Annotated in this window: 45 protein-coding genes and 2 pseudogenes; 19 read left to right on the top strand and 28 right to left on the bottom strand. The window is 63.3% G+C overall.

Annotated elements, in window-relative coordinates:
* The 4 genes and pseudogenes from AB4Z43_RS32725 to AB4Z43_RS32710 all read left to right on the top strand — a co-directional run.
* Window positions 1-139: pseudogene (locus AB4Z43_RS32725) on the top strand (IS630 family transposase); the annotation flags it as partial.
* A gap of 173 nt (window positions 140-312) precedes the next feature.
* Window positions 313-1,788 (top strand): YcjX family protein, encoded by a 1,476-nt coding sequence (locus AB4Z43_RS32720; RefSeq protein WP_069092232.1) that lies wholly within the window; start codon window positions 313-315, stop codon window positions 1,786-1,788.
* Entirely contained in the window at window positions 1,785-2,870 is a 1,086-nt protein-coding gene (locus AB4Z43_RS32715) for a YcjF family protein (RefSeq protein ID WP_441940837.1), read from the top strand. Before AB4Z43_RS32720 ends, AB4Z43_RS32715 begins: the two co-directional genes overlap by 4 nt.
* Window positions 2,871-2,993: 123 nt before the next feature.
* A complete protein-coding gene (locus AB4Z43_RS32710) occupies window positions 2,994-3,545 on the top strand; it encodes a hypothetical protein (RefSeq protein WP_038646972.1) in 552 nt (183 codons plus the stop codon).
* 90 nt (window positions 3,546-3,635) lie between these two features.
* Here AB4Z43_RS32710 and AB4Z43_RS32705 read toward each other — a convergent pair whose 3' ends face one another.
* The 3 genes from AB4Z43_RS32705 to AB4Z43_RS32695 form a co-directional block, all read right to left on the bottom strand.
* Complete coding sequence (locus AB4Z43_RS32705; protein WP_019858327.1) at window positions 3,636-3,902, bottom strand: hypothetical protein; 267 nt, start codon at window positions 3,900-3,902, stop codon at window positions 3,636-3,638.
* A gap of 179 nt (window positions 3,903-4,081) precedes the next feature.
* A complete protein-coding gene (locus AB4Z43_RS32700) occupies window positions 4,082-5,290 on the bottom strand; it encodes an MFS transporter (RefSeq protein ID WP_441940834.1) in 1,209 nt (402 codons plus the stop codon).
* 59 nt (window positions 5,291-5,349) lie between these two features.
* Window positions 5,350-6,336: an AraC family transcriptional regulator gene (locus AB4Z43_RS32695; RefSeq protein WP_441940832.1), complete on the bottom strand. Its 987-nt coding sequence runs from the start codon at window positions 6,334-6,336 to the stop codon at window positions 5,350-5,352.
* Window positions 6,337-6,497: 161 nt separating this feature from the next.
* Here AB4Z43_RS32695 and AB4Z43_RS32690 point away from each other — a divergent pair, with 161 nt between their 5' ends.
* Window positions 6,498-8,333 (top strand): monovalent cation:proton antiporter-2 (CPA2) family protein, encoded by a 1,836-nt coding sequence (locus AB4Z43_RS32690; protein ID WP_069092235.1) that lies wholly within the window; start codon window positions 6,498-6,500, stop codon window positions 8,331-8,333.
* A 15-nt stretch (window positions 8,334-8,348) separates the two neighbouring features.
* The gene (locus AB4Z43_RS32685) at window positions 8,349-8,894 is read left to right on the top strand and encodes a DUF924 family protein (RefSeq protein WP_441940831.1); all 546 of its coding nucleotides are present in this window, start codon (window positions 8,349-8,351) and stop codon (window positions 8,892-8,894) included.
* 3 nt (window positions 8,895-8,897) lie between these two features.
* Here AB4Z43_RS32685 and folK read toward each other — a convergent pair whose 3' ends face one another.
* From folK to folP, 3 genes are read right to left on the bottom strand one after another with little or no spacing between them, the layout of a single operon-like run.
* Window positions 8,898-9,410 carry a 2-amino-4-hydroxy-6-hydroxymethyldihydropteridine diphosphokinase gene (gene folK / locus AB4Z43_RS32680; protein WP_019858334.1) on the bottom strand — a complete coding sequence of 171 codons (513 nt, stop codon included), beginning with the start codon at window positions 9,408-9,410 and terminating at the stop codon, window positions 8,898-8,900.
* Window positions 9,394-9,753, bottom strand: coding sequence for a dihydroneopterin aldolase (folB, locus tag AB4Z43_RS32675; RefSeq protein WP_019858335.1), 360 nt, complete (start codon window positions 9,751-9,753; stop codon window positions 9,394-9,396). Before folB ends, folK begins: the two co-directional genes overlap by 17 nt.
* Window positions 9,754-9,756: 3 nt before the next feature.
* The gene (gene folP / locus AB4Z43_RS32670; protein WP_019858336.1) at window positions 9,757-10,608 is read right to left on the bottom strand and encodes a dihydropteroate synthase; all 852 of its coding nucleotides are present in this window, start codon (window positions 10,606-10,608) and stop codon (window positions 9,757-9,759) included.
* Between the two features lie 99 nt (window positions 10,609-10,707).
* Here folP and AB4Z43_RS32665 point away from each other — a divergent pair, with 99 nt between their 5' ends.
* Window positions 10,708-11,331, top strand: coding sequence for a DUF922 domain-containing Zn-dependent protease (locus AB4Z43_RS32665; protein WP_019858337.1), 624 nt, complete (start codon window positions 10,708-10,710; stop codon window positions 11,329-11,331).
* A 230-nt stretch (window positions 11,332-11,561) separates the two neighbouring features.
* A complete protein-coding gene (locus AB4Z43_RS32660; protein WP_027046872.1) occupies window positions 11,562-13,043 on the top strand; it encodes an MDR family MFS transporter in 1,482 nt (493 codons plus the stop codon).
* A 9-nt stretch (window positions 13,044-13,052) separates the two neighbouring features.
* On the opposite strand, the gene AB4Z43_RS32655 is transcribed toward AB4Z43_RS32660, so the two are convergent.
* The 3 genes from AB4Z43_RS32655 to AB4Z43_RS32645 all read right to left on the bottom strand — a co-directional run bounded on the left by AB4Z43_RS32655 (window position 13,053) and on the right by AB4Z43_RS32645 (window position 14,954).
* Complete coding sequence (locus AB4Z43_RS32655) at window positions 13,053-14,084, bottom strand: NAD(P)/FAD-dependent oxidoreductase (protein WP_019858339.1); 1,032 nt, start codon at window positions 14,082-14,084, stop codon at window positions 13,053-13,055.
* 81 nt (window positions 14,085-14,165) lie between these two features.
* Window positions 14,166-14,486, bottom strand: a complete 321-nt coding sequence (locus AB4Z43_RS32650; protein WP_441940828.1) for a 2Fe-2S iron-sulfur cluster-binding protein — start codon at window positions 14,484-14,486, stop codon at window positions 14,166-14,168.
* Between the two features lie 99 nt (window positions 14,487-14,585).
* The gene (locus AB4Z43_RS32645; RefSeq protein WP_027046873.1) at window positions 14,586-14,954 is read right to left on the bottom strand and encodes an Hpt domain-containing protein; all 369 of its coding nucleotides are present in this window, start codon (window positions 14,952-14,954) and stop codon (window positions 14,586-14,588) included.
* Window positions 14,955-15,228: 274 nt separating this feature from the next.
* On the opposite strand from AB4Z43_RS32645, the gene AB4Z43_RS32640 reads away from it, so the two are divergent.
* Both AB4Z43_RS32640 and AB4Z43_RS32635 read left to right on the top strand, forming a co-directional pair.
* Entirely contained in the window at window positions 15,229-21,642 is a 6,414-nt protein-coding gene (locus AB4Z43_RS32640; RefSeq protein WP_441940826.1) for a kinesin, read from the top strand.
* A gap of 101 nt (window positions 21,643-21,743) precedes the next feature.
* Window positions 21,744-22,359 (top strand): annotated as a pseudogene (locus AB4Z43_RS32635) (exonuclease).
* 25 nt (window positions 22,360-22,384) lie between these two features.
* Here AB4Z43_RS32635 and AB4Z43_RS32630 read toward each other — a convergent pair.
* Genes AB4Z43_RS32630 through AB4Z43_RS32615 form a run of 4 tightly spaced genes read right to left on the bottom strand, consistent with a single transcriptional unit; the run spans window position 22,385 to window position 26,462 of the window.
* Window positions 22,385-23,035 (bottom strand): ABC-type transport auxiliary lipoprotein family protein, encoded by a 651-nt coding sequence (locus AB4Z43_RS32630; RefSeq protein WP_051112898.1) that lies wholly within the window; start codon window positions 23,033-23,035, stop codon window positions 22,385-22,387.
* Window positions 23,036-23,072: 37 nt separating this feature from the next.
* Window positions 23,073-24,446: an MlaD family protein gene (locus AB4Z43_RS32625; RefSeq protein WP_064985683.1), complete on the bottom strand. Its 1,374-nt coding sequence runs from the start codon at window positions 24,444-24,446 to the stop codon at window positions 23,073-23,075.
* Between the two features lie 14 nt (window positions 24,447-24,460).
* Complete coding sequence (locus tag AB4Z43_RS32620; RefSeq protein WP_019858346.1) at window positions 24,461-25,270, bottom strand: ABC transporter ATP-binding protein; 810 nt, start codon at window positions 25,268-25,270, stop codon at window positions 24,461-24,463.
* Between the two features lie 4 nt (window positions 25,271-25,274).
* Window positions 25,275-26,462, bottom strand: coding sequence for an ABC transporter permease (locus AB4Z43_RS32615; RefSeq protein ID WP_064985684.1), 1,188 nt, complete (start codon window positions 26,460-26,462; stop codon window positions 25,275-25,277).
* A 77-nt stretch (window positions 26,463-26,539) separates the two neighbouring features.
* Between AB4Z43_RS32615 and dgcA the strand changes: the two genes are divergently transcribed.
* Window positions 26,540-27,523: an N-acetyl-D-Glu racemase DgcA gene (gene dgcA, locus AB4Z43_RS32610; RefSeq protein WP_064985686.1), complete on the top strand. Its 984-nt coding sequence runs from the start codon at window positions 26,540-26,542 to the stop codon at window positions 27,521-27,523.
* Here dgcA and AB4Z43_RS32605 read toward each other — a convergent pair.
* Both AB4Z43_RS32605 and AB4Z43_RS32600 read right to left on the bottom strand, forming a co-directional pair.
* Window positions 27,443-28,708, bottom strand: a complete 1,266-nt coding sequence (locus AB4Z43_RS32605) for an MFS transporter (protein ID WP_064985688.1) — start codon at window positions 28,706-28,708, stop codon at window positions 27,443-27,445. The genes dgcA and AB4Z43_RS32605 overlap by 81 nt on opposite strands.
* Before the next feature lie 125 nt (window positions 28,709-28,833).
* Entirely contained in the window at window positions 28,834-29,616 is a 783-nt protein-coding gene (locus tag AB4Z43_RS32600) for a UDP-2,3-diacylglucosamine diphosphatase (protein WP_064985689.1), read from the bottom strand.
* A gap of 152 nt (window positions 29,617-29,768) precedes the next feature.
* Here AB4Z43_RS32600 and AB4Z43_RS32595 point away from each other — a divergent pair, with 152 nt between their 5' ends.
* From AB4Z43_RS32595 to AB4Z43_RS32580, 4 genes are all read left to right on the top strand, one after another.
* Window positions 29,769-30,548 (top strand): SDR family oxidoreductase, encoded by a 780-nt coding sequence (locus AB4Z43_RS32595; RefSeq protein ID WP_064985692.1) that lies wholly within the window; start codon window positions 29,769-29,771, stop codon window positions 30,546-30,548.
* Window positions 30,549-30,724: 176 nt separating this feature from the next.
* Window positions 30,725-33,049 carry an NADP-dependent malic enzyme gene (locus AB4Z43_RS32590; RefSeq protein ID WP_038646993.1) on the top strand — a complete coding sequence of 775 codons (2,325 nt, stop codon included), beginning with the start codon at window positions 30,725-30,727 and terminating at the stop codon, window positions 33,047-33,049.
* A gap of 194 nt (window positions 33,050-33,243) precedes the next feature.
* Window positions 33,244-33,924, top strand: a complete 681-nt coding sequence (locus AB4Z43_RS32585) for an outer membrane protein (protein ID WP_019858353.1) — start codon at window positions 33,244-33,246, stop codon at window positions 33,922-33,924.
* A gap of 72 nt (window positions 33,925-33,996) precedes the next feature.
* Entirely contained in the window at window positions 33,997-35,199 is a 1,203-nt protein-coding gene (locus tag AB4Z43_RS32580; protein ID WP_441940821.1) for a DUF2865 domain-containing protein, read from the top strand.
* Here the strand turns inward: AB4Z43_RS32580 and AB4Z43_RS32575 are convergent.
* The 6 genes from AB4Z43_RS32575 to AB4Z43_RS32550 all read right to left on the bottom strand — a co-directional run bounded on the left by AB4Z43_RS32575 (window position 35,117) and on the right by AB4Z43_RS32550 (window position 43,225).
* On the bottom strand, window positions 35,117-36,490 hold the full coding sequence (locus AB4Z43_RS32575) for a glutamate--tRNA ligase (RefSeq protein WP_019858355.1): 1,374 nt from the start codon (window positions 36,488-36,490) through the stop codon (window positions 35,117-35,119). The two genes, AB4Z43_RS32580 and AB4Z43_RS32575, sit on opposite strands and share 83 nt — an antisense overlap.
* Window positions 36,491-36,636: 146 nt before the next feature.
* Window positions 36,637-37,818 (bottom strand): hypothetical protein, encoded by a 1,182-nt coding sequence (locus AB4Z43_RS32570; RefSeq protein WP_441940818.1) that lies wholly within the window; start codon window positions 37,816-37,818, stop codon window positions 36,637-36,639.
* A 234-nt stretch (window positions 37,819-38,052) separates the two neighbouring features.
* Window positions 38,053-39,858, bottom strand: a complete 1,806-nt coding sequence (locus tag AB4Z43_RS32565) for an ABC transporter ATP-binding protein (protein ID WP_064985751.1) — start codon at window positions 39,856-39,858, stop codon at window positions 38,053-38,055.
* Between the two features lie 393 nt (window positions 39,859-40,251).
* Window positions 40,252-40,662: a GNAT family N-acetyltransferase gene (locus AB4Z43_RS32560; RefSeq protein ID WP_441940815.1), complete on the bottom strand. Its 411-nt coding sequence runs from the start codon at window positions 40,660-40,662 to the stop codon at window positions 40,252-40,254.
* A 45-nt stretch (window positions 40,663-40,707) separates the two neighbouring features.
* Window positions 40,708-42,384, bottom strand: coding sequence for an NAD+ synthase (locus tag AB4Z43_RS32555; protein ID WP_069092247.1), 1,677 nt, complete (start codon window positions 42,382-42,384; stop codon window positions 40,708-40,710).
* Between the two features lie 124 nt (window positions 42,385-42,508).
* The gene (locus AB4Z43_RS32550) at window positions 42,509-43,225 is read right to left on the bottom strand and encodes a DNA-3-methyladenine glycosylase I (RefSeq protein WP_019858364.1); all 717 of its coding nucleotides are present in this window, start codon (window positions 43,223-43,225) and stop codon (window positions 42,509-42,511) included.
* A gap of 86 nt (window positions 43,226-43,311) precedes the next feature.
* On the opposite strand from AB4Z43_RS32550, the gene AB4Z43_RS32545 reads away from it, so the two are divergent.
* A complete protein-coding gene (locus AB4Z43_RS32545; RefSeq protein ID WP_064985701.1) occupies window positions 43,312-43,875 on the top strand; it encodes a DUF1003 domain-containing protein in 564 nt (187 codons plus the stop codon).
* Entirely contained in the window at window positions 43,872-44,459 is a 588-nt protein-coding gene (locus AB4Z43_RS32540) for a DedA family protein (protein ID WP_038647009.1), read from the top strand. The genes AB4Z43_RS32545 and AB4Z43_RS32540 overlap by 4 nt, the downstream gene beginning before the upstream one ends.
* A gap of 23 nt (window positions 44,460-44,482) precedes the next feature.
* On the opposite strand, the gene AB4Z43_RS32535 is transcribed toward AB4Z43_RS32540, so the two are convergent.
* Both AB4Z43_RS32535 and AB4Z43_RS32530 read right to left on the bottom strand, forming a co-directional pair.
* Window positions 44,483-44,842, bottom strand: coding sequence for a diacylglycerol kinase (locus AB4Z43_RS32535; protein ID WP_441940813.1), 360 nt, complete (start codon window positions 44,840-44,842; stop codon window positions 44,483-44,485).
* Between the two features lie 78 nt (window positions 44,843-44,920).
* Window positions 44,921-45,337: a GFA family protein gene (locus AB4Z43_RS32530; RefSeq protein ID WP_064985753.1), complete on the bottom strand. Its 417-nt coding sequence runs from the start codon at window positions 45,335-45,337 to the stop codon at window positions 44,921-44,923.
* Window positions 45,338-45,752: 415 nt separating this feature from the next.
* On the opposite strand from AB4Z43_RS32530, the gene AB4Z43_RS32525 reads away from it, so the two are divergent.
* On the top strand, window positions 45,753-46,823 hold the full coding sequence (locus AB4Z43_RS32525; protein WP_038647013.1) for a diguanylate cyclase: 1,071 nt from the start codon (window positions 45,753-45,755) through the stop codon (window positions 46,821-46,823).
* An 83-nt stretch (window positions 46,824-46,906) separates the two neighbouring features.
* Here the strand turns inward: AB4Z43_RS32525 and AB4Z43_RS32520 are convergent, their stop codons facing one another.
* From AB4Z43_RS32520 to AB4Z43_RS32505, 4 genes are all read right to left on the bottom strand, one after another.
* Window positions 46,907-47,476 (bottom strand): DUF4337 domain-containing protein, encoded by a 570-nt coding sequence (locus tag AB4Z43_RS32520; protein WP_441940811.1) that lies wholly within the window; start codon window positions 47,474-47,476, stop codon window positions 46,907-46,909.
* Window positions 47,477-47,669: 193 nt separating this feature from the next.
* Window positions 47,670-49,043, bottom strand: a complete 1,374-nt coding sequence (locus tag AB4Z43_RS32515; protein WP_019858372.1) for a class II 3-deoxy-7-phosphoheptulonate synthase — start codon at window positions 49,041-49,043, stop codon at window positions 47,670-47,672.
* A 135-nt stretch (window positions 49,044-49,178) separates the two neighbouring features.
* Window positions 49,179-52,676 carry a transcription-repair coupling factor gene (mfd, locus tag AB4Z43_RS32510; RefSeq protein WP_441940808.1) on the bottom strand — a complete coding sequence of 1,166 codons (3,498 nt, stop codon included), beginning with the start codon at window positions 52,674-52,676 and terminating at the stop codon, window positions 49,179-49,181.
* 73 nt (window positions 52,677-52,749) lie between these two features.
* Window positions 52,750-53,037, bottom strand: coding sequence for a succinate dehydrogenase assembly factor 2 (locus AB4Z43_RS32505; protein WP_019858376.1), 288 nt, complete (start codon window positions 53,035-53,037; stop codon window positions 52,750-52,752).
* Window positions 53,038-53,129: 92 nt separating this feature from the next.
* Here AB4Z43_RS32505 and recG point away from each other — a divergent pair, with 92 nt between their 5' ends.
* On the top strand, window positions 53,130-55,238 hold the full coding sequence (recG, locus tag AB4Z43_RS32500; protein ID WP_441940806.1) for an ATP-dependent DNA helicase RecG: 2,109 nt from the start codon (window positions 53,130-53,132) through the stop codon (window positions 55,236-55,238).
* Here recG and AB4Z43_RS32495 read toward each other — a convergent pair.
* The gene (locus AB4Z43_RS32495) at window positions 55,190-55,942 is read right to left on the bottom strand and encodes a DUF502 domain-containing protein (protein ID WP_038647021.1); all 753 of its coding nucleotides are present in this window, start codon (window positions 55,940-55,942) and stop codon (window positions 55,190-55,192) included. The two genes, recG and AB4Z43_RS32495, sit on opposite strands and share 49 nt — an antisense overlap.
* Window positions 55,943-56,183: the final 241 nt, after the last annotated feature.

Here is a 56,183-nt window from a genome sequence, read left to right as displayed (position 1 = left end):
CAAACACTGGATGCGCCAGGCTCAGAAACGCACCGTCGAGGACACGTGGCGCTACATCGGCCACCTCGTCGAAACCATCGAGGCAGCCGAATGCAAGAACTACTTCGAAAACGCAGGCTACGCTTCCGTCAAAACGTGAAAGGCTCTAACTCCCTGTTTTGGCGCAATTTCCAAGGGAAAGCGCTATGCGCTCTTCCCGGGAAAACCGCTCCACACTTTTCCTGGAATTGCTTCGGCATCGATTTCCGGCGCCATTTCAAAGCCGGGTTCCAGCGCCTATATCGGACGGACCCAAGCCTGAGAGATCACATTTTGGCATCATCGCTGACCACCTTCACCGACGAGGCAAAAATTGCCCTCGATACGCTGTCGGGACGCGCCACCGGGCTTTTTTCTCCGTCGCTGCGGCTGGGTGTTACCGGCCTTTCACGCGCCGGCAAGACGGTGTTCATTTCCGCGCTGGTGCACAATCTGATCCACGGCGGACGCCTGCCGCTGTTCGAGGCACAGAAATCCGGGCGTATCGCCCGCGCCTTCCTCGAAGAGCAGCCTGACGACGCCGTGCCGCGCTTCCAGTACGAGGATCATATCGCCGCATTGGTCAACGACCGCGCCTGGCCCGATTCCACGCGCGCCATTTCGGAACTGCGGCTGACCATCGAATATGAATCGGCCTCCGGCTGGAGCCGCATGTTCTCTTCAGGCAAACTGTCGGTCGACATCGTCGATTATCCCGGCGAATGGCTGCTCGACCTGCCGCTGCTCGGCAAATCCTTCGCCGATTTTTCACACGAGGCCATGGAGATGGCCACTTTGCCGGTGCGCGAGGATCTTTCGCGGGCCTGGCGGGCGATCTCGGCGGAAATCGACCCGAATGGCGACGCCGATGAGATGACGGCACGCCGCCTCGCCGAAAGCTTCGCGGCCTATCTCAAGGCCTGCAAGCTCGACGAGCGCGCGCTTTCGACCTTGCCGCCCGGCCGTTTCCTGATGCCTGGCGACCTCGAAGGCTCGCCCGCACTGACCTTCGCGCCGCTGGCTGGCCTCGACAGGCGTCCGCGCCCGGGATCGCTGCACGCCATGATGGAAAGGCGCTACGAGGCCTACAAGACGCATGTCGTCAAACCGTTCTTCCGCGAACACATCACCCGCCTCGATCGCCAGATCGTCCTGATCGACGCCATGCAGGCGCTGAACGCCGGCCCCGGCGCCATGGCCGACCTCGAGCGTGCGGTGACCGAGATCCTCAGCTGTTTTCGCCCCGGCCGGGGTAGCTTCCTCACCGACCTGTTTTCGCGGCGCATCGATCGCATCCTGGTCGCCGCGACCAAGGCCGATCACCTGCACCATGAAAGCCATGACCGGTTGCAGGCGATCGTGCGGCGGCTGGCGGACCGTGCCGTGGCACGAGCGAACTTCACCGGCGCCGACGTCGACGTCGTCGCCATGGCGGCGGTGCGCGCGACCCGCGAAGGCACGGTCAAGCAAGGCCGTGAGACGTTGCCTGTCATCATCGGCACGCCGATCGCCGGCGAGAAGATCAACGGTGAAACGTTCGACGGAAAGACCGAAACTGCCATATTTCCCGGTGACTTACCGGAGAAGATTGATGCGGTATTCGACGTCTCCGGACCCGATCACAGGCAGGATTCCACGGACCCGGCAATCCGCTTTGTCCGGTTCCGCCCACCAAAACTCGAACGCACGGCCGAAGGCGTCACGCTGTCTCTGCCGCATATCAGGCTCGACCGTGCCTTGCAGTTCCTGATCGGAGACCATCTGGCATGACCGCGCCCCGCAAACCGGCGGCCTTCCGCATCGAGCCGGAAGCCGCGCCAACACAAGAGGCGTCAAAGACGCGGCAGGCCGAGCCCCCGCGCAAACCCCGCGGGCTGAAGACCGATGTCGCGCTGGTCATACCGGCGGAAATCGACGTCTTCGACGAACCGGACATCGTCGCCGCGGAACCGCCGCCGGCGGTCGCCCCCAGGAAACGCTCGTTGTTCGGCAGCATCTTCTTCGGCGCCATCGGCGTACTGGTTTCGCTGGCTGTCGGCCTGTGGACCGACCAGCTGGTTCGCGATCTCTTCGCCCGCGCCGAATGGCTGGGTTGGCTGGCCGCCGGCATGGCGGCGATCGCCGTATTGGCACTCGTGGTGATCCTGATTCGGGAATTCCTGGCGATCGCCCGCCTTGCCGAAGTCGAAAAACTGCAAAAACGCGCGCTCGACGCCATCGCGCGCGACGACCCCAAGGCGGCACGGTCGGTGGTCGACGAGCTTTCGGCTTTCGTAGCGGCCAAGCCCGAGACCGCGGCCGGACGGCGTGCGCTCGCCGAACTGCGCGGCGAAATCATCGACGGCGGCAATCTGGTGCGCCTGGCCGAAGCGGAAATCCTCGGCCCCCTCGACGCCAGGGCAAAGGTGATGATTCTCGAAGCGGCCAAACGCGTCTCGCTGGTGACGGCGGTCAGCCCGCGCGCGCTCGTCGATGTCGCCTATGTCGTGTTCGAGGCCGGACGCCTCATTCGCCGTCTGTCCGAACTCTATGGCGGACGCCCGGGAACGCTGGGGTTCTTCCGCCTGGCGCGCAGCGTGCTGGCGCATCTGGCGGTCACCGGCTCGATCGCCGTCGGCGACAGTTTCGTCCAGCAGATCGTCGGCCACGGCCTGGCGGCACGGCTTTCGGCCAAGCTTGGCGAGGGCGTCGTCAACGGCATGATGACGGCGCGCATCGGCATCGCGGCGATGGAAACCGCGCGTCCCCTGCCCTTCAGCGCCGCGAAGCGTCCGGGACTGGGCGATTTCCTCTCGGCATTGACATCGTTTGCAGCGAAGAAAGACACCGAAACCACACGCTCCGGCAAATAGCGTCCTCTTCTTCCTGACGATGAGCGGATTGCCGTTTCGAAGGCCCGCAGTGACGAAGCATTAACCAATGTTCTTCATGGTCGAACCGGTTCCAAACAGCCTCTTTGTTGCCAGGTGTCGTCGATGAAAAGCGTAATTCTGTCCAGCGTCCTGCCCCTGGCCGTTGCGATCACAGCAGTCGTCGGTCTCGCCTCGGAGGCTTCCGCCGCAGAGCCGGACAAGCAGTTCTTCCAGTCGGCCGAAGGCAAATGGGTCGGCCCGGGCGAAATCGTCGCCGGCAAGTACAAGGGCACGAAATTCAACTGCAGCTTCACCGGCTCCACGCCGGACGGCAAGATGGGCATGACTCTGGACGGCGGCTGCCGCGTCGGCATGTTCACCCAGCCGATGTCGGCCAAGATCGAGCGCAAGGGCCGCGATTACAAGGGCTCCTTCATGGGGGGCGCTGACGGTGCGGGCCTGGACATCATCGGCGGCAACGTTGTCGATGCCCGCAAGGTGGTCTTCACCATCAACCGCAATCAGCTCCGCGGCGTCATGCAAGCCCGCATTCCCGACGACAATTCGATGACGGTGACGGTTGCCGTGCGTGTCCAGGACCAACTGGTGCCGGTCATCGGCATGAGCCTGAAGCGCGTCGATGCCGTCGAAGTCGGCTCCATCGCGCCGAATTGAGCGCATTGTCGCGCCTGCCCCTAGCACATCCCCAAAAGCAAAGAGGCGGCAGCCCATCGCCACCGCCCCCTCGAACCAGCAAAAAGGCGCTTAGCCCTTGATGGCGGCCGTCACCTCGTCATACGCCTTGCAGGCGTCGGCGAGTGTCGTGGTGCCCTGGTACTTGGTTGTTACTGCCTGGACCTTGGCGGTCAGGTCAGCCGCCTTGGACGGATCCTTGGTGATCGCCTCCTGCAGTGCGGCGGCCATGTCCTGCGCCTTCTTGGTCGCGATCTCGGCCGTGCATTCCGGCGCCTTCGAGCAGGCCGAACCGGCAAGCACCGCCAGGCCGACGGCAACAAGCAAAAACTTCTTCATGTCAGTCATCTCCTCAAAAGGGCGCGACTTGATCGTCGCTCACCCTCCAATGGCCGAAGCCGAGCGTCCTTAGCCTTCGATTGTGGCAACAAGCAACGCGCGCATTGCGTAAACTTGTGTAACGCGTCTGCAATATTGTCCGGGTCGGATTCGGGCTGCTGTGTCAGCGGCGGCAAAGTTCAGTTACGCGGCTGTCGCAGCGCCAAGACGGCTGTCGATGCAGCAAGGATAGCAGTCACAGTCAAAGGCGCCGTAGGGCCGTAGGTGTCCACAACATAGCCGCCGACAACCGCGCCGACGGTGATGGCGACCTGAAAAGAGGCGACCATCAGGCTGCCCGCTGCTTCCAGCGCGTCCGGCGCGGCGCGAGACAAATTTGTCGGCAACACCACCGGCGCCATGCCGAAGGCGAAGCCCCACAGTGTTACGAAGCCAAAGGCAACGCCAATGTGCACGCCCCAAAGCACTAATGACAGCGCCGCAAACGCCATCAATGCGGCGGTAACCACGAGAGCCACGTGGATATTGGCGTCGGCCATGCGGCCACCGGCAATATTGCCGATCACTGCGGCGATGCCAAATCCGAGCAACGCCAGGGCAATTGGCCCAGTGGCAAGGAGCGTCACATGTTCGAGAAAGGGACGCACATAGACCGAGCCGGCAAAATGCCCCGTCATCAGCAAAAGGATGGCAAGCATACCAAGTTGAATGCCACGCCGCCGTGTCAGCCGAAGGACGTCCGCAAGACTATTGCTTGCCGTTGCAGGCAAAGACGGCAGGCTAAGCAACTGCAGTAGCATGGCCAGCAAGGCCAACCCTGCCGTCATGGCCATGGCGGTGCGCCAACCCAGCCAGTCGCTGATCAACGCGCCCATCGACGGTGCGGCAATGGTGGCGAGCGAGACGCCGAGGGTAACGATAGCCATGCCCCGACCTGTCGCACTGGCGCCAACCAGCCTGGCCACGACGGCGACCGAAAGCGCCCAGAAAGCGCTGAGAGCGATCCCCAGTCCGGCCCGACCCAGCAACAGCAGCCAGAAATTGGGCGCCAGCGCCGCAAGAATATTGGAAGCAACCGCTAGGGCCATAAGGCCGACCAGCACCGTCTTGCGGTTCAACCGACCGATGAGGACATTGCTCAACATGGCCGTCACGGCGCCGACTGAAGCGGTGGCGGTGACGACCTGTCCGGCCGTTCCCTCGCTGATGCCGAGATCGCGCGCCATTGGCGTCAACAAACCTGCCGGCAGGAATTCGGCTGAGACCAGGGCAAAGCTGGTGGCGGCCAATGAAATGACTGCGAACCAGGTGGTTGCGCTCCACGCGGCCGGCGCATCGGCATCAACGCCTATCGCCGCGTCTTCAAGTTGTAATGTTGTGTCAGTCACGGAAAGATCTCCAAGGTTTGGAGATCTTCATAAACGAGTCTTTTCGGATGATATGTACCTCAAAATCCGAAATCCATGCCTATTCGTCCGGCAATTGTGCGACGCACAACGCCTGGCGAGACGTTGGTGATGCGCTTGAAGGCGCGAGCGAAGGATGCCTCGGAATCATAGCCCAAGCGAGTAGCAACCTCGGCCACCGACAAACCGTTTTGCCCCAACAACTCGCGGGCAAGCTGCATGCGCAAACGGGCGAGATAGCGTGCAGCACCCTCTCCCAATACAGCGCTGAAGCGCTCGGCGAAAATCGAGCGCGATTGGCCTGCCAGGCTGGCGAGGCTTTCGAGCGTCCAGTTATGGCCGGGGTCTCTGTGCATGGCTGCCAGAGCGCGGCCAATATGGGGGTCGCGGATGGCAGCGAGCCAACCGGTGGTCGAAGCTCCCGTGCAATTGACCCAGCAGCGAATGAGCCGGGCTGTCAGCAAGTCCGCCATGCGCGACAAGATGGTGGCGCTGCCCATCTGCGGTTGCGCGGCCTCCACGGTCATGGCCGCCAGCAGAGGGCCAACGACCGGGTCATTGCCGGCCACGTCGCAACCCTTGATGATGGGCGGCATCAGCGTGATCAATGGATTTAACGCACAGGCGCCCAAGGCCATTGAGCCGCAGAAAAGGGTGCTTGTCGCGCCCGTGCCTTCCCGTACGACTTCGCAGACGTTGCTCCCCAACTTGGTCACCCGGCAATCATCGAGCGAGCCGCCTGCAACGTCCGGCGCGCTGGCCAGCCGATGGGGGATGCCTTGCGGCAGCAGCACCAGATCGCCATCGCGCAACTCCTGCCATCCATGCGCTTCGGTGTGGATCCAGCATGGACCCTGACCGACAAAGTGAAAACGAAGCAGCGATTGTTGCGGGAATTCTATGCTCCAGGGATGTTGGAGCTCGCAGCGGCCATAATTGACGCCACTCAAGCGAAAGTCTTGTAGGATTTCGCTGAGCGCATCCATCGGGATATCTGGCGGAGACGGCCGGGACGAATGGTCAATCATCCTACCGATATATATACCATTCGTCCGACAGGCAAGCGGAGACCGTTGTTCCACCAGGGGAAACGCTTCGACGGCACCCGTTAGGCTCCCCGCCCTTGCCTCCCGCTCCAACTGCATGCAAGGAGTGCTGTCGGACATAGGGAGACTTAGGGACAAGAGGCATGGCAGCGGAAACATCAGGCAGCGATCTCATTCAGGTGGTGGCGCTGCTTGCCGCTGGGGTTGTCGCCGTCCCCATCTTCAAGCGCATGGGCCTCGGCTCCATCCTAGGCTATCTGGCCGCCGGCGTGGTGATCGGCCCGTTTGGTCTTCGCATCTTTTCCGAATCGGGCGCCATCCTCCACGTCGCCGAACTCGGCGTCGTCATGTTCCTGTTCATCATCGGGCTGGAAATGCAGCCGTCGCGGCTTTGGGGCCTGCGGCGCGAAATCTTCGGGCTCGGTGCGCTCCAGGTCGGGGTCTGCGCGGTCCTGTTGACCGGCGTGGGAATGGCCGGCGGTTTTCCGGTCTCGCAATCCTTCGTCGCCGGGGCTGGTTTCGTGCTGACCTCGACGGCGATCGTCATGCAACTTCTTGAGGAACGCGGCGAAATCGCCTCGCCGAAAGGCCAGCGCATCGTCTCCATCCTGTTGCTGGAAGATCTGGCCATCGTGCCGCTGCTGGCCCTGATCGCGTTCCTGGCGCCGGGCGGCGCCGACACCAGCCTGTCGGAAAGGCTGACCGAGGTCGGCATCGGCCTTGCCGCGATCCTCGGACTGGTGCTGGCGGGGCGCTATCTGCTCAACCCGTTCTTCCGCATCCTGGCGGATGCCCGTGCCCGTGAGGTGATGACGGCCGCGGCACTGCTGGTGGTGCTTGGATCGGCGCTCGCCATGCAGCTCAGCGGCCTGTCGATGGCGATGGGGGCCTTCCTGGCCGGCGTGCTTCTGTCCGAATCGACCTTCCGCCATCAGCTGGAAGCAGACATCGAGCCGTTCCGCGGCATCCTGCTCGGCCTGTTCTTCCTTGCGGTCGGCATGTCGCTCGACCTGCATGTGGTCGCCGCGAACTGGAAGCTGATCGCCATCTATGTCGTCGCCTACATGGTCATGAAGGCGCTTGGCATCTACATCGTCGCCCGCATCCTCAAGACCGGCCATCGTGAAGCGTTGGAACGCGCGGTCTTCATGGCGCAAGGCGGCGAATTCGCCTTCGTCCTCTACTCCGCCGCCGCTGCCGTCGGCATCATCGACAACCAGGCCAACGCGACGCTGACGGCGATCGTCATCATCTCCATGGTGCTGACACCGCTGGCGATCATCGCCTTGCGCTATGTCACCCCGCGCGACGAGCAGTCGCTCGACGGCGTCGATGTCGCCGACGGACTGACCGGCAGCGTGCTGATCATCGGTTTCGGCCGCTTCGGCCAGATCGCCAGCCAGCCGCTGCTGCTGCGCGGCATCGATGTGTCGATCATCGACAACGATGTCGAGATGATCCAGGCGGCGGCGGATTTCGGCTTCAAGGTCTATTATGGCGACGGCACCCGGCTGGATATCCTGCACGCGGCCGGCGCCGGCCGGGCGCGCGCCGTGCTGATCTGCGTCGACAAGGCCGATGCGGCCGTTCGCATCGCCCAGTTGATCAAGGCCGAATTTCCGCTGCTCACCGTGCTTGCCCGGGCTTTCGACCGCGGCACCGCGCTGCAGCTCATTCGCGCCGGCGTCGACTATCAGCTGCGCGAGACCTTCGAATCGGCACTGGTTTTCGGCGGCTCGGCCTTGGAATCGCTTGGCGTTGATCCCGAAGACGTGGCGGAAACGATCGAGGACGTCAGGCGTCGTGACACCGACCGTTTCGAAACCCAGCTCGCCGAAGGCATTCGCGCCGGCCAGCGCTTCCTGCGGGGCAATATCGGCACGCCGATTCCGACACCGCTCTCCACGCCGCGCCGCCCCGGTCAGGCCCTCAACGAGGAGACGGCCGGCGTTCTGCACAAATCCGAAACAGCCGATTGAACCAAGGAATCATGCATGGAATTGGACAGCAGAGCCCTGTCGGTCACCAAATTCTGGCGCGACGCCGGCGAGGATGCATGGTTTGAGAAGAGCGACGCTTTCGATGCCGATTTCCGCGATCGGTTTCTTGACCTGCACTACGCCGCCGCGCGGCGTGAATGCGACGCCTGGTCGAACCATGCCGAAGGTTCGCTGGCGCTGATGATCCTGCTCGACCAGTTTCCGCGCAATTGCTTCCGTGGCACCGGCCATATGTACGCCACCGATCCGCTGGCGAAGCATTTCGCTGAAAAAGCGGTCGCTGCCGGGCATGACCTGGCGCTGGAACCGGAAGTCCGCGTGTTCCTGTATTTGCCGTTCGAACATGCGGAAAACCTTGCCGACCAGGACATTTCGGTCGAGCTGCACACCGCCAGGGCCGAGTTCAACCTGAAATACGCGCTGGAGCATCGCGACATCATCAAGCGCTTCGGGCGGTTTCCGCATCGCAACAGGATGCTTGGCCGCGAGACGACACCACAGGAGCAGGCCTTTCTCGACGAAGGCGGATTTTCCGGCTGATCGTTACGTCAGCCACCAATCCCGGCCGGACGGCAATCGCTCGATTCCGGCGGCGTCGACGGCGCCGAGCCGTTCCGATACGCTTCGCCCGCCGACGGCAAGATCCGGCGCGATCTCGGCCAGCGGCGCCAGCACGAAAGCGCGCTCCAGCATGCGCGGATGCGGCACTTCCAGCCCGGTCTCATGGATGACGCGGTTACCGAACACCAGAATGTCGATGTCGATCAGGCGCGGCCCCCAGCGCTCCTCGCGCACCCGCTTCAGCTTGCGCTCCGCGTCGAGGCAGAGGTCAAGCAGTGCCCGCGGTGCGAGCCGGGTCGACAGTTCGGCGGCGGCGTTGAGGAAATCCGGCTGGTCGAGCTTGCCCCAGGGCGGCGTGCGGTAGAGCGACGAGACGGCGGTAACGCGCGTATCCGCATCGGCGTCGAGAATGCGCAGCGCCGCCGCCATCGAGGCCGCCGGATCGCCCAGATTGCCGCCGAGGCTGAGGTAGACGGTGTTACTCGGGCCAGACAACGGTCACCTCGACATAATCGAGCACGCCAGGCACCGGCGCGTTCGGCTTGCGCACGGTGATTTCGGCCCTTTTGATCTGCGGAAACCGCTCCGTCAGCGCCTTTGCCACTTCCATGGCCAGGGCCTCGATCAGGAAACGCCGTTCGCCGGTGATGATCTTCTCGATCACCGTGAAGGCAATGCCGTAGTTGACGGTTTCCTCGATGGCGTCGTCGACAAGCGCGCGCCCGGGTTCGACCGACAGCATCGCGTCGACATAGAAACGCTGGCCGAGCGCCTCCTCCTCGTCGAGCACGCCATGCCGGGCAAAGAAGGCGCAGTTCTTCAGGCGGATGACATACATGGCTCAGCGTTCCGATACGGCGGTTTCAAGCGCCAGCATAGCATCCGCCACGGCCAGCGCGTCCACGTTGATTGCGACATCATGGACGCGAAACAGATGCGCGCCCTTGAGCCTGAGAATGACGCTGGTCGCCGCCGTTCCGGCAGCCCGGTCTGCCGCATCGCGGCCGGTAACGGTGCCGATGAAGCGTTTTCGCGAGGTGCCTGCCATCAGCGGAAAGCCTAGCGCATGGAGCTCGGAAAACCGCGCCATCAGCTCGAGATTTTCCTGCGCCGTCTCCTTGGCGAAGCCGAAACCGGGATCGAGCACGATGCGATCATCGGCAATGCCGTTGCGGCGGGCGACCTCCAGCGATCTCTCCAGGAACGCAAACTGGTCCGCGATCACGTCGGGCAGCTTCTCGCGATCCCGCCCGGTATGCATGATGATGAGCCCGGCTCCGGTTTCGGCGGCGACCCGCGCGATGTCGGGCTCGCGCTGGAGGCCCCAGACATCGTTGACGATATGCGCGCCGGCAGCCACGGCCAGCCGCGCGGTTTCGGCGCGATAGGTGTCGACCGAAATCAGCACGTCACCGGAGCGCGCCAACGCCTCGATCACCGGCAGGATACGTGCCTGTTCCTCGCTGGCCGAGATCGCGGCGGCGCCCGGCCGGGTCGATTCTCCACCGACATCGATGATCCGTGCCCCTTCCCCGATCATGCGGCGCGCCTGGGCCAGCGCCGCTTCGGGCGCATCGAACAGTCCGCCGTCGGAAAAGCTGTCGGGGGTGACGTTGAGGACGCCGACGACCACGGCCTTGCCGCCAAGGTCGAGATGACGTCCATGCGCCAGCTGCCATCGCCTCGCCGTCATTGCTCATCAACCATGGGCTCATCAACGATGTGTGATCCGCAAAGGATCAATTCCGTTGCGCCGGCAACGGCCGTAAAGCAAGGTGGGTAAAGAGGCAATATGATGAAACGATCCCTACTTTGCGCGCTGCTGCTTGCCATGACCGCTGTTCCGGCGGGCGCGGCCAATCTCGTCAAGACATACAGCTACTTTTCCATTGGCGGCAGCACGCTCGAAGACATCGAGAAGCAGCTCTCCAAACACGGGCCGCAGGTCAAAAGCACGGGCTCGCGCCACCCCGGCGCCACCCAGATGGCCTTCACCACCCGTATCAGCTACGCCACGCAGGCTGGCTCCTGCCGGATCGCCGACGCCGCCGTGACGGTCAAGGTCAAGGTGATCCTTCCGGAATGGCGCCGCCCGCGCAAGGCGGATCCCGACGTGAAGCTGTTCTGGGACACGCTGTCGGCCGACATCAAGCGCCATGAAGAACGCCATGTCGAGATCGCCAAGAACTATGGCCGCGAGCTGGAAAACGCGCTGAAGGCGACCTACCCGCGGACGGATTGCGCTACGGCCAAGGCCAAGGCGGCCGAGATCACCGCCGCCATTCTCGCCAGGCACGACCGCGCCCAGGTGCAGTTCGATCGCGTCGAGAGCGTCAATTTCGAAAGCCGTATCCTGCGGCTCATGCGCTACCGCATCCAGCGCATCGAGAACGGTCGGCTGCCGCCGCCGGCCTGAATTTCATCGGCGCGCGCGATGGCGCCGACGAAAGCCAACCGGGCCGAAGCGTAGTGCCAGAGTCGAAAAATTTTCGAACGGCAGTCGAAATCGGCCTAAACGGAACGACATATCACGGGTTGGCAAGGCGCAACCCTCAAGGCACGAGCACCACGACCGATCGCGCGGCGAACGCATCAAGCAAGCCCAATCGTCGACCCGGATCGCGCGCAAAGCATATGGATAATACTATGGACCAGGCTGTCGACAAGCAGACCATGGCGGCTGACGCCACGCCGCTGACCGAAAGCGAGAAGAACGCCATCATCGGCGGCGTTCTTCTGTCCATGCTGTTAGCGGCGCTCGACCAGACCATTATCGCACCCGCCATGCCGACCATCGCGCGAGCACTCGGCCACGCCGAGTATCTCCCCTGGATGGTCACTGGCTATCTCCTGACCGCCACCGCCGTGGCACCGCTCTACGGCAAGATTTCCGACGTCTATGGCCGCCGCCCTACCGTTTACGCAGCGATCCTCATCTTCCTCGCCGGATCGCTGGTCAGCGCCATGGCCCCCAACATGTTCGTGCTGGTGATAGGGCGCGCGATCCAGGGTGCGGGCGGCGGCGGCCTGTTTGCGCTGGCGCAAACCGTGATCGGCGACCTCGTGCCGCCGCGCGAACGCGCACGCTACGCGGCCTGGGTCTCTGGCACCTGGGCCGTCGCCAGCATTGCAGGGCCACTGCTGGGCGGCACCTTTGCCGAGCATCTGCACTGGTCGCTGATCTTCTGGATCAACATTCCGCTTGGGCTGGTGGCCATGGCCATCATCAACAAGCCACTGAAGAAGCTGCCGATCGCGGCCAAACATCACCGTATCGACGGGTTGGGCGCCGTGCTTCTGGTTATCGCCACGGCACTTCTGCTTCTGGCGCTCAACTGGGGCGGCAGCACCTATCCCTGGTTTTCGGGCGAAATTCTCGGCCTGGTGACCGGGTCGGCCGTGTTCTGGGCCCTGTTCGCACTGAGGCTGCTGAGGGCCGCCGAACCGTTGATCTCGCTTGAAGTGTTGGGCAACCCGATCGTGCTCGCCGGTGCGCTGTCGATGTTCCTGCTGCAGGCCGCCAATATCGGCGCTTCGGTCTACCTGCCGGTCTATCTACAAACCGTGATCGGGCTCTCCGTCAGTGAATCGGGACTGGCCATGCTCGGCCTTTTGCTCGGCACGGTCGCCGGTGCCGCCTCCAGCGGCCGTCTGATCCCCCGCTTCGTGCACTACAAGCGTATCGCCATGATCGGCATCGCTTTGGCCATTGTCAGCATCGGCGTGCTTAGTGCCATTGCCGGACACGCCTCGCTGCTCGAGGTCGAGATCCTGACCACCCTGATCGGCCTGGGCAGCGGAACGACATTCCCCGTCGCGACCGTCTCTGTCCAGAACGCCGTCGATCGAACCCATCTCGGGGTCGCGACCGGCGTGCTGACCTTCTTGCGCACACTGGGTGGCGCGCTGGGCGTCGCCCTGCTCGGTGCGGTGGCGCTGGGCTATGGCCTGCCGCTCTCCGCCGAGGGCTCGCAGACACATATCCAGCTGACGTCAGCCTTGCCGTTCGTGATGATCTTCATCACCGCCGGCATCACCCTGGGGCTGGCGCTTGTCGCAATGATGCTGATGCCGGAAAAGGCGCTGCGCGGACGCGACGAGGCTGTCGCGCCCGTCATCGCGGAATAGAAGCGCTCTTTACTCCACCACGCCGAGCTTCTTCTGCAGGCTGGTCGACGAGGTTGTGTACTGGAACACGATCCGCTCACCGGGGCTGACGATGCGCTTGGCGGCCTGCGCCATAAGCGCCACCTCATGAAAACCTGACAGGATCAGCTTCAGCTTGCCCGGATACCAGTTGATGTCGCCGACGGCAAAAATGCCGGGCACCGAGGTCTGGAACTTCTCGGTGTCGACCGGGATCAGGTTCTCGTGGAGATTGAGCCCCCATTCCGCGATCGGCCCGAGCTTCATGGTCAGGCCGAAGAAGGGCAGCATGCGGGTGCATGGCACTTCGATATCACCTTCCGGACCACCCTTGATGGTGGCCGATGACAGCTGGCCGTCGGCGCCGGTCAGGCCGGTCACCTGCCCGACCCTGAATGCCAGCTGCTTCATCTCCTGCATGGCATACATTTTGTTGACGCTGTCGGGCGCCGCGCGGAATTCAGGGCGCCGATGAACGAGCGTCACGCTCTTGGCCACCGGCTGCAGGTTGAGCGTCCAGTCGAGCGCCGAATCGCCGCCACCGACGATGACAAGGTCGTGGCCGCGAAAATCCTCGATCCGGCGCACCGAATAGAAGACGCTCTTGCCCTCATAGGGCTCGATGCCCGGGATCGGCGGGCGTTTCGGCTGGAACGAGCCGCCGCCGGCGGCGATCACCACCACCTTTGCCTCGAACACCTCGTTCTCGTCCGTGATGACGCGAAAGCCGCCGTCCTCCAGTTTCTCGAGGCTGGAGACCATGCGGTTGTAGGTGAAGTCAGGCTTGAACGGATGGATCTGCTCGAGCAGCTTGTCGACCAGCCCTTGCGCCGAAATCGAAGGCCAGCCGGGAATGTCGTAGATCGGCTTTTCCGGATAGAGTTCCGCGCATTGGCCGCCGGGTTTGTCGAGGATATCGATCAGGTGGCATTTCATGTCGAACAGGCCGAGCTCGAACACGGCGAACAGGCCAACAGGCCCTGCCCCGACAATGAGAACGTCTGTGCTGATGATCCCGGTCATGCGCCCTGCCTCGTTGCTGGATGGCGTGAGACTGCATGACCACCGGCCCGCTGCCAAGCGGCAGTGGGAAAAATCCGCTTTTCAGCCCTGGCGCTCGGGTACCCGCACCACCAGGCCGTCGAGCGCGTCGCGCACCTTGATCTGGCAGGACAGCCGCGAGTTCGGCTGGACGTCGTAAGCGAAGTCCAGCATGTCCTCTTCCATCGCTTCCGGCTCGCCCACTCCCGCCGTCCAGGCCTCGTCGACATAGACATGGCAGGTGGCGCAGGCGCAGGCGCCGCCGCACTCCGCCTCGATCCCCGGCACGGCGTTGCGGATGGCGTTTTCCATGACCGTCGAGCCGTTTTCGGCGTCCACGTCGAATTGTGTGCCGTCATGGGCGATGAAGGTCAGCTTGGTCATTTGTCACCTGAAGGGAGTTTCCGCCGAGATAATCACTCCGGCAGACAAGTCAACTGCCGTGCGAAAGCGCCTCTCGGTGACGTTTTTCCACAAACCGGGTCAGCGATTGATGGCGGCGATGAAATCACGCACTTCGTCGATCAGTTTGCCGAGCCGCTTGAGGGCCTGGCCGTCTTCCGGCTGCCGCTCGATCTCAGTGGCACAATCGGCGATCGCAAAGGCGCCGACGCCGCGAGCAGACCCTTTCAACCCATGCGCCAGCAGAAGCCGGTCCTTGAGATCGGCATCGACTATTTTGTCGCGTACCGACAGCGCCTGCTGTACAAACAGCGCCAGCACCTCTTGCTCGAGGGCGCGGTCGCCCATCGTTTGCCGGGCAAGGTGTGCCAAATCGACCGGTCGGGACTGTCTGGTTCCCGAGACGTCGCCTCCGGGCATTGAAAAGGCAATGCCGCTTTCGCCACGCATGAACTCGAACTCCGTTTTCTTCGGCCGCCTGAAAAACTAGGCGAATCCAATGGACAACGGGTTAATGGATGGCCCGGAAAAATGTTGCGAAAACGGCGCCCGGATCACGGTTGCGTTAACCTTATATTTAAAGTTTTACGTATCCCGCGGAATGCATGTTTTCTTTACCCCCCTGTGTCATTACGATACGAAGGTCCATTTTCAGCCTCCTGCGCGGGGGTACGACAAAAGACAATTATAAGCCCCGCGGCAGCTAGTACAGGGTAGCGAAGGCATGGCAAAGAAACCAACGACGACGACGAGAAATCTCGACAGCGACGTGGCCAGGGAACTGGAAAAAGCGCTCGATCTCGACCTCAGCGGCGATATCGGCAGCGGCGATCTCGATATCGCGGCTTCGATGGAAGATCTGGAAGCGCAGATATCCCAGGCCGCCGACGAGCTGGCACGCGAGGGACGCAACCAGAAGCCGGCAGCCGCCGCCAATCAGGCTCCCATTGCCAATCAGCCCGCGAATCCCGCGCCGAAGGCCAAGCCGGCCGAACTGCGCCCCGTTGAGACACGCAATGGCAATGGCAATGGCACCCAGTCCACGACGGGCTTCGCGCCGGCCAATGATGATCGTCAGAAGGATTACAAGACCCTCCTGCACGGCCTCAACAGGCGCGCCTCCAACACCGTCTACTGGATTGTTGCCTTTGTCTCGCTCGCCTGGATCGCCGGCGCCGGCGGGCTCGCCAACCTGCTGTTCGGACCGAGCATCTGGAGGATCCGCACACTCGACCAGTTCCTTGCCCGTCCCGAGCTGATTGGCCTCGCCGTCGCGGCGATCGTGCCGATCATCCTGTTCTGGGCTTTCGCAGCCATGATTCGCCGCGCCCAGGACATGCGCATTGCCGCCCAGTCGATGACGGAAGTGGCCTTCCGCCTGACCGAGCCGGAAAACATGGCGCAGGATCGCGTCATGATGATCGGCCAGGCCGTTCGCCGCGAGGTGGCGGCAATGGGCGAAGGCATCGAACGCACGCTTGCCCGCGCCGTGGAGCTGGAAACGCTGGTCCACAGCGAAGTCAACCAGATCGAGCGCTCCTATTCGGAAAACGAAACCCGCATCCGTTCGCTCGTCGACGGGCTTGGCAGCGAGCGCGAGGCAGTCGTCACCCATGCCGAGCGCGTCCGTGCCTCGATCGCCGGTGCGCATGAAACGCTCAGGGATGAAATCGGCTCCGCCAGCGACATCATACGCGACTCGATCCTCAATGCGTCGACCAAGCTGTCGATGACGATCACCAATTCCGGCGACACGCTCATCGACCGCATCAATGAAAGTTCGATGTCGATCTTCGATTCGGTGGAAGGCCGGCTCGACACCATCACCGACAAGCTTTCGACCTCCGGCGAGGCCTTCGCCAGCCTGCTCGACACGCGCATCGCCAAGCTGACGGATACGACGGACGGCCTGACCCGGTCGCTGACCGATCTGCTCGACGATCGCACCACCGGCATGGTTTCGCTGCTCGGCGGCGCCGCGCGCACCCTTAATTCGGAATTCGAAGCCAGTCTCAACGGCATCGAACGTACGCTGGCCGAACGCGGCCAGGCCCTGATCAGCGAATTCCAGACCCGCGCCGAAGCGCTCGACACCGGCACGCAGAAGCTCAACGCCGCGCTCGAGGCCCGCGCCCGGCAGATCAACGAGACGCTGGTCGAGCGCGCCCGCGAAATCGCCCACACCTTCGCCGAGAGCAAGGATACGCTGGCCGCGATGATCGATCAGGGCAAGACCCAGATCGGCGCCGACATGGCTGACATCGTCACCTCGACGTCGAGCATGCTGGAGGCTCGCGCCAGCGATTTTGCCGGTCGCATGGAAGCGGCGCGTCATGTCGTCTCGCGTTCCTTCGATAGCGACATCCAGCGGCTCGCCGACGCCCGTGTCGGCATTGAGGAAGCCGTCGAAAACCACAGCCGCAAGCTGTCCGAAAGCCGCGACCGCATGGCGGCCGCCATGCAGGCGGACCTGGAGAAATTCGCCGAAAGCCGCGACGGCATCGATGCCGCGGTGACCAACCAGGTGCAGAAGCTGGCCGAAGGCCGCAGCCTGATCGCGCGCGCCCTCGAAGAGGATCTGCGCAAGGTCAACGAATCGCGCGCCGCCATCGACGCGTCGCTCGGCAGCCACCTCGAAAGGCTGGAAGAAGGCCGCAACCGGCTTTCGCTAGCTCTCAACGAAGACTCCGGAAAACTCGTGCAAGCGCGCACGATCATTGATGAAATGGTCGCCGGTCATGTTGGAAAACTCGCCGAGGGCCGCAACATTCTGTCGCGCGCCCTGGAAGCCGACCTCGGCAAACTGTCCGACAGCCGCGCCAGCATTGACGGGCTGGTTGCCGGTCAGGTCGAGAAGATCGCCGAAGGCCGTGCGGTGCTCGCCAAGGCCTTGGAAAACGATATTGCCGGCATTAAGAGCCTGATCGAGGTGCATTCGGCAAAGCTCGTGGAAGACCGTAGCCAACTCGGCCGTTCGCTCGAGGACGATCTATCTGGCATCAGGGGCTTGCTTGACGATCACTCGGTCAAGCTCGCCAACGACCGCAGCCTGCTGTCGCAGACGCTGGAAGCCGACCTTGCCAAGCTGGCCGAAAGCCGCTCGAGCATTGACGGCCTCGTCGCCGGTCAGGTCGAGAAGCTGGCCGAGGGCCGCGACATTCTCAAGCGCGCGCTGGAATCGGACCTCAGCACCATCAAGGGTGTCATATCGAGCCAGTCGGAAAGGCTGGCGGAGGATCGCGGACAGCTTTCGCGGGTCCTCGAAGCCGACTTGCAGAATGTGAACAGCGTCATCGCCGACCACATGAACAGGCTCGTTCAGGATCGTTCGACCTTGTCGAAGGCTCTCGAGGACGACCTCGCGAAGCTGGCCGACAGCCGCTCCAGCATCGACGGGCTGGTCGCAGGTCAGGTCGAGAAGCTTGCCGAAGGCCGCGACATTCTCAAGCGCGCCCTCGAAGCCGACCTCAACACCATCAAGAACACCGTTGCCGACCAGTCGCAGAAGCTGGTCGACGACCGCGCCCAGTTCGCCAGGGCGCTCGAAGCCGATCTCGAAAGTGTCAACAGCCTCGTCAACAGCCATTCCGAGCGGCTCGTCCAGGATCGTTCGACCCTGTCGAAGGCGCTGGAAGTCGACCTTGATAGCGTCAACACCCTCGTCAACAGCCATGCCGAGCGGCTCGTCCAGGACCGTTCGACGCTGTCGAAGGCGCTGGAAGCCGACCTCGAGAGCGTCAGCGGCCTGGTCAGCAGCCATGCCGACAGGCTTGTCCAGGAACGCTCGACCCTGTCCAAGGCGCTCGAGGACGATCTTGCCAAGCTGGCCGAGAGCCGTTCGAGCATCGACGGCCTGGTCGCCGGCCAGGTCGAGAAACTGGCCGAAGGCCGCGACGTTCTCAGGCGCGCCCTCGAAGCCGATCTCGCCAAGCTCGCCGAAAGCCGCTCCAGCATCGACGGGCTGGTGGCCGGCCAGGTTGAGAAGCTCGCCGAAGGCCGCGACATTCTCAAGCGCGCCCTCGAGGCCGACCTGCAGAGGCTGAGCGAAAGCCGCGGCGATATCGACGGCGTCATCGCCGGCCATGTCGGCAGGCTGGCCGAAGGCCGCGACATGCTGAGCCGCGCGCTGGAAGACGATCTCGGCAAGCTCGCCGAGACCCGCAAGGACGTCGACCGCTCGCTGTCCGGTCATATCGACCAGATCGCCGCCAGAAGCACCGACATTTCGGCCGCGATCGCCGCCGATGTGGAGAAGATCGAGCAGGCGTTCAGCCGTCAGACCGGCATCATCGAGGAACGCGCCGGAACCATGGAGCGCGCGCTCTCGACCGGCGTCGACAATGTCCGCAGCGTGCTCGAAAAGAGCGCGGTCTTCGTCGCCGGCGCCCTGCGCGAAAAGGTCCTGGAAGTCACCAGCGCGCTGCATGAGCAGGCCGGTGCAGCCTTCAGCGACGCCGACCGCAAGATCGCCGAGCGCGCCGAACAGACGTCCGCCGCCCTTTTGGCGCGGGCCGAAGACATCGCCCGTACCTTCGAGGAAGCCGACCGTCGCCTCCACGCCCGTGCGGAAGATACGTCCAACGCCTTGCTCGCTCGCGCCGACGACACCTCCAGCTCGCTGCTGGCCCGTGCCCACGAAACCGCCGATCAGCTGGCCGCCCGCGCCGGCGAGATCGCCGGCACCTTCGAGTTGGCGGACCAGAAGCTCGCCGCCCGCGCCCAGGAAACGGCCGACCAGCTGGCTGCCCGGGCCCAGGATACCGCGGATCATCTGGCGGCCCGCGCAAGCGAGATTGCCGGCACCTTCGACGCAGCCGACCAGAAACTGGTCGCCCGCGCCGTCGAGACGGCACAATCGCTGGCCGCCCGCGCCGGTGACATCCTGCGCAACTTCGAAAGCGCCGACCAGCGGCTCGGCATGCGCATCGGCGAATCCGCCGAGGCTCTCGCCGCCCGTGCAACCGACCTTGGCCGCATTTTCGATGCCGCCGATCAGCAACTGGTCTCGCGCATCGCCGAGGGCTCGGATGCTCTGTCCAGCCGTGCGTCCGAGATCGGCCGCATCTTCGACGAGGCCGACCAGCGCCTGGTCTCGCGCATCGCCGACAGCTCTTCGACGATCGGCGAGCATGCGCAGACCATCGTCGGGGCTTTCGCCAGCACCGAGCAGAAGGTCGCCGATCGTGCGCGCCAGACCGGCCAGGAACTGGCCGTGCACGCCCGCGAAATCGAGCAGGCACTTGCCGGCGCCGACGAGCGTCTTGCGTCGACCGCGGCGGCCGCGGCCGCCCGTGTCGAGGAGCAGATCGCCAGCGTCGAGAACCGCCTCGCCCACACCACCGAAACGATAGGCCAGAGGCTCAACGAGCAGGTGTCGAGCGCCGAGGCACAGCTCGTTTCGCGCGCCAATGTGATCGCCGAGACCTTCACTGCTGTTGGCCAGCATATCGGCCAGAGCACCAACGACGCCGCCAAGACGATCGGCGCCAACACCCGCGAACTCAACACCATGCTCGCGGCGCGGTCGGCCGAAATGTCGAAGATCCTCGACGAAACCGCGCGGCCTTTAGTCGAGCGCTTCGCCCAGGGCGGCTCGGAACTGCAAAAAAGCATGGAAGAGGTCACCGAACGCGCGACCGAGAAGCTGCGCAGCGAAAATGCTGCCCTGGTCAACGCGCTCGCCAACCGCACCGCCGAGACCTTGTCGGCGGTTGAAGGCGCCCGCTCGTCGCTGTCGGACAGCGTTGCCGATCTCATCGGCCGCATGACTAATTCCAGTTCGCAGCTCGGCCAGCTGATCGAGCAGGCCGCGGTCAATCTCGGCCAGGTCGACGAACGCCTGACCGGCAGCACGCAGAGCTTCGCGGCGACAACCGAAAAAGCGGCGCAGACCTTTGCCAGCTCGGCGCGCCTGGTCGACTCGAACACCACAAGGCTGACGGAACTGTCGTCGTCGACCTTGCGCGAAGTGGCCTCGATCGCCACCAAGTTCGATGAGCACAGCCGCCTGCTGGCCAGCGCCTCGGACCTGTTGAGTTCGGCCCAGAGCAACCTCGAGCACACGCTGGAAAGGCAGTCGTCGCTCGAAGACCTCGCCGTCGGCCTGGTCAAGAAGTCGGAAGACCTCGAAAGGGTCATGCGCTCCTTCGAAAACCTCGTCGGCCAGACGCTGCAGAACGCCGAAGGCAAGACGATGGAGTCGGCCGACAAGATCCGCAACGCCATCACCGACGTGGTCGATTCGGCAACCAAGCGCTTCGCAGATGCTACCGATGAGATGCGGCGCACCGCGAGCTCGATCAAGAGCGAACTCGACCTCACCCGCGCCGAGCTCAAGAAAGGCGTTATCGAGATGCCGGAAGAGGCAAAGGAATCGACCTCTGCCATCCGCCGCGCCGTTTCCGAGCAGATCAACGCCCTGAAGGAGCTTTCGGACATCGTTGCGAAGTCCGGTCGCGGCGGCGGCGACAGCCCGGAGCCACGCAATCTGCGTCCAGCGCCGCAAGCGCCGGCGGCACGCCCTGCCGAACCGCCGCGTCGCGCGCCGGCACCGCAGCCGGAGCTTCGCACGCCCCAGGCGCCGTTGGGCGGTGCAGCACTGCGCGGCACGCTCGATCTAGAGCGTCCGGCAGAGCCGCGCCAGCGTCCTGACGCCGGCGCCCGCACGCCGCAGGGCGGCTGGGTGCGCGACCTGCTGACCGCGGCATCGAACGAGGCGGATCTCAGGCCGGCAGCACCGCCTTCGGCGCCTGCCGAAGCACCGCGCGCGGCCCCTGCCCAGCGCTCGCCGCTGCATGTCGTGGAATCGCTGAACTCGCTGTCCGTCGACATCGCACGGGCCATCGACCACGATGCTTCGATCGAGTTGTGGAACCGCTATCGGCGCGGCGAACGGGACGTGTTCACGCGCCGGCTCTACACGCTGAAGGGCCAGCAGACGTTCGACGAAATCCGCCGCAAGTATCAGGGCGAGGCTGAATTCCGCGCCGCCGTCGATCGTTACTGCGACGACTTCGAAAAACTGCTCAAGGATGTCTCGCGCAACGACCGCGACAACATCATGGCGCAGACCTACCTGACCTCGGACACCGGCAAGGTCTACACCATGCTGGCCCACGCCAGCGGGCGCCTGCACTAACCACGAATTGAACAGGCGGGGCCATGGTCCCGCCTGGCCCTGGCTCCGTCGCGCGCTGAACCATTCACACCTGTCTGACCCTCGCCAAAAGGGTACCAACCGTGAAGACGGCCATCATATTCGACTGCGAGTTTCTCTGCCTTGAGGGGTCGCAACGTCGGTTTTGGTGCGCAGCCCACGATCCCGACCCGGTCATCGCGCAGATTGGCCCGGTCAGGCTCGGTCTCGAAGATGACTTTCCCGCTGCTCGGCACGCACAAGGCCTATATCAGACCGATCGACCGGTTTGGCCGGAGATACGAACTCGATCCGTTCTTCACCAGACTGACCGGCATCACCGAGAAAAACGTCGAGACCGAAGGGGTTGCGCTTGGAGAAGCACTTGCCGGGGTCGATCGCTTTTCCGATGGCGCGCGGTTCTGGTCCTGGGGCAAGGACGAACTGAACATGATGGCCATCAGCTGCTACGTCGCGGGCATTCGGCCGTCCATCCCCGCCACCCGGTTCGACAACGCCGTCAAGCTGCTGATCGCGGCCGGGATGCCGATCGAGGATCTGGCGCACACGCCGAGCAACAAGCTCGCGGACTATTACGGCGTCGAACACCCGCCATTGCAGGGACATGACGCGCTCGACGACGCGCTGTCCGTAACCTACACGCTGCAGCATCTGATGAAGACCGGGAAGCTGCGGCCGGAAGCCTTCGACCGCTTGTAGCTTGAAGCGTCTGGCGGGATTGCGCTCAGATCACCGAATCCGTCCAGCGAACGATCTGCTTGGCGGCATCGCCGAAGGCACTGTCGAGCGCACTGATATAGGCGGGATTGCCGCTGCCCGAAACGGGCGCGGACGCGGTGAAGCTCTTGGAAGCGCGCACCTCGCCGTTGCGATCGTTGAGCAGGCGCACGAACAGGTCGACCTCGGCATGTTCGCCACCGTCCACACTCACTTCGAAGGAACGGATCTCGACGATCACCTGGTAATCGATCGCCAGGCCCTCGCCCGGCTTGCCGACGCCGGCAAAGCTGCCGGAACGCTGGAAGGTCTCCGCTAGCCGCGCCTGCACGATTAGCGGCAGCCGGTCGGCCCATTGCGCGCCCTTCAGATACTGGATCGAGTGGTCGGAGGGCTTGATGACGATGTTCTGGCTGTCCAGCGCCTTGAGCGCCGAGGGCTGGGCGATCAGGATTTGCTTGCGGCTATGGCCATGGGCGTCAACCGACGGCGCCGAAAGCTCGAATGTGTCGAGCGGCGCAGGCTTGCCGCCCAGTACCGCACAGCCGGCAAGCGATAGCGCAAGCAGCGCCGCAGCCGGTGTCAATCCACCTGTTCTCACCCACACCGACTTCACGCGCGATCCCCGTTGTCCCCGGATCGTAAGATCAACCCGCATCCGCAACTCATGTTCTTGGGGCGAGGAGGCGCCGAAGTCAACGCCGCGCCCTGCCGTCGAATTGCCGAACCTCGCCGTCGCCACCCGAAAGAATGCGCTGCGGATTGCGGCTGAGATCCGTGACTGCTTCCTCGATGCGCGTGATCGAGCGGCGGCTGTCCTGCACCAGCGCCTCGACATTCGACAGGCCTTGGCCCGAGAAGCGCGCCAGATTGTCGGTGATGACGCCAAGTCGCGCATTCAGCGTATCGGCAACCTGCTTGAACGACTTCAGCGTATCCCTGGCGTCGGCCATCACGCCGTCCGCCTGCCCCGAGCCGAGCAAGGTATCGACCCTGGCGAGGATGCCGTCGACGCGTACCGAGGCGTCGTTGAGCCGCTGCGCCAATTGCTTGGCATCCTTGATCGTCTGGTCGATGTCATCGGCGCGGTTGGCGAACTTGTCGGTCACCACGGCAATGTCGGCAGCGGCCTTGTTGGCGTTTTCGCTGGCCTTCTGGATGTTGGCCAAAGCCTCACGCACCTGCGCCGGGTCGACACCCTCGAGCACGCCGTCGACCTTGGCCAGCGTGCCTTGCGTCTGCTTGGCGAAATCATTGACGGACCCGACCGCCGTGTCGACATTCTTGATCACGCCGTCGAGCTGTTGCGATGTCTGCTTGAGGTTCGCGGTCAACGTATCGACATTGGCGACGATGCTCTTGATCTTGTCCCTATCGACGGCATTGAGCAGGCCTTCCGCCGCCTTCAGCGTGCCGTCGAGCTTGCCGGACACGCCCTTCAGTTCGTCGGACAGCGCGCTGACGCTGGACAGGAACTTGTCGATGCCGTCGGAATTCCTGGCCAGCGCATCGGAGAATGTCTGCGCATTCTGCACGGTCTGCGTCAGCGGCCCCCGAACATCCCTGGTGAAGCCCTCGAGTTCGCTCAGCACCTTGTCGGCGCGGGTGAAGATGTTCTGCGCCGTCTGCAGCAGATTGGTCACGGCGGAAGGGTTGGCGACGATCTCGGCGACCTTGCCTTCCTTCTCGGCCTGGTCGAGGAGTTTCACTTCCTTGGGGTCGGCGCCCTTGAGCTCGATATTGGCCTGCCCGGTGAGGCCGGCAAGCCCGATATCGGCCTGCGTCGACTTGGTGATCGGCGTCAGCCGGTCGATCTCGGTGTCGGCGATGGCGACAGTCGGATTGTCGACGTCGATATAGACGCGCTTGACGTCACCGACCTTGACGCCGTTGAACAACACGAAGCTGCCGCGGCCAAGACCGGAAGCCGAACCAGGGATGCGCACGCGCAGCAGCGTCGTCTCGCCTCTGTCGCCGATCGCCGCCGTCCAGTAAACGAAGCCGAACGCCGCCAGGATCGCAACCAGCGTAAAAATGCCGACAATGACGTAGTTGGCTCTGGTTTCCATTATTTCACTTATGGCTATGCACGTGCGGCAAGATCAAGTTGGCGGGCGCGTTTTCCGCGGAAATAGGATTTTACCCACGGTTCCTCGCTCTTCAGCATGTCGTCGATGGTGCCCTCGACCAATACTTTCTTCTTACCGAGCACCGCCACGTGGTCACAAGCGGTAAACAGCGTATCGAGGTCGTGCGTGACCATATAGACGGTCAGATCCATGGTGTCGCGCAGCTTGACGACAAGTTCGTCGAACTCGGCAGCACTGATGGGATCGAGGCCGGACGTAGGCTCGTCGAGAAAGACGATATCCGGATCGAGCGCCAGGGCGCGCGCAAGTGCTGCGCGCTTGATCATGCCGCCGGAGAGTTCGGAAGGGAATTTCTGCGCCGCGTCCGGCGGCAGCCCGACCAGCTCGATCTTGAGCAGCGCCAGCTCGTCCATCAGCTTCCTTGGCAGGTCGAGATATTCGCGCATCGGCACCTGCACGTTCTCCTGCACGGTCAGTGCCGAAAACAGCGCGCCATGCTGGAACAGCACGCCAAGGCGCATGTCGATGCGCAGGCGCTCGATATCGCTTGCCTTGTCGACGTCGACACCAAACAGCTTGATCGTTCCCGACTGCTTGCGCATCAGCCCGAGAATGGTCCGCAAAAGGACGGACTTGCCGGCGCCCGAAGCGCCGACGAACCCCAGGATCTCGCCGCGCTTGATGTCGAGCGAAAGCTTGTCGAGGATCAGTTTGTCGTCGATGGCAACGGTGACGTCGCGCACCGAAAGGACGATCTCGTTCTCGTCCTTTTCCTCCACCTTGATGCCATTGCCCTTCGCCATGGTGTCAGAACTCGATGGCTGCGTAGAACATGGCGAAAAGCCCATCGAGGATGATGACGACGAAGATCGACTTCACCACGGAGGCGGTCACGTGCTGGCCGAGCGATTCGGCGCTACCGCCGACCTTCATGCCTTCGACCGAGGCGATCGTGCCGATGATCATGGCCATGAACGGCGCCTTGATCAGCCCAGCGAAAATCGTGCTGAGATCGATGGCGACACGCAAGCGGTCGATGAACGCGGCGGGTGGGATATCGGAGTAGAGCCACGCCGCGACGATGCCGCCTCCGAGTGCGGCAAAATTGGCGATGATCGTCAGGCACGGCAAGGCGATCACCAGCGCAACCAGCCGCGGAAAGACCAGGACCCCTATCGGATTGAGACCGATGACCTTCAGCGCGTCGACCTCCTCGCGCATCTTCATCGAGCCGATCTCGGCGGTGATCGCGCTGCCGGAGCGGCCGGCGATCATGATTGCCGTCATCAGCACGCCGAGTTCGCGCAGGATCAGCACGCCGACGAGGTCGACGACGAAGATATCGGCGCCGAAATAGCTGAGCTGGTAGGCGCCTTGCTGGGCAACGATGGCGCCGACGATCGCCGACATCAGCACCACCACAGGAATGGCGCCGACGCCCATGCGGTCGATCTGGTTGAAGATCGCCGCCGGGTTGACGGCATGGCCACGGCCGAGCTTCATCTGCGCACCGCGGATGGTGGCGCCCAGAATATTCATCGAGGCGAAGAAATCGTCGCGCATCTCGTAGACGCGCCGGCCAACCGCCTCCAGCGCCCGAATGACGATGTTGGGCGGCCGCGCCGGGCCGGATTCGGGTTCGCGCCGCACAGCCTCGCCGACCGCGTCGAGCAGGATGGCGGCGATCTCGCTTTGGCCTTGCATCCGGACCTCGACGTTCTTCTTCTCGAAGGCGCTGACCAGCCGGTCGATCAGCCAGGCGCCGGCGGTATCGATCTTCTCGATTTTCGAAAGATCGAGCGCCAAGGTCTTGAAACCGTTTCGTTTCTCGATCTTGCGCATGTCGGCGTCGATCAGCGCCACCGTCCGTGTCGTCCAGATTCCGGAGAACGCGCAGCCGAGCACGCCACCCTCCTCGCCGACCGCGACGCGCGGTTGGTGGTCAGCCTCCGAGGCGGTGGTGCCGCTTGCGTCGCGCTTGCCGATGGTCAACATGGCGTCCTGTTTAGCCTGATGGGTCCGACCTTGTCGATTTGCCGACAACCCTTCTGGCACAGCCGGAGCAGAAAAATATGGCGCGTGTCATTTCGGTTGAGGCCGAGCGTTTTCCAATCGCCGGCACCTTCACCATTTCGCGCGGCTCCAAGACCGAGGCCGAGGTCATCACATGCACGATCAGCCAGGATGGTCATAGCGGGCGCGGCGAGTGCGTTCCCTACAAGCGCTATGGGGAAACCATGGACGGCGTACACGCCGCGATTGAGGCAATGCGCGAGCGGATCGCCGGCGGCATCGACCGGACCGCTTTGCTCGACGCAATGCCGGCGGGAGCCGCCCGCAACGCCGTCGACTGCGCGCTCTGGGACCTTGAAGCCAAGATCAGCGGCAAGCCGGTGGCAAACGCAATCTGGCCCGCACCGCTGCGTCCACTGGAAACCGCCTACACACTGTCGCTAGGCGAACCCGAAGCGATGGCGGCACAGGCCCGCGCCAATGCCGGCCGGCCTTTGCTAAAGGTCAAGATCGGCGGCGACAACGACATGGCCAGGATTCGTGCTGTGACGGAAGCAGCGCCTCAGAGCCGAATCATCCTCGATGCCAATGAGGGTTGGACCGACGACAACATCGTCGCAAACCTCGCCTTCGCGGCGGAGCGAGGCATTGCGCTGGTCGAACAGCCCCTGCCCGCTGGCCAGGACCAGATCCTGCGCCACATCGCCCATCCGCTGCCGATCTGCGCCGACGAAAGCGTGCATGAGGCGAAGAACCTGGAAACGCTGGTCGGTCTCTACGATGCCGTCAACATCAAGCTCGACAAGTCGGGCGGACTGACGGCGGCGCTCATGCTGCGCGACCGCGCCCGCGAGCTCAGTTTTGGCATCATGGTCGGCTGCATGGTCGGCACGTCGCTTGCCATGGCGCCGGCGGTGCTGCTCGCCCAGGACGCCGATTTCGTCGACCTCGACGGTCCGCTGCTACTTGCCCGCGACCGTGTTCCGGGTCTCGTCTACCAGGGATCGCTCGTCTCCCCTCCGGACCGGGCGCTTTGGGGCTGAGCGCGCGGCGAACCCGATCAGCACCAGGCCAACGATCGCGATCGGGATCATCACCAGGAAACCATCGACGCCGAGACGGTCATAGAGCGGGCCGGAAGCCAGCGTAACGGCTGCCATGAAGAAGCCGTTGAAGAAATAGGCGATGCCTTGCGCCGCACCCGTGCGCTCTTCGGAGACAGTCTCGGCGATCATTCTCTGCAGACCGATGAGCACCATTGCGACAGACACCGAGTGCAGTGACTGCACGGCGAAGAAGCCGGCGATGCCGAGCCCGAGCGGCCAGACCAGTGGAAAGATGATCCAGCGCACGATGGAGCCGATGCCGGCGATCACCATCACCCTGACGACCGACACGGAAGCGAAAATACGGTTGAAAAACAAGAACATGCAGACTTCGGACACCACGCCCCAGGCCCACAGCAGGCCGACCACGGAATCGCTGATGCCGATCGATTTCCAGTAGATGGAAACGAAACCGTAGAGGAAGGCGTGGCTGGCGGTGATGATGCCGACGCCAAAGGTGAAGTAGAGGAAATAGGCATTGAACAGGCTCGGCGCCGCGTGCTGGATTTCCGCGGCCGACAACGGCGAGGCCTTGCGCGGGCGCCCCATGCGCGGCGCCAGCAGCCCGGCGACGAGCGCCGCGCCAAGGGCAAGGAATATGATCACCGGAACGGCTTGGGGTCCGGTGGCCGCCAGGATGAAGCCGCCCGCGACATTGGCGCAGAGATAACAGATCGATCCCCATTTGCGCATGCTTGCATAGTTCGAGCCGAAGCGGCGCACGCCCGAAAGCGCCAGCGAATCGGCGATCGGCGAATGCGGCGTCCAGACAATGGTCAGCGCCAGCGACACCGCCAGCACCATCGCGTAGGTTGGCGTGAGGAAATAACCCGCCGACAGCAGCAGCGAGGCTGCCACCAGCGCGACATAGACATTGGCACGGTCCCTCGCCCGATCGGCGAGCGTCGTCAGCAGTGGAGTGGTCACCACGCGCAGGAACATTGGCGCGGCCAGGATGACGGCGATCTGTTCGGCGTGAAACCCCTTGGCCTGCAGCCACAGCGGGAAATAGGGCAAATGCGTGCCGAGCGATATGAACAATGTGCCGAAGATCAGGCTCATGCGCAGTTCGAAATGGCGCGGTTTGACGAGCTGTTCTGGCAAAAGCGGCGGCAGGGACATGAATCGATCCAATTACGCCGCGCTCTACCGGCTGACGACGTGGATCGATCCCTTAACATGGCGGAAAACCAGGGGAAACCGGCTGGACCAATCGATTGACGCTTAAAGTTGTCGCGGCCTTCGTGTCAGGCCGCCTGCCCGACCCGATCCTCGATGAGCATCGGGATGAAAGGTTCGTCAAACGACTCCGGCAGCACCTGCGCCCAGGTCAGGATTTCCATCCGGCCATCGAAGTGCTCGACCACGGCCGTGCAGCTTTCCACCCAGTCGCCGGTGTTGATGTAGCGCACGTCATCGAAATTCTCGATCGCGGCATGGTGGATATGGCCGCAAATAACCCCGTCGACATGCGAGCGGCGGGCTTCCTCGGTCAGCACGGTCTGGAACGAGCCGATGAAGTTGACCGCCTTCTTGACCTTGACCTTGGCCCAGGACGAAAACGACCAGTAAGGCAGGCCGAGCAATTGGCGCAGCCGCGTCACCACGCGGTTGACGATCATCGCCGCGTCATAGGCGTGATCGCCGAGATAGGCGAGCCAGCGCTGATTGTGGACGACGGTGTCGAACTGGTCGCCATGGATGACGAGCAGGCGCTTGCCGTCGGCCGTTTCATGGATGGCTCGGTCGGCGACGACGATGCCGCCGAAATGTACGCCCTGGAACTGGCGGGCGAACTCGTCGTGATTGCCGGCGATATAGGTGATGTTGGCGCCCTTGCGCGCCTTGCGCAGCAATTTCTGCACGACGTCATTGTGGCTTTGCGGCCAGTGCCAGCTGCGCCGCAGCCGCCAGCCATCGACGATATCGCCGACCAGATAGATGATGTCGGCGTCATGGTAGCGCAGGAAATCGATCAGGAACTCGGTCTTCGCCGCCTTCGAGCCGAGATGGACGTCGGAAATGAACATGCTTCGGAAAGTGCGGGGCTCTGGGCCTGACATCGCGATTTCACCCTTGCTTTCGCGCAGCCTATGCCCCGATTCATGCAACAACCGTATGACGGTTGCGATTGGTCCAGCCTAAGGACTAGCTTGCCGGCCAAATCACAGGAGAAATCGTCATGGATCTTGGTATCCGCGGAAAGAAGGCTATCGTCTGCGCTTCGAGCAAGGGTCTTGGAAAAGGCTGCGCCATGGCGCTGGCCGAGGCCGGTTGCGATATCGTCGTCAATGGGCGCAACGCCGAACTGGTGGCCAAGACCGCCGCGGAGCTGCGCGCGCGTTACGGCGTGACCGTGACGGAAGTCGTCGGCGACGTCTCGAAGCCGGAAGTGCAGAAGGCGCTGCTTGCCGCCTGTCCGGAGCCCGACATCCTCGTCAACAACAATGGCGGCCCGCCGCTGCGCGATTTCCGCGAACTCGATCGCGCCAAAATCCTCGAAGGCGTGACCCAGAACATGGTGACGCCGATCGAACTGGTGCAGGCCGTCCTCGATGGCATGGCGAAGCGCGGCTTCGGCCGCATCGTCAACATCACCTCGCTGTCGGTCTATGTCCCAATTCCCGGTCTCGACCTGTCGTCGGGCGCGCGCGCCGGCCTGACCTCCTTCCTTGCCGGCGTGGCGCGAACGGTGATCGACCGCAACGTCACCATCAACAGCCTCTTGCCCGGCAAGCTCGACACCGACCGGCTGCGCGGCCCGCATGAGGCCGGCACACCAGAGGATCCGGCGGCTGCCGCCGCGCGCAAGACCCGCATCAGCGCCGATGTCCCGGCCAAGCGGCTCGGAACGCCGGAGGAATTCGGCCAGATCTGCGCCTTTCTCTGCTCGGTCCATGCCGGCTATCTCACGGGCCAGAACATACCGGTCGATGGCGGCCTCTACGTCAGCGCCTTCTGACCTAGAGGTCAGCGAAGCGGCGCGACTCATCTGGCATGAAATGGCCGCAAGCATCTGATATATATTGATTGTCGACGCGCCGCCACTTAATGCTGCCGGCGCGTCAATTAGCGTCGCGAAAAATCTAGGCCGCATGCTAAAAGGACTCCCGACACAGGTTTCGAGGGAGCGGCCGCATGGAAGGCGAGAACAAGAAAACGGCACGTTCGGACCTCGACGAAGCCGCCCTCTACTTCCACAAGCATCCGACGCCGGGAAAGCTCGAGATCCAGGCAACCAAGCCGCTCGGCAACCAGCGCGATCTGGCGCTCGCCTATTCGCCCGGCGTGGCTGCGCCTTGTCTTGAGATCCGCGACAATCCGGCAACCGCTGCCGATTACACGGCGCGCGCGAACCTCGTCGGCGTCGTCTCCAACGGCTCGGCCGTGCTCGGCCTCGGCAATATCGGCCCGCTGGCCTCCAAGCCGGTCATGGAAGGCAAGGCGGTTCTGTTCAAGAAGTTCGCCGGCATCGACGTCTTCGACATCGAGATCGACGCCCCCGAGATCGAGCGCATGGTGGAGACCGTCGCCGCTCTCGAACCCACTTTCGGCGGCATCAATCTCGAGGACATCAAGGCGCCGGAGTGTTTCGAAGTCGAGGAACGGCTGAAAGCTCGCATGAGCATACCGGTGTTCCACGACGACCAGCATGGCACCGCCATCATCGTCGCTGCCGCCGTGCTCAACGGACTGGAATTCGCCGGCAAGACCATCTCGGACATCAAGGTCGTCACCTCCGGTGCGGGTGCGGCCGCCCTTGCCTGCCTGAACCTTCTGGTCTCGCTCGGCGTGCGCATCGAAAACATCTGGGTCACCGATCGTTTCGGCGTCGCCTACAAGGGCCGCACCGAAGAGATGGACCGCTGGAAAGACCCCTATGTGAAGGACACCGAGGCGCGCACGCTGGCCGACGTCATCCCGGGCGCCGATGTCTTCCTCGGCCTTTCGGCCGCCGGCGTGCTGAAGCCGGAACTGCTGCAGCACATGGCGCCAAAGCCTTTGATCCTGGCGCTGGCCAATCCCAATCCCGAGATCATGCCGGAAGTGGCGCGCGCGGCGCGTCCCGATGCGATGATCTGCACCGGCCGCTCCGATTTTCCCAATCAGGTCAACAATGTCCTATGCTTCCCCTACATCTTCCGGGGCGCGCTCGACTGCGGCGCCAGCGCCATCAACGAGGAGATGAAGATGGCTGCCGTGCGGGCCATCGCCGCTCTTGCCCGCGAAGAGCCTTCGGACGTCGCCGCACGCGCCTATTCGGGCGAGACGCCGATCTTCGGGCCCGATTTCCTGATCCCCTCGCCCTTCGACCCCAGGCTGATCCTGCGCATCGCGCCGGCCGTCGCCAAGGCGGCCTGCGACACCGGTGTGGCAACGCGGCCGATCACCGACTTCGCCGCCTATATCGACAAGCTCAATCGCTTCGTCTTCCGCTCCGGCCTGGTGATGAAGCCGGTGTTCTCGTCCGCCAAGGCATCGAGCGCCAAGCGCGTCATCTATGCCGATGGCGAGGACGAGCGCGTGCTGCGCGCCGCCCAGGTGGTGCTCGAGGAAGGCATCGCCGAGCCGATCCTGATCGGCCGTCCGCATGTCATCGAGGTCAGGCTGAAGCGCTACGGGCTGCGCATCAAGCCGGGCGTCGATTTCGGCCTGATCAACCCCGAGGACGATCCGCGCTACCGCCACTATGTCGACCTGCTGATCGAACTCGCCGGCCGGCGCGGCGTCACGACGGAGGCCGCGCGCACCATGGTGCGCACCGACAACACGGTGATCGCGGCACTCGCGCTGAAGCGCGGCGACGCCGACGCCATGGTCTGCGGCCTTGAAGGGCGCTTCGAGCGGCATCTGCGCAACGTGACGCTGATCATCGGGCCGCGCGCGGGCATCAAGGACTATGACCTGTCGACGCTTTCGATGCTCATCTCGCAGCGCGGCATCATCTTCCTCACCGACACCCACGTCTCCGTCGACCCGACGGCCGAGGAGATCGCCGAGATGACCGTGCTGGCGGCCGAGGAAATCCAGCGCTTCGGCATCGAGCCGAAGGCGGCCCTTCTGTCGCATTCGGATTTCGGTTCGCGCGATTCACCAAGCGCGCTCAAGATGCGTCAGGCGGCGGCAATCCTGGCGCGCATCGCGCCGGAGTTGCAGTGCGACGGCGAAATGCATGCCGATTCCGCGCTGTCCGAGCATCTACGCCAGCGCGTCTATCCGCATTCGCGGCTGAAGGGCGAGGCCAATCTGCTGGTGTTCCCCAACCTCGATTCGGCCAACATCACGCTGACGGCGCTGCGCGCCATGATGGATGCGTTGCATGTCGGCCCGATCCTGCTCGGCACCGACATGCCGGCCCACATACTGACGCCCTCGGTCACGTCGCGCGGTGTGGTCAACATGACTGCGCTGGCGGTGGTCGAGGCCGCGCACAAGGCACAGGCCGTCGCCAATCTGGACTAGGCCGAAGCCGGCTTCAGCTGGCTCGGCCTGGTCTTCCGGGCAGCATCCTCACATGCCGGCGACAAGTTGTTGCAAATGGTGGTGTTGCCGATAGGCAACTTGCGATTGTGGAAATTCGGCCTTGGCTGGAAGCAGATTTCGCAGGAAAGGCCGACCTGATATGGTTGCACATCTGATCTGACGGCGAGGACGTCATGAAAGGCTTCTTGCTCGCATCCGCATTGCTGTCGTTGATCGGCGGACAAGCTCTGGCCGCGGACGCCATCGGTTCCGAGCCCGCGACCGTCCATGACTGGTCCGGCGTCTATGTCGGCGGGCAGATCGGCTACGGGTTCGGCAGGACCGACGCGGTTTTCAGTTCGCCCAACACGCCAACGTTTCAGGCAAGCCAGGACTACGACATCGACGGATTCCTGGGTGGTGTTCAAGTCGGCTATAACTACCAGATCAATTCCATGGTTCTCGGCGTCGAAGCCGACATTGCCGGCGCGGACATCAAGGGACACTCGGGCGAAATCAATGTCGGCGTCCGCGGCGATACATACGATACCAAGGTGGACTGGTTTGGAACGCTGCGCGCCAGCGCCGGATATGCGTTCGACAACAGCTTGATCTATGGAACCGGCGGCCTTGCTTACGGAAGCGTTGAAAACCGATACCTTGACGGGCCTTTCAATAGCTTTTCGGAAAAGGGCACCAAAACTGGATGGACTCTCGGCGCAGGATTGGAACAGGCATTTACCGATCATTGGTCGGCGAATGTCGAGTATCTTTATGTCGATCTGCGCGACCAGACCATCGACTACGGCGGCAGCAACACCGAGTTCGATAACAAGTTCAGCACGGTCAAGATCGGCATGAACTACAAGTTCTGACAAGCAGCCGAAATAGACGATTAACCGCGAACGGGGTAGCTTGGCGGGCACGGGCTAGCGGGATTGAGACGGATGACAAGCGGAGGGTCGAAGCGGGCGCATGCTGCCATGCTGCTTGGCCTCCTGCTGTCCGGCGCCACCATCACCGAGTCACAGGCCGCCTCGCGGGTCTGCCGTCAATTGGCGGCCGATCTTGCCGCGGCTTCGCGTGGCGGCGGTGGTGGTCCGGCCATGATCCGCAAATACGATGCCGCGATCGACCGGCAGCGCGAACAGATCTCCAAGGCACGCGACCAGGCGGACAATGCAGGTTGCGGGTTTTCGCTGTTTTCCCGCAACATCAATCGATGCGCCGGGCTCAACGCCACCATCGACCGCATGAACGCCAATCTCGACAGTCTCCAGGCCAAGCGTGCGCAACTCGCCGGTGGCGGCGGCTCGCGTCACGACCGTGGCCGCATCCTGGCTGCGCTCGACGCCAATGGCTGCCGCGACGACACGGTTGCGCCGCGCCGCCCGCCGCTGCAGGAAGCCGACCGCGAAGACGGCAACGCCAACCTGTTCGACCAGCTTTTCGGCGGCGACAACCAGCCGAGCGACACGCCTGACCAGCCGGACGATCCCGGCGAGGAACGCAATGTCCACCGCGTCCTGAACCTGCCCGGCGTTCCAGACGCTCCGGGCACCGGCGGCGAGTTCCACACCACCTGCGTGCGCACCTGCGACGGCTATTTCTTCCCGATGTCGAATGCCGCCTCGGTCGGCGATTTCGAGCGCGACCAGAAGAATTGCCAATCGAGCTGCCCCGGCACCGAGATGCAGGTCTTCTATTCGCGCGGCATGGACGACGATTCAGCCTCGATGACGTCATCGGTCACCGGCAGGCCCTACAGCGATCTGCCGACCGCCTATCTCTACAAGCAGTCCAACATATCGCGGCCGCCGGCCTGCGGCTGCAATGCCGCGCAGAATTTCCAGATCATTGGCGGCAACCCGCCGGCCCCGCATCAGTCGCTGCCGGAAACGGAAGCGGCACCGTTGGTTCCCATGCCGGCCTCCAAGCCCGATCCGGGCACCGACCCGGAAACCCTGGCCAACAGGGACGGCGGGCTCGACCGCGACGCCATCAAGCGGCTTTCCGCCAAGCCGGTGACGTCGCCGGTATCCGCCTTGCCGCCGGAGCAGCGTAAGGTCAGGGTCGTCGGGCCAACGTTCCTTCCCGACCCATCAGCGGCAATAAATCTGCAAGCTCCGGCCCCGAAGGCAGTCCAGTAAGGGCAAGCCTCAGTGGCATGAACAGCCCCTTGCCCTTGCGCCCTGTCGCTTCCCTGATCTTGCCGGTCCAGTCCTTCCAGACCGCTCCGTTCCAGGGCTCTTCGGGCAGGACTTCGAAGGCCTGTCCGAGGAAGTCACGATCGTCGTCCGAGAATTCCGGTCTGTCCTGCGGCCCCTCGCGCAGGATTCGCCACCAGCCCACCGCATCGGCCAGCCGGTCGAGATTGCCGCGCACCGCCAGCCAGAACGGCTCGGCCTGTTCGCCGGAGATGCCAAGCACCATCAGCCTGTCGCGCGCCTCGTCGAACGGCATATGGTGCATCAGCGCGCGGTTGAGCACGAACAGTTCGTCCGGATCGAACTTGGCCGATGATTTCGAGGTCGCGGCCGGATCGAAACGGCCGGCGAGTTCGGCGAGGTCATGCGCGGCCGCGACATTCTCCGAGGTGCCGACCAGAACGGCGAGCGACGCGACGGCCATAGGCTCGATGCCATCCTCGCGCAGGCTTTCGATGGAGAGTGCCCCGGTGCGCTTAGACAGCCCCTCGCCCGAGACGGTGGTCAAGAGATTGTGGTGGCCGAAGACAGGCGGCTCGGCGTCCAGCGCCTTGAACAGGGCAATCTGCACGCCGGTGTTGGTCACATGGTCGTCGCCGCGGATGACGTGGCTGACACCCATCTCGATGTCGTCGACGACGGACGGCAACGTGTAGAGATAGGTGCCGTCCTCGCGCACCAGCACTGGATCCGAGAGCGAAGCCAGATCGACCGTTTCCTGGCCACGCACCAGATCGTTCCAATGAACCTCGGTGCGTTCGGGCTGCAGCGGGTCGCTGGTAAAATTGGGCAGCAGGAAGCGCCAGTGCGGCCGGCGCCCGTCGGCCTGGTATTCGGCCACCTGCTCCTGCGTCAGCGCCAGGGCCTCGCGGCCATAGACCGGCGGCAGGCCGCGCGTGCGGCGCACCTTGCGCCGAAGATCGAGTTCTTCCGGTGTTTCGTAGCAGGCATAGAGAACGCCCGCTGCCTTCAGCCGCTCGACCGCCGCGTCATAGACCTCGAAGCGCCGCGACTGATATTCGGTAGCATCGGGAAAAACGCCCAGCCAATGCAGGTCGTAGAGGATGGCGTCGGCGAATTCCTGCTTCGAACGGCCAATGTCGGTGTCGTCGAAGCGCTGGATGAAGCGGCCCTTGTTGTTCAGGGCAAACAGCCAATTGAACAGAGCGGTGCGCGCATTGCCGATATGGATGCGGCCGGTCGGTGACGGGGCGAAACGAACGGTAACTGTCATGAGCGGGGCGTACCGGATGCCTTTGTGATTGACAAGATGCGCCCCCGCGCTGGTCGGCACACATAGAACATGATGCGCGCGATGAAAAGACTAGGCCATGCGAAGCGCATGGCCCTTATCCGATCAGAACAGCTGGTTGAAAGCGATCAGCGGCCGAAGTCGTCGGAACTGAGGCGGGTCCAGCGGTCGCCCATCAACCCACCGATAAAGATGTCGCCGGAGCGGACCGCTTGCGCGACCTCGGGGATGCGCGAGCGCACCATCGTCCCCCCGGCATAGCGGAAGAAGACATTCTTGTAGCTGAAGAGTTGCGGCATGAACCTGCTCTGCGTCTGCCCGATGATGCCTGCGCAGCCCATATTCCACGCGTCCTTCATCACGCCATCCAGCGTCGCACCCCAGTGAGGTCCAGAGGACTGGAGTTGCAACAGGTTCGCGATGCCGCCGGCCTGCCCGTAGAAAGCGTAGCAACCGAGCATTTTACCAGTCTCGTCGTAGGTCCCACCAAAATGAAGGGGGCCGTCGGCCCGTTTCTCGGCCGCCAGCGCGAGCAGCCGTGGCAGTTCGCCATCCTGCCAGCGCGGCCGAAGCGCGTAATCTGAGATAATGGCCGGCAGCCGCTCCGCAAACTGCGCGGCATCCATCGGCTCGCGATGGACCCGGTGTGACGAGGAATGCTGGACAGGCGGCTCGAACCTTTTTCTCGTAAAAGCGTCGAATGCTCGGGCGCAGGGATCGAGCACGAAGCGCGGCAGACCCGGCCATTTACCGCGCGCCACGGCGGAGGCCACCGCGGCCGGGCGGAAAATGCGGGTCCATCCCAGGCAATGCGCCGGCAGCAGCTGATATTTCATCGGGCGCGCGAAGGCCAGGGATACCCGGTTGGCCGAATCGGTGAGGTGCAGATCGAATTCGCCTTGATGCACGGCACGCAGCAATTGCGGCCCGGCCGAACCGTGATCGGTGCCGGTGTCAGCCATGAGCGGACCAATGATTGCGGCATTCAATGTCGCGCCGTTGAGCTCGTAGCGGGCCTTCAGGACACCGAGGAAGCCACCCAGATCTCCCTGCGGGTTGATCTGGACAAGAGCGTTGCTCGCGCCTGGCTGCCCGGCAGGGTCGAGATAGATCTTGCTCATATACTCGGCCACCTCAGCGATCGCACGATCGAGGAGGTGACGTCGCCGACGGCGAAACTTCGTCAGGAAGAGTGCGGCGACCCGTTCGAGATCTTCGGCGGCGAGTGGCCGAACCGAGCCATGGTGAATTGCCAGCACCGGCGGCGCAGCTGCTTTTTCCGCACCAGTATCTTCGGAAGCAAGCTGCATAAGTGAAGCCGAAATCCCGCGCTGACCAATCTGATCCCAGGATACGGGCTTACGCTACCTGGATTGCTTTTGCGTAAATATATGACAACCAGTGGTAGAAATGGCGTGTCGTTCCCCGGCATCGTAAAAAACGTCTAAACCGCGGGAATGCCGCAAGAGCATGCTGCGCAGGTCACTCCGGCTGACAGCGCCTGATGGAGATGGCCTCCGGCCGATGCCGGAGGCCATCTCGGGTCAAACGACCAGTCCCTTGGTCAGTTCGAGCGCCTGACGCTCGAACAGGCGGCGGTAGATGCCGCCTTTCAGCCGGATCAACTCGTCATGCGAGCCTTCTTCGACAATGTTGCCGCGATCGAAGACCAGCAGCCTGTCGAGCGCCCGCACCGTCGACAGCCGGTGGGCGATGACCAGCGTGGTGCGCCCGACCATCAGCCGCTCCATCGCCTGCTGGATCAGCACCTCCGATTCCGAATCGAGGCTCGACGTCGCCTCGTCCAGGATCAGGATGCGCGCATCGGCCAGGAAGGCGCGCGCGATCGCCACGCGCTGCCGCTCGCCGCCCGACAATTTCACGCCGCGCTCGCCGACCAGCGTGCCATATCCCTTCGGCAGGCTGGTGATGAAGTCATGCGCGCTCGCCAGCTTCGCGGCATGCTCGATCTCCTCCTGGGTCGCGTTCGGCCTGGCATAGGCGATGTTTTCGGCCAGCGAGCGATGGAACAGGATCGGCTCCTGCTGGACGATCGCGATCTGCCCGCGCAGCGACGCCTGCGCCACCTGCGAGATGTCCTGGCCGTCGATCAGGATCTTGCCCGCATTGACGTCATAGAGCCGCTGGATCAGCTTGACGAAGGTCGTCTTGCCCGAACCGGAGTGACCGACGAGCCCGACGCGTTCACCCGGCGCGATATCAACCGAAAAGTCGCGATAGAGCGGCGACCGGTGATTGCCGTAGTGAAAAGTGACCTTGTCGAAGCTGATCGACCCTTGCGTGATCCGGATCGGCCTGGCGCCGGGCCGGTCTTCGATGCCGAGCGGTTCGGACTGGAAATCGACCAGTTCCTCCATGTCGTTGATCGAACGCTGCAAATTGCGGATATGCGTGCCGATATCCCTGAGATAGCCCTGCAGCACGAAGAACGAGGTCAGCACGAAGGCGACGTCGCCGGCGCTCGCCTGCCCCCACGACCACAAGAGCAGCGACAGGCCGATCACAGCGGCGCGCATGACCAGCAGCAGCGCCCCTTGCGTGGTGCCGTTGACGGTGCCGCGCACCCAGGTGCGCCGCGTGCGCGCCCGCCATTTGGCGACAACCCTGGCGAGGCGGCGCTCTTCGCGCTCCTCGGCGCCAAAGCCCTTGACCACGGCGTTGCAGCTGACAGCGTCGGCAAGCGAACCGCCGAGGCGCGTGTCCCAGGTGTTGGCGAGCCTGGCCGCCGGCGCGACATATCCAAGCGACAGCATCGCCGTCACCATGATGAACAGCACCGAGCCGGCGGCGACGACCACACCCATCAGCGGCCAGAACCAGCCAAGCAGCAGCGTCGAGCCGACGAGCATGACCACCGACGGCAGCAGCGCGATCAGGATGGTGTCGTTGAGCAGGTCGAGCGCCCACATGCCGCGCGTCACCTTGCGCACGGTCGAGCCGGCAAACGAGTTGGCGTGCCAGTCGGTGGAAAAGCGCTGGACGCGATGGAAGGCATCGGCGGCGATGTCGGCCATCATCTTCAGCGTCAGTTCGACGATGCCCATGAACGCCAGGTTCCGCAGCACGACGCCCGTCAAGGCAAGCGCCATCAACATCGAAAACGCCGTCATCGCGGCATTCCAGGCAATGGCGTCCGCGCCGGCGCTGCTGGCGACGGCGTCGACCAGCCGGCCGGAATAGAGCGGCGTCAGGACGTCTGCCAGCGTCGACAGCAGGAAACCACCCATGATCAGCGAAAGCCGCCAGGGCTGGCGCCGCCAATGGGTAAGCGTGAAACCAAGAACGCTACGAAAGGCGCTCGCGCGCAAATCGATCTTGAAACGAGCCATGATGTCATTCGGGCGCAAACGAGCCCGATCCCAGTAAGGTCGAAAATTGAAGAAGCCGCGCAAGGCGCGAATGATTGCCCAGAAGCGGAGTGGCATATTTTGGCGTTACGCCCGTAGTCGGGCGGCGACCGGCATCGGCAAAAGCCTGTGCTCAAACCGGCTCCAATGCGAAGGACGGACCTTCGCGGGGCGCCGGATGAGACCTAGGCTTCGCGGCCTCGCATTACCATCTTAAATACTGCCATTCGGACCTCCCGCAAGTGAATCGCGGAGTGGTCCTTATAGAGACGCTCTGATGCATCGCCAAGACGGGCTCTGCCCAAAAGCATATCTGGTCCAACCACTGCGATTATTTTGCAACAACGGTGGCAGAAGCCGTTCGCCGCGCGCCGATCACTGGGGCATGCGGTCCAAGCGCATGTATCGACCGTCGGTCGATGCCTTGAGGCCCAGCTTTTCGTAGACCCCATGCGCATCACCGGTCGACAGGCTCCAGTGCGAGACGTTACCGAGCTCGGGATGATCGATGAGTGCCTGCACCAGCCGCTGGCCGATGCCCTGCCCGCGATTCTGCGGCCAGACGATGATGTCGGCGAGATAGGCGAACACCGTGCGGTCGGTGATTGCCCTGCCGAAACCGACCTGCTTGCCATCGATGTAGCCGGCCGCGCAGAACGAATTGGCGAAGGCCTGGCGCTGAAACTCATCGCTGCGTCCAGCCCCCCAATAGCTCGCCATCAACAGGTCGGAGGTCGCACGGAAATCGATCCGCGCGAGGTCAAAGCTGATCTCACAGTCCGGCATGTTGCATCCTCGCGGTACCGTCTATTTCGCCCAACGGACGAACGCTTACCCACGATCCCTGAAACGGTTGGTGATGGGATAGCGGCGGTCGCGCCCGAAATTCTTCCGGGTGATCTTCACACCCGGTGCCGCCTGCCGGCGCTTGTATTCGGCGATGTAGAGCAGGTGTTCGATGCGCGTCACCGTCGCCCGGTCATGGCCGCGCGCGACGATGTCGTCGACGCCCATCTCATTCTCGACCAGGCATTCGAGAATGTCGTCCAGCACCGGATAGGGCGGCAGCGAATCCTGGTCGGTCTGGTTCTCGCGCAACTCCGCCGACGGCGCCTTGTCGATGATATTCTTCGGGATGACCTCGCCCGATGGCCCGAGCGCGCCCGGCGGCACATGGCTGTTGCGCCAGCGCGACAGCGCGTAGACCTGCATCTTGTAGAGGTCCTTGATTGGATTGAAGCCGCCGTTCATGTCGCCATAGATCGTGGCATAGCCGACCGACATCTCGCTCTTGTTGCCTGTCGTGACCACCATCGAGCCGAACTTGTTGGAAATCGCCATCAGGATGGTGCCGCGCGCGCGGCTCTGCAGGTTCTCCTCGGTGATGCCTTCCTTGGTGCCCTCGAAGAGCTGCGTCAGCGCATGCAGGAAACCTTCGACCGGCTCGAAGATCGGCACAATGTCATAGCGGCAGCCGAGCGCGCGGGCGCAATCCTCGGCGTCCTTGAGCGAATCCTTCGAGGTGTAGCGGTAGGGCATCATCACCGCGCGCAGCCGCTCTTCCCCGAGCGCGTCGACGGCAAGGGCCGCGCAGATCGCCGAATCGATGCCGCCGGACAGGCCGAGCACCACATTCTTGAAGCCGTTCTTGTTGACGTAGTCGCGCAGGCCCAGCATGCAGGCGCGATAGTCGGCCTCCTCCCGCTCGGGGATCTTCGACATCGGCCCTTCCGAGCAGACCCAGCCGTCCTCCCCGCGCTTCCACGTGATGACGTCGACCGCTTCCTCGAACTGGCTCATCTGGAAAGCCAATGTCTTGTCGGCGCCGATGGCAAACGATGCGCCGTCGAAGATCAGCTCATCCTGGCCGCCAAGCTGATTGGCATAGGTGATCGGCAGCCCGCATTCGATGACCTGACGGATGACCACCTGGTGGCGGACATCGATCTTGGCGCGATAGTAAGGCGAGCCGTTCGGCACCAGCAGGATTTCCGCCCCGCTTTCCGCCAGCGATTCGCAGATGCCGACATCGCCCCAGATATCCTCGCAAATCGGAATGCCGATGCGCACGCCACGGAAATTGACCGGTCCCTGGATCTCGGGTCCAACCTGGAACACGCGCTTCTCGTCGAACTCGCCATAATTCGGCAGGTCGAGCTTGTAGCGTTCGGCGATGATCTTGCCGGCGTCGGCGACGATGATCGAATTGTGCGTGCCGCTCTTACGCTTCAGCGGCGTGCCGATGATGACGCCGGGGCCGCCATCCGACGTATCGGCGGCAAACTCCTGCGCCGCCTTTTCGCAGGCCTTCAGGAAGGCCGGCTTCAGCACCAGATCCTCCGGGGGATAACCGGCAAGGAAAAGCTCTGTGTAGAGCACGAGATCGGCGCCCTGGCGCGCGGCATCCGCCCTCGCCTCGCGGGCCTTGGCGAGATTGCCGGCGACATCGCCGACGGTCGGGTTGAGCTGGGCGATCGCGATGCGCAGTATGTCGGGCTTCTTGGTCATGCCTGCTGACTTAGCGCGGCAAAATTCGCCTCGCAATGGCGTTCGCTTGGACCAACCCCGGGCCGATTGACATGGTCAATCGTGTCGGACCGATTGACGTGGTCAATCGTGTCGAGACCGTCGATCAGTCGTCGCCCATATATTCGCGCAACGACTGCGGAGAATGGTTCTCGCCGATCGACATCGCCAGGATGCGCGAAATGTGCCGGCGCGGCAGGCCTGTGTCCGCCACCCATTGATTGATCTGGGCCTGGATCTTGTCGAGATCCTTCTTCGAGGTCGGGCTTTCGGCGATGTCGAGGCCGGCGTCACGAAGCGCTGCCGCCATATCGGCCGAGATGACGAAGGCGTCCCAGCCCAGCCAGCGAAGGAAATACTGGCCTGTATTGCCGCCCAGTCGGCTGCCATGCTTGCCGAGATAGGCCATCAGTCCGACCTGGTCGTCGGCAGGCCAATTGGCGAGGAATTCGCCGAAGCCGCCATGCTCCTTCGACACGCGTTCGACGAAGGCAGCGTTGTCGCGGACGGATTTGATTTTCTGCGGGTTGCGCACGATGCGCTGATCGGAAGCCAGATCGTGCCAGAAATCGTCAGGCTGGAACAACAGCCGCTTCGGCTCGAAGCGCAGAAACGCCTCTTCGAAACCGGGCCATTTCTGCTCGATGACGCGCCAGACGAAACCGGCGGCAAAGATCCGCTCGGCCATGGTCGAGAGAATGCGATCGTCCGGGATATCGGCGACCGCGGCATTGTCGGGCACTGGCCCGAGCAGCGTTGCAAGCTCCGCTTCGCCGCCCTTGCGTTTTGCCGCGCGCAGGCGAATTTTCTGGAAATCGGCCATGGGTCCCTCGCTGTTGGCTTGAATGTAACACTTCCCGCGAGAGGCGGCAGCCTCTACGTCTATCTCCACCGACGACGGAGACGGCCATGTACAAGACAATCGACGACCTGGCGAACCGCTGGCTCAAGCGACGGCCGGACGGCCTCAGCAAGTTGGAGAGCCGGGTGCTGCAATCGACGCTCGAGCGCACCACGATCTCCAGGGACACCAACAAGGCGGTCGCTTTTCACCAGACCTTTGGCGACCGCCTTGCCGATACGATCGCCCGCATCGGCGGCTCCTGGTCCTTCATCATGGGCTTCATCGCTTTCCTGATTGTCTGGACAGTTGGCAATGTCTGGCTTCTGACGCGCGATGCCTTCGACCCCTACCCGTTCATCTTCCTCAATCTGGTGCTGTCGATGGTCGCCGCCTTGCAGGCGCCGGTGATCATGATGGCGCAGAACCGCCAGACCGAACGCGACCGCATCGACGCCGCCCACGATTACGAGGTCAATCTGAAGGCCGAGATCGAGATCATGGCGCTGCACGAGAAACTCGATGAACTGCGCCACAGCCAGATCATCGGCATGCGCGACGAGATCGTGCGGCTGGCGGAAGCGGTCAAGCGCATCGACGAGAGGCTGGCGCGGCAGCAGTCGGCCTCATGACCGAAGCGATCCATCATTTCATCGAACAATATGGACTGCTTGCCGTCTTTCTCGGCTGCGTCGCCGAAGGGGAAAGTGCTGCCATCCTCGGCGGTTTCTTCGCCCACCAGAATGTTTTCGTGCTGTGGCATGCCATTGTCGCGGCAGCGCTCGGCGCCTTCGCCGGCGACACCTGCTTCTTCATCCTGGGCAGAAGTTTCGCCGACAACCGCCATGTCGTCAGGTTGCGCAGGCGGCCGGGCTTCCGCCGCGCCTACCGTCTGCTCAACACCCATCCCAACATCTTCGTGCTGTCGAATCGCTATGTCTACGGCATGCGCCTGGTCGGTGGCATCGCGGCCGGCCTGTCGACCATAGCAGCACCCCGCTTCGTCATTCTCAACGCCATCTCATCGACGATCTGGGCGGTGCTGTTCAGTACGATCGGCTATGTCTTCGGGCTCGGCGCCGAGCATTTCGTTGGCCAGGCGCTGATGCGCCACGAGCGGCTGTTCATCGGGCTCGGCATTGGCCTCACCGTGGCCGTGCTGGCCTGGCTTGTCGCCCGCCACATCGCCAAGCGGGAACGTCGCCGGGAGCAGTGATGCCGCCGGCCTCACTCGGAAGGTCAGATCGGAAAGCCGGTGAGCCGCTCGATGAGCGCAATGCCCCAGACGCCGGCGACGATGACCACCGAGATCAGCACCGCCAGCGAGCCGCAATCCTTGGCCAGTTGGATGTCGACATTGAACTCCCGGCTGAAGGAATCGCAGGCCGCCTCGATGCCGGTGTTCAGCACCTCGACCATGATCAGCAACAGCACCGCCCCGATCAGCAGGGCATAACCGCGCCAGGAGACCGAAACGAACCACGCCGCCGGCAGGGCGAGCACCAGCAGCATCAGTTCCTGCTGGAAAGCCTTCTCGCTGGCGGCCAGCTTGCGAAACGCCCGCACCGAATTGAAAAAAGCGTCGATCAGCCGCTGCATGCCCAAACCTCATTCCGAGTTATCGGCACGAGATAAAGCAACGGCCCGATCAAGGGAATAAGGCGTCTCGTCCAAAATTCATTCAGCGACCGCTATCGAAGGCGTCGACTTTTCAAACTGCGGCAGCCCGTCGTCGATCGAATAATAGTCGCCCTTGTCACCAACAAAGATATGACAGTCGCCCTTGAGACCTGTCGGCTTGTCGAACGCTCCCGCCATGACCGAAATATAGTCTTGAGCCCTTGGCTTCCAGAAAAGCACGGACCCGCATGTCCTGCAGAAGCCGCGCCCGGCGAAAGCGGACGCTTCATACCATGTGATGCTTTCCGTGCCTTCGATAACGATGTCGGCGTCGGCGACGTTGGTCGCGGCATAGAAATGCCCGCTTTGCTTCCGGCATTGCGAGCAATGACAGTAGACGACGCCGCGCAATGCTCCCCTTGTCCGGAAGCGGACCGCGCCGCACAGGCATGATCCCTGGTGACTGTCACTCATTTCGGCACTCCCTGGAGAAACCTCGCCCAACATCGTTGCCAGGATTCCAGCTTTGCGGTGGTTGCGCGCAAGCAAATGCGACATCGATTGGCATGACGGATTCGAAATTCAGTTTCATTTCCATCAGCACAACGCCCGGATTTCGAAGTCAAAGCCTTCAAAACTGGGCTCTGTCCCGCGATGGTGGTACAAAATTTATGCTTCTACAGCCACAGGTAGCGAAAAACCTGTGGAAGTCGTGCGGATTAAGGAAACTTTAGCGCCACCGCATCTATGGTCACGCCAAGCGAAGATGGCGGGTGGGGACGCGTCTCTTCGCAAGATGTTCTGGACGATCAGGTCGCGCTCCCCAGGTCGGCGATCAATGGAACCCGCAAATTCCGCGCCGGGATCCGAGGGGAAGAGTGGATCAGACATGCAGCCGGCAGCCGCCACAACCGAACGAAGCACCGACATCGCAGCCACGGTTGTTGCCACCATGCGCCAGCTTGGCGTCCTCGGCCTGCCGCGCAATTACGAAATCTTCTACGAGGCATTGAGCGGCACCAACCGCGAACTCAGTCTCGCCGTCGTGTCGCTGAGCAGCCGGCCGACGCAGGACGAGCTGGATCAGATCGGACGCGCCTTCTTTGCCCAGAACCACGGCCCCGGCATCGTCGAGCATGCGCGGGACGTCATCGCCCGGGAACTCGAGGAGGTCGCGGCGCTTTTGCGGAGCGAACGCAGCCACATCGAAAAATACGGCAGGATCCTCGACGAGACATCGAATGGCCTGAGTGGCCGCAGCCTGCTCTCGCAGGATCTTCTGCAAAAAATCGCCAACGCCATGGCCGTTGCCACCAATTCGACGATCGATCACGGCAAGCAGATCGCTTCGACGCTTAGCGACAAGACGGCCGAACTCGAAAGCGTCAAGTCGAAGCTCGAGGAATACAAGCGGCTGGCCGATACGGATCCGTTGACCCAAATCTGGAACCGCCGCGCCTTCGACAAGGAAATCACCCGGATCTACACCAGCAACAAGGGCATCCTGTTCAACGCCTTGATCCTTGCCGACATCGATCGGTTCAAGGACATCAATGACCGCTACGGCCATCCTGTCGGCGACAAGATCATCCAGATCATCGCCGAGATTTTCCAGACCAGCATTCGCGGCGACATGTTCGTCGCCCGCACCGGCGGCGAGGAGTTTGCGCTGATCGTCGAGGGTGCCAGCGAAGACGCCACCTACGAGATCGCCGAGCGCATTCGCGCCCTGATCGAGCAGACGCCGTTCACCAGCAGCCAGACCGGCATGAATTACGGCACGGTGACCGTCTCGATGGGCATCTGCATGGCATCCGAGGCCGAAGGCCCGGAGGACCTCTACACCAAGGCCGACCGGGCGCTCTACCGTTCGAAAGTGAGCGGCCGCAACCGCGTCACCAAACATTCGACGATGGCCGGCCGCGCCGGCAAGAGCTGGCTGCTCTACAAGAAGGACTGACGCCAGTCGCCGTCGACAGGCAATGCGGGCCTCTTTCCAATTGGATGGCGATGCCCGGCCGGCTCAATCAGACATAGACGAATTCAGACATAGGCGAAGCCGGCCGCGATCACACCCAGGGCGCCCAGCGCCAGCGAGCCGATCCACGGCCAGCGCTTGCCACGGGTGATGATGGAGAGCGTCGCGACGGCGATCGAGATGTGCAGCAGCGTCACCGCCAGCGTCAGGACATGATGACGGCGTTCGCGCACGTCGCTATCGCGCAGCTTTTCGTCGACCTGCTTTTCAAATTCGGTCGCCTTGGCCTGGATCTCCGCACCATCGGCTTCATTGCGCTTCGCGGCGGCCTGAAATTGGTCGGTTCCTGGGCCACCCGTCGCCGCCGCGATCTCATAGCTGTTCTTCTTGATGCTCTTTGCCTGGAAGAAACTCCACTGATCGCTGGCCTTGTTCTGGAGATAGGCCGCCTCGCTCTTGTCGTTTATCGCCTCCGCGGTTTCGAGCGACTCGAAGCTGCCGACCGTCGCGGCGAGAACCGCCAACACCGCTATTGTGACGGAGACCGTGGTCAGAAAGGGATTGCCCTCATGCGCGGCATGTTCGGCATGCACGGCGTTCTCGAGGTGCTCCTGGGTAGCGTCTTCCATTGCCATTCGTCGAATCCTGGCCAGCGATGATTGGGTCGACGGCGAACCTTAACCTCAATCTTGTTTTGCACAGGTCGCGTCAGCATAAATTTTCGTAAGGTTTGACGTGACGACCGCCTGGACAACATCGTCCCGGAACAAGAAAAGGCGCCGGATTTCTCAGGCGCCTTCGCATGTTGGTCGTTTGGGATCGGCAGGATCAGCCGTTGACGGCCTGCTTGTGCTGCACCGGATGGCTTTTCTTCAGGAGATCCGACACCAGGAAGGCCAGCTCGATCGCCTGATCGGCATTGAGGCGCGGGTCGCAATGCGTGTGGTAGCGGTCCTGCAATTCCTCGGCCGTGATGGCGCGCGCACCACCCGTGCATTCGGTGACGTTCTTGCCGGTCATCTCGACATGGATGCCGCCCGGATGCGTGCCTTCGGCGCGGTGCACCTCGAAGAAGGTCTGCACCTCCTTCAGGATGCGGTCGAACGGCCGCGTCTTGTAACCGGCGGCTTCGATCGTGTTGCCATGCATCGGGTCCGACGACCAGACCACGCTGCGGCCTTCCTTCTGCACCGCCCGCACCAGCTTCGGCAGATGGTCGGCGACCTTGTCGGAGCCGAAGCGGGCGATCAGCGTCAGCCGGCCGGGCTCGTTCTCGGGGTTGAGCAGGTCGATCAGCTCCAGCAAGCCGTCAGCGGTCAGCGACGGGCCGCATTTCAGGCCGAGCGGGTTCTTGATGCCGCGGCAATACTCGACATGGGCATGATCGGGCTGACGTGTGCGGTCGCCGATCCAGATCATGTGGCCTGACGTGGCATACCAGTCGCCGGAGGTCGAATCGACGCGGGTCAGTGCTTCCTCATAGCCAAGCAGCAGCGCTTCATGGCTGGTGTAGAAATCGGTCTCGCGCAGCGCGTAATTGGTCTCCGAGGTGATGCCGACGGCCTTCATGAAGTCCATCGTCTCGGTGATGCGGTTGGCGAGCGACTCGTACTTTTCGCCCTGCGGGCTGTCAGCGACGAAGCCGAGCATCCAGCGATGCACGTTCTCCAGGCTGGCATAACCGCCCTGGGCGAAGGCGCGCAGAAGGTTGAGCGTCGCCGCCGACTGGCGGTACGCCATTTCCTGGCGGGCAGGATCGGGAATACGGGACTTGGCGTCGAATTCGATGCCGTTGATGATGTCGCCGCGATAGCTCGGCAGCGTCACCTCGCCCTTGGTCTCATTGTCGGACGAACGCGGTTTGGCGAACTGGCCGGCAACGCGACCGACCTTCACCACGGGCTGTGCGCCGGCGAAGGTCAAGACGACCGACATCTGCAGGAAGACCCGGAAGAAGTCGCGGATGTTGTCGGCGCCGTGTTCGGCAAAGCTTTCGGCGCAATCGCCGCCCTGGAGCAGGAACGCCTCACCGGCAGCGACCGCCGCGAGTTGCTTCGTCAGCTTGCGCGCCTCACCGGCAAAGACCAGCGGCGGAAAGGTGGCGAGCTGAGCTTCGGTGTTCTTCAGCGCAGCAAGGTCCGGATAGGCAGGAACCTGCTTGATCGGCTTTGCTCTCCACGAATTCGGCGACCATTTCGTCATCGCTGCACCCAACACTCTTTCCGGCGAGCACCCTCGCCCGCCTTTTCCGCCCCTATATGGGTTGGCGGCTCCATACACGAAGCCGATTTCCTATTCTAGACCGGAATTTCAGCACTGGCGAATGGGTCGCGTGGGCTACACAGCCTTCTCAACTAGGCGCGCCAGTTGCGTCATGACCACCGCCGAGCCCGCCAGCCGCTTCTCGGCGGTCGGCCAATCGCGGGTGAAGACGACGCTGTGGTCGGGGCGGATCTTGGCCAGCGAACCCTGCTCGCCGATGAACTTGACCAGGCCGACCGGGTTGGAGAACTCGCGCTTGCGGAAATGAATGACGACGCCCTTCGGGCCCGCATCGAGCTTCTCGACATTGGCTTTGCGGCAGAGCGCTTTGATGAAGACGATCTTCAAGAGATGCTTCACCTCGTCCGGCAGCGGGCCGAAACGGTCGATCAGTTCGGCGCCGAAAGCGTCGATCTCCTCGGTGTTTTCGAGGTCGCCGAGGCGGCGGTAAAGCGCCAGCCTGAGCTGCAGGTCCGGCACATAGCTTTCCGGGATCATCACCGCCGTGCCGACGGCGATCTGCGGCGACCAGCCGCCATCCTGGACCTCGCCGGAATCCTTCACCTCGGCTACGGCCTCTTCCAGCATCTGCTGGTAGAGCTCGAAGCCGACCTCCTTGATATGGCCGGACTGCTCTTCGCCCAAGAGATTACCGGCGCCCCTTATATCGAGATCGTGGCTGGCGAGCTGGAAGCCGGCGCCCAGCGTGTCGAGCGACTGCAGCACTTTCAGCCGGCGCTCGGCCGTGTCAGTCAGTTTGCGGTTGGCCGGCAGCGTGAACAGCGCGTAGGCGCGCACCTTGGAGCGGCCGACGCGGCCGCGCAACTGATAGAGCTGCGAGAGGCCGAACATGTCGGCACGATGGATGATCAGCGTGTTGGCGGTCGGGATGTCGAGGCCGGATTCGACGATGGTGGTCGACAGAAGCACATCGTATTGCCCATCATAGAAGGCGTTCATGATGTCGTCGAGTTCGCCTGGCGGCATCTGGCCGTGGGCCACAGCCACTTTCAGTTCGGGCACCGATTCTTTCAGGAAATCATGGATTTCCGAGAGATCGCTGATGCGCGGGACGACATAGAAGGAGTGTCCGCCACGATAACGCTCGCGAAGCAGCGTCTCGCGAATGACCAACGGATCGAAAGGCGAGATGAAGGTGCGCACCGCCATGCGGTCGACCGGCGGCGTGGCGATCAGCGACAGTTCGCGCACGCCCGTCAGCGCCAGTTGCAGCGTACGCGGGATCGGCGTCGCCGACAGCGTCAGCACATGGACATCGGTCTTCAGATCCTTCAGCCGTTCCTTGTGCTTGACGCCAAAGTGCTGCTCCTCGTCGATGATCAGCAGGCCGAGATTCTTGAACGAGATCGAGGAGCCGAGCAGCGCATGGGTGCCGACAACGATGTCGACCTGGCCCTCGGCCAGAGCCTTCTTCGTCTCCGCCAGTTCCTTGGCACCGACCAGCCGCGAGGCCTGCGCGACGCGGACGGGAAGGCCCGAGAAGCGCTGGGAAAAGGTCTTGAAATGCTGGCGTGACAACAGCGTCGTCGGCACCACGACCGCGACCTGGAACCCTTCCATCGCCGCGATGAAGGCGGCGCGCAGTGCCACTTCGGTCTTGCCGAAGCCGACATCGCCGCAGATCAGCCGGTCCATCGGCTTGCCGGCGCCGAGGTCATCCCTGACCGAGTCGATGGCCGTCTGCTGGTCGTCGGTTTCCTCATAGGGGAAACGCGCGGCGAATTCGTCATAGAGACCTTCGGCCGGCACCAGCGCCGGCGCGGCGCGCATCTGCCGCTCGGCGGCGATACGGATCAGCTGCCCGGCCATGTCGAGCAGGCGCCGCTTCAGCTTGGCCTTGCGCGACTGCCAAGCGCCGCCACCCAGCTTGTCCAGCGTCGCCTCGGCGGAGTCGGAGCCATAACGCGACAGAAGCTCGATGTTTTCGACCGGCAGGAACAGCCGGTCATCGCCGGCATAGTGGATTTCCAGGCAGTCATGCGGCGCGCCGACCGCCTCGATGGTGCGCAGGCCGATGAAGCGGCCAATGCCATGGTCAGTGTGGACAACGATATCGCCGGCCGACAGCGCAGAGGCCTCCGCGATGAAGTCGGAGGCGCGCTTCTTGCGCTTGGAACGCCGGATCAGCCGGTCGCCCAAAATATCCTGTTCGGCGACGACGACCAGTTTTTCGGTCTCGAAGCCGGATTCAAGCGGCAGCACGGCCAATGCCGCCTGCCCCGGCTCGAGCTGTTCGGCTTGCGCCAGCGTCTCGACCTGCTTGAGATTGCCCAGATGATGCTCGGTGAGAATCTGGCCAAGCCGGTCGAGCGAACCCTCTGTCCAGCCGGCGATGACAATACGCCGACGTGCCGCGCGCTCGTCGGCGATATGCCTGACGACGACATCGAAGACGTTGATATTTGGATCGGCGCGCTCCTCGACGAAGCTGCGGCCATGGCGCGAGCCGGCGTGATAGACCTTTTTCGCGCCGGCATCGGGCGCGTCGAAGGGCGTGAAGTCGATCGCTTCGCGTGGACCGAGCGAGGCGATCAGGTTCTCCGGCGAGAGGTAGAGCAGATCCGGTGCCACCGGCTTGTAGGGCACGGCATCCTTCAGCGCAGCATCGGCCTGCTTTTTGCGCGCTTCATAGTGATCGAGGATCAGTGTGTGGCGCTCGGCCAGCGCCTCATGCGCCAGATGGTCGAAAACCACAGGCGTATCCGGCAGATAGTCGAACACCGTCTCCAGCCGCTCATAGAAGAACGGCAGCCAATGCTCCATGCCGGCAAACCGCCTGCCCTCACTGACTGCCGCGTAGAGCCCGTCGTCGCGCTGCGGCGCGCCAAAGGCTTCGATATAGGAGCGGCGGAAGCGGCTGATGGTTTCAGGCGTCAGCGCCACTTCGCTCATCGCCTGCAGCGCCATCGACTTGCGCTGGCCGGTGGTGCGCTGGGTGGCGGCATCGAAGACGCGGATCGATTCCAGCGTGTCGCCGAAGAAATCGAGCCTGAGCGCCTCGGTCCAGCCGGGCGCGAAAAGGTCGAGAATGCCGCCGCGCACCGCGAACTCGCCGATGCCGCGAACTGTCGGCACCCGCTCGAAGCCGGACGTTTCCAGCCGCGCAATCAGCGCGTTCATGTCGATCTGGTTGCCAGGCCTGGCATGAAAGGTTTGTGCCTCGACCAGATCAGCCGGCGGAATGCGCTGCAGCAGCGCATTGGCGGTGGTGAGGATGACGGCGCGATGCGGCTTCTTCGCCAGCGCGATCATGGCCGTCAGCGCGTCGAGGCGCTTGGCGGCGGCATCCGAGCCGGGCGAGACGCGATCGTAGGGCAGACAGTCCCAGGCCGGCAGTTCCAGCACCGGCAGTCCGGGCGCGGCAAAGGCCAGTGCCTCGATGATAACAGGCAGGCGCTGGCCGTCGCGCGCCACGAACAGCACCGGCTTGTCGGGCGCGATCTCGAATGCGGCCTGCACCAGTGCAAACGCCTCGTATCCATCGGCGACACCATCGACGATGAACTGGCCGGCACGGCCTTTCGGCAGACCAATGGTGGGAATGAGGCTCATCAAATCACGGTCTTTGTCTGTCGCAATTCCTGTGGGGAAAACCGCTTCGCACTTTTCCTGGAATTGCTCTTGTTCAGAAAGTCATGGTCCGGCGGGACGCCAGGATCTTTTGCAGGACAGGACAATCGATATCCGCCGGGATCGGGCGTTCACCGGTGATCAGCGGCAGGAATTCGGTGTCGGAAATGTCGAGGAGCCTCTCATATTGTTCGATTTCCTCAGCCGTCAAGGCGCCGATCTCGGCGTCGGCGAAGGTGCCGAGAATGAGATCCATCTCGCGCATGCCGCGGTGCCACGAGCGGAACAACAGCTTGCGGCGGTGGGCGTCCAGCCCCTCGCTTGATCGTTTCGTTCCGGTCATTGTGGCGCATCCTCACTTGCTGCGGCGCATATAGCGTGGATAGAAGGGGCTGTCAGCCTTGCGCTGTGGCCGTCGCGACATAAGCTGACATCATGCGTCCTTCCATCCTCGATCCGCTGTTTGTTCCGATCACTTCGCTTGCCGGCGTCGGACCCAAGGTCGGCGCGCTGATCGAGAAGGTCGTCACGGCGGATCTTGGTGATCGAGCGGCCCGCGCGGGCGACCTTCTGTTTGTGCTGCCGCACACCGTCATCGACCGCCGCAGCCGGCCGGGCATCGCCGGTTCCGCGGAAGGCCAGATCGTGACCCTCGACGTGCGCATCGACCGTCACCAGCCGCCGCCGCGCGGCAACCGGTCGGTGCCTTACAGGGTCTTTGCCCATGACGATACCGGCGAGATCGGCCTGACCTTCTTTCATGCGCACGCCGCCTATCTCGAAAAGGCAATGCCCGTGGGCGAGCATGTCGTGGTCTCGGGCCGCATGGAATGGTTCAACGGCCGTCCGACCATGGTCCACCCCGACCATATCGCGCTGGCCAGCGAAGCAGAGAACCTGCCGCTGGTGGAACCGGTCTACCCGCTCACCGCAGGGCTCTCGGGCAAGGTGCTGCGCCGCGCGATCGGCCAGGCGCTGGCGCGCCTGCCCGAATTTCCGGAGTGGCAGGACGGCGCCTTCATGCGCCGGCACACCTTTCCCACCTTTGCCGACGCGCTTACCCGCATCCACAATCCGGCCGATCCCATCGACGTTTCCATCGACGGCGCGGCCTGGCGGCGTCTTGCCTATGACGAGTTGCTGGCGGGCCAGGTCTCGCTGGCGCTGGTGCGGGCAAAGATCCGCCGCCTGTCCGGCCGCCCCCTGGTCGGCGACGGCCGCATCGTCGAGAAACTGCGCGCAGCCCTTCCCTATTCGCTGACCGCAAGCCAGGAATTCGCGCTGGCCGAAATCAATGCCGACCTTGCCGACCCCGAGCGCATGTTGCGGCTGCTGCAGGGCGATGTCGGCTCAGGCAAGACGGTGGTCGCGCTGCTTGCCATGGCGCGCGCCGTCGAGGCCGGCGGCCAAGCGGCACTGATGGCACCGACCGAAATCCTGGCGCGCCAACATCTGGCGACGATCGCGCCGCTCGCCGCCAGAGTCGGGCTGCGCATCGCCATACTCACCGGCCGCGAAAAGGGCCGCGAACGCACCGAAACACTGGCCGGCCTGGCAAGCGGCGAGATCGACATCGTCGTCGGCACCCACGCGCTGTTCCAGGAGACGGTTACGTTCCACGATCTGGTGCTGGCCGTCATCGACGAGCAGCATCGTTTCGGCGTCCATCAGCGGCTTGCCATCACCGCCAAGGGCGATGCGCCCGACATGCTGGTGATGACGGCCACACCGATCCCGCGCACGCTGGTGCTGACCGCCTTCGGCGACATGGATGTCTCCAAGCTGACGGAAAAGCCGGCCGGTCGCCAGCCGATCCGCACCGTCACGCTGCCGCTGGAACGGCTCGACGAACTGGTCGCCCGCATGCAGGACGCCGTCGCCGGCGGCCAGAAAATCTACTGGATCTGCCCGCTGGTCGAGGAGTCCGAAGAGATCAAGCTGATGTCGGCCGAGGATCGCTTTGCCTCGCTGAAGCCGCTGTTCGGCGACAGCATCGGCCTTGTCCACGGCCGCATGAAGGGCGCCGAGAAAGACGAGGCGATGCGCGCCTTCAAGGAGGGCGAAACCCGCATCCTGATCGCCACCACGGTCATCGAGGTCGGCGTCGACGTGCCCGACGCTACCGTCATGGTCATCGAACATGCCGAGCGTTTCGGCCTTGCACAGCTGCACCAGCTACGCGGACGGGTCGGGCGCGGCGACAAGCCCTCCTCTTGCGTGCTGCTCTACAAGGATCCGCTCGGCGAGACCGCAAAACGCCGGCTGTCGGTGATGCGCGAGACCGAGGACGGCTTCTTGATCGCCGAGGAAGACCTGAAATTGCGTGGCGAAGGCGAGCTGTTGGGCACCCGCCAGTCCGGCACACCGGGGTTCCAGGTGGCGCGCATCGAGGCGCATGCCGATCTCCTGGAGGCAGCCCGCGACGATGCAAGGCTTATCCTGTCACGCGACCCGGAATTGCAATCCGACCGCGGCGAGGCGCTGCGCCTGCTGCTCTATTTGTTCGGCCGCGACGAGGCCGTGCGGCTCTTGCGCGCCGGATGAGGCCCCAGCGGCGGATTGGCGACCGTTCCGTTGATCGGCTCGCCATTCAGCGTCACCATCTTGCTTTTCACCTCCGGCGCCACCAGCCCGGCCGAGACAATCAGCTTGGCGCCGTCCTCGATCGTCATGTCGAGCAGCACGATGTCCGACTTCAGCACATACATCAGGAACCCGGTCGTCGGGTTCGGCGTGCAGGGCATGAACACGGCAATCAGCGGGTCGCCTTCCTGGTCAAGTTTCTCGTTGATCTCGGTTTCCTTCTCGCTGGCGACGAAGACCAGCGACCACACGCCCTTGCGCGGATATTCGACCAGCCCGACCTGGCGGAACATGTCGCCCTTGTTCGACAGCACGGTCTCGAAGATCTGCTTCAGCGAGCCATAGATGCCGCGCACCAGCGGCATGCGGCCAAGCAGGCGCTCGCCGAAACCGACAATGGCGCGGCCGACGATGTTGGCGGTGAGGAAACCGATCAGCGTGATCAGGATCAGCGCGACGATTAGCCCGAACCCCGGAACAGGGAACGGCAGATAGGTGTCGGGACTGTAACGCGCCGGAATATAGGGCTTCACCCAGGAATCGACCCAGCCGATGAACGACCAGGCGATATAGGCGGTGATGGCCAGCGGCGCGCAGACGACGAAGCCCGTGAGGAAATAGTTCCTCAGCCGGGTCATGCCGGAGGTCTTGGGAGCATCGGACATGGTTCACCGGGCGCAGGTTGCAGCGCAACATTAGTGAACCGGGACGCCGTTTGGAACTGCGAAGTTTTTAAAGAGCGCCTGTTAAGGCCTCTACTCCACCGTCACCGATTTCGCCAGGTTTCGGGGCTGGTCGACGTCGGTGCCCATGAACACGGCGGCGAAGTAGGCCAGCATCTGGATCGGCAGCGCATAGATGATCGGCGAGATGATTTCGGGCACGTCGGGCAGGATGATCGTCTCC

The sequence above is a fragment of the Mesorhizobium sp. 2RAF45 genome, assembly GCF_052115225.1.
GTDB lineage: Bacteria > Pseudomonadota > Alphaproteobacteria > Rhizobiales > Rhizobiaceae > Mesorhizobium > Mesorhizobium jarvisii.
Note: the sequence above shows the minus strand (reverse complement) of the source record. Positions and strands in the feature narration are given on the sequence as shown.

What these genes read in the sequence shown, in the direction of transcription:
- AB4Z43_RS32715 (WP_441940837.1), top strand. Translation starts at nt 1,785, where the DNA reads ATGACCGCGCCCCGCAAACCGGCGGCCTTCCGCATCGAGCCGGAAGCC.
- AB4Z43_RS32710 (WP_038646972.1), top strand. Translation starts at nt 2,994, where the DNA reads ATGAAAAGCGTAATTCTGTCCAGCGTCCTGCCCCTGGCCGTTGCGATC.
- AB4Z43_RS32705 (WP_019858327.1), bottom strand. Translation starts at nt 3,902, where the DNA reads ATGAAGAAGTTTTTGCTTGTTGCCGTCGGCCTGGCGGTGCTTGCCGGT.
- AB4Z43_RS32695 (WP_441940832.1), bottom strand. Translation starts at nt 6,336, where the DNA reads ATGATTGACCATTCGTCCCGGCCGTCTCCGCCAGATATCCCGATGGAT.
- AB4Z43_RS32690 (WP_069092235.1), top strand. Translation starts at nt 6,498, where the DNA reads ATGGCAGCGGAAACATCAGGCAGCGATCTCATTCAGGTGGTGGCGCTG.
- AB4Z43_RS32685 (WP_441940831.1), top strand. Translation starts at nt 8,349, where the DNA reads ATGGAATTGGACAGCAGAGCCCTGTCGGTCACCAAATTCTGGCGCGAC.
- folB (WP_019858335.1), bottom strand. Translation starts at nt 9,753, where the DNA reads ATGTATGTCATCCGCCTGAAGAACTGCGCCTTCTTTGCCCGGCATGGC.
- folP (WP_019858336.1), bottom strand. Translation starts at nt 10,608, where the DNA reads ATGACGGCGAGGCGATGGCAGCTGGCGCATGGACGTCATCTCGACCTT.
- AB4Z43_RS32665 (WP_019858337.1), top strand. Translation starts at nt 10,708, where the DNA reads ATGATGAAACGATCCCTACTTTGCGCGCTGCTGCTTGCCATGACCGCT.
- AB4Z43_RS32660 (WP_027046872.1), top strand. Translation starts at nt 11,562, where the DNA reads ATGGACCAGGCTGTCGACAAGCAGACCATGGCGGCTGACGCCACGCCG.
- AB4Z43_RS32655 (WP_019858339.1), bottom strand. Translation starts at nt 14,084, where the DNA reads ATGACCGGGATCATCAGCACAGACGTTCTCATTGTCGGGGCAGGGCCT.
- AB4Z43_RS32650 (WP_441940828.1), bottom strand. Translation starts at nt 14,486, where the DNA reads ATGACCAAGCTGACCTTCATCGCCCATGACGGCACACAATTCGACGTG.
- AB4Z43_RS32645 (WP_027046873.1), bottom strand. Translation starts at nt 14,954, where the DNA reads ATGCGTGGCGAAAGCGGCATTGCCTTTTCAATGCCCGGAGGCGACGTC.
- AB4Z43_RS32640 (WP_441940826.1), top strand. Translation starts at nt 15,229, where the DNA reads ATGGCAAAGAAACCAACGACGACGACGAGAAATCTCGACAGCGACGTG.
- AB4Z43_RS32630 (WP_051112898.1), bottom strand. Translation starts at nt 23,035, where the DNA reads ATGCGGGTTGATCTTACGATCCGGGGACAACGGGGATCGCGCGTGAAG.
- AB4Z43_RS32625 (WP_064985683.1), bottom strand. Translation starts at nt 24,446, where the DNA reads ATGGAAACCAGAGCCAACTACGTCATTGTCGGCATTTTTACGCTGGTT.
- AB4Z43_RS32620 (WP_019858346.1), bottom strand. Translation starts at nt 25,270, where the DNA reads ATGGCGAAGGGCAATGGCATCAAGGTGGAGGAAAAGGACGAGAACGAG.
- AB4Z43_RS32615 (WP_064985684.1), bottom strand. Translation starts at nt 26,462, where the DNA reads ATGTTGACCATCGGCAAGCGCGACGCAAGCGGCACCACCGCCTCGGAG.
- dgcA (WP_064985686.1), top strand. Translation starts at nt 26,540, where the DNA reads ATGGCGCGTGTCATTTCGGTTGAGGCCGAGCGTTTTCCAATCGCCGGC.
- AB4Z43_RS32605 (WP_064985688.1), bottom strand. Translation starts at nt 28,708, where the DNA reads ATGTCCCTGCCGCCGCTTTTGCCAGAACAGCTCGTCAAACCGCGCCAT.
- AB4Z43_RS32600 (WP_064985689.1), bottom strand. Translation starts at nt 29,616, where the DNA reads ATGTTCATTTCCGACGTCCATCTCGGCTCGAAGGCGGCGAAGACCGAG.
- AB4Z43_RS32595 (WP_064985692.1), top strand. Translation starts at nt 29,769, where the DNA reads ATGGATCTTGGTATCCGCGGAAAGAAGGCTATCGTCTGCGCTTCGAGC.
- AB4Z43_RS32590 (WP_038646993.1), top strand. Translation starts at nt 30,725, where the DNA reads ATGGAAGGCGAGAACAAGAAAACGGCACGTTCGGACCTCGACGAAGCC.
- AB4Z43_RS32585 (WP_019858353.1), top strand. Translation starts at nt 33,244, where the DNA reads ATGAAAGGCTTCTTGCTCGCATCCGCATTGCTGTCGTTGATCGGCGGA.
- AB4Z43_RS32580 (WP_441940821.1), top strand. Translation starts at nt 33,997, where the DNA reads ATGACAAGCGGAGGGTCGAAGCGGGCGCATGCTGCCATGCTGCTTGGC.
- AB4Z43_RS32575 (WP_019858355.1), bottom strand. Translation starts at nt 36,490, where the DNA reads ATGACAGTTACCGTTCGTTTCGCCCCGTCACCGACCGGCCGCATCCAT.
- AB4Z43_RS32570 (WP_441940818.1), bottom strand. Translation starts at nt 37,818, where the DNA reads ATGCAGCTTGCTTCCGAAGATACTGGTGCGGAAAAAGCAGCTGCGCCG.
- AB4Z43_RS32565 (WP_064985751.1), bottom strand. Translation starts at nt 39,858, where the DNA reads ATGGCTCGTTTCAAGATCGATTTGCGCGCGAGCGCCTTTCGTAGCGTT.
- AB4Z43_RS32560 (WP_441940815.1), bottom strand. Translation starts at nt 40,662, where the DNA reads ATGCCGGACTGTGAGATCAGCTTTGACCTCGCGCGGATCGATTTCCGT.
- AB4Z43_RS32555 (WP_069092247.1), bottom strand. Translation starts at nt 42,384, where the DNA reads ATGACCAAGAAGCCCGACATACTGCGCATCGCGATCGCCCAGCTCAAC.
- AB4Z43_RS32550 (WP_019858364.1), bottom strand. Translation starts at nt 43,225, where the DNA reads ATGGCCGATTTCCAGAAAATTCGCCTGCGCGCGGCAAAACGCAAGGGC.
- AB4Z43_RS32545 (WP_064985701.1), top strand. Translation starts at nt 43,312, where the DNA reads ATGTACAAGACAATCGACGACCTGGCGAACCGCTGGCTCAAGCGACGG.
- AB4Z43_RS32540 (WP_038647009.1), top strand. Translation starts at nt 43,872, where the DNA reads ATGACCGAAGCGATCCATCATTTCATCGAACAATATGGACTGCTTGCC.
- AB4Z43_RS32535 (WP_441940813.1), bottom strand. Translation starts at nt 44,842, where the DNA reads ATGCAGCGGCTGATCGACGCTTTTTTCAATTCGGTGCGGGCGTTTCGC.
- AB4Z43_RS32530 (WP_064985753.1), bottom strand. Translation starts at nt 45,337, where the DNA reads ATGAGTGACAGTCACCAGGGATCATGCCTGTGCGGCGCGGTCCGCTTC.
- AB4Z43_RS32525 (WP_038647013.1), top strand. Translation starts at nt 45,753, where the DNA reads ATGCAGCCGGCAGCCGCCACAACCGAACGAAGCACCGACATCGCAGCC.
- AB4Z43_RS32520 (WP_441940811.1), bottom strand. Translation starts at nt 47,476, where the DNA reads ATGGCAATGGAAGACGCTACCCAGGAGCACCTCGAGAACGCCGTGCAT.
- AB4Z43_RS32515 (WP_019858372.1), bottom strand. Translation starts at nt 49,043, where the DNA reads ATGACGAAATGGTCGCCGAATTCGTGGAGAGCAAAGCCGATCAAGCAG.
- mfd (WP_441940808.1), bottom strand. Translation starts at nt 52,676, where the DNA reads ATGAGCCTCATTCCCACCATTGGTCTGCCGAAAGGCCGTGCCGGCCAG.
- AB4Z43_RS32505 (WP_019858376.1), bottom strand. Translation starts at nt 53,037, where the DNA reads ATGACCGGAACGAAACGATCAAGCGAGGGGCTGGACGCCCACCGCCGC.
- recG (WP_441940806.1), top strand. Translation starts at nt 53,130, where the DNA reads ATGCGTCCTTCCATCCTCGATCCGCTGTTTGTTCCGATCACTTCGCTT.
- AB4Z43_RS32495 (WP_038647021.1), bottom strand. Translation starts at nt 55,942, where the DNA reads ATGTCCGATGCTCCCAAGACCTCCGGCATGACCCGGCTGAGGAACTAT.